Genomic DNA, 56,989 nt, shown 5'->3' on the forward strand with positions numbered 1-56,989 from the left:
GCGTGAACCACGATGCCGGGTTGGCCGGGTGTCGGCTTCTCAATCCAAAAGCCGCGGAAGTACGGAAACTCCTCGCCGCCCGCTCGGGCCGTGTTGATCGCAAGGCCGCGTGCAGAGGCGCCATAGTTTTCTCCGCGTCCAACGGCGCGCAAATAGCTCGCGCCCTGAAAGACGACGTACTCATCAAGATAGTCGGCGCGATTGATCGGCCCGTGGATACGGAACCCGGAAAAGCCGAAGGGCGCATTGTCGGGCGCCGCCTTACCCACAAGCGGGCCAAGCGTGAACAGATGATTGTCGGCGGTCAGCTGGCGCGCCTCGCCGTTTTCGACGACCCAAATTTCGACAGGAACGTCATAGAGCCAGCCAAGCGGGAAAAGCTGGATCTCCGTGTCAAGTTTCTGTCCCCGCCAGATAGCCTGGTCGGGCTTAAACCGGATATCGCGGTATTGGTCGTAGGAAAGCTTGTTAAACGGCTCAGGCAGCTCGACCGATGTCAGCGAATAGTCGCTGGCAGCGAGCTTGCGGGCCAGCTCTTTGATCTCATCGGCCGAAAAAGGCTTCTTGGCCGGCGGCTCAGCTGGCGTGCCCGCAGCAGGCTCATCGGCGCGCGCCTCGCCGACGAACGTCGCGCCAAATTGGGCAAGTTCGCGCACCACACCCATTGCCGCCGCCCATCCGAGCGCCGAAGCCAGGACCGCGCGCCGGTCCGTCCCCAGTTCATGCATGTCGTCTGCTGCCACCTTCACCGACATTGGCGGTTGCCGGAAACCTGATCCTTTTGGTGCAGGTCCTCTAATAGCATCACCCCATGCTGCAGTGCATAACAAACGAATGTGGCGTTTTTTCTCATGGCTCTAAGGTGTTGCACGCAAGTCGCCTCCGCTAGAGGTCTGCCAAAAAGACGCGGGGGCGTGATGGAGAAGTCTTCAGGGTGCGCTATAGGTGGGCCCCGCGAGGGTTTGCATAACTAGTGTCAGGAGTATCCCGTGGGCGGTCCGTCGGAAGAGGCGCTCATCCAGGCCATCATGGATGTGCGCAGCCAAATCGACTTCCTGTGGCAATTCTTCGTATCGGTGCACATCGCCATTTTTGCGCTGCTCTTCCTGTACGACCACGCCGTCGAGTCCCTCAGCACCGTGGCCAAGGCTCTCGCGGGAGCCGGAATCGCAGCGTTCGAATGGATCAACGGGAATGCCTTGGTCTCAGCTTATACTCTGCTCGACGCTATGCACGAGCAATATCGCCTAACGTATGGGCAGGCCACTCGGTTCCACTATGCCTTCTACGAGAAATTCGTTCTGGCGACGTTCCAGTCGCGGCCCTCTATGGTTTTGGTGACCCATTCTACGGCGCTCGTGATAGTGCTGCTGGCGTTCGCCTCGCGACGTTTTATTCAGAGCAAACCGCGCAATCCAGAGGCACACTGAAAAGGCCTAAAACACCAGATTGTGGATAACCAATCTTCCGTTTCGTGAGAAATCATCTCAACATACTTATATTGTTCAACAATTTTATCCACAATCGGTCGTAGTTTTTGCGTCACGCGACAGTTGCAATGCTGCGGATGGCATCTGGCTTTAGTTTCGCACCCGCCGACCTTTCGCTAGATTGATGCCTCGTTGGACGATTCGGGAGGCCATCCGGATCCCGACGAAACGGCCGGCAATCCCCCCGGAAAGCCGACCCTAAGACAGCGAAAGGGAACTCAAGAGGGGAGTACCGTCCCGGACCCAAGCGGCGCGTAACCAGCCGCTCCGGAAACGGATTTCAGTCTTAGTGACGCGGAGTTTGAGTGAATGTGGAAGTTGCATTTGAGTGCGCTGGCGGTCGCAGGACTGCTGGCGGGGGGTCTCTCGTCCGGCGCTACAGCCGCTGACTTTGGCGGAGACTGCTGCGCAGACCTTGAAGAGCGCATCGCCGAACTCGAAGCCACCGCGGCGCGGAAAGGCAACCGTAAGGTTTCCCTGACCATCTCAGGCTGGGTCAACCAGCAGGTGACTTGGTGGGATGACGGCGCCGAAAGCAACGTCTACGTGCACGACATCGGCTCGACGCTGGGCAGCAACGTCCGCTTCTCGGGACAAGCCAACTTCTCGCCCGGCTGGTCCGCAGGCTATGTCCTCCAGATCGAGGCCATGAGCGCCGACGGCCTGACCCTTAACCAAAACACCGACAACGGCACCGCGGGCTTTGGACCGGTGCAGGTCTATCAATCCTATTGGTTCATCAAGAGCGAGACGCTCGGCAAGCTGTCGGTCGGCAAGCTCTCACAGGCGTCTGATAACGCGGCCATGCTCGTCGACGGCTCCGGTTCTCTCGTTCCGGCCAACTGGGTCGCCTTCGATGCCAACGGCTTTTTCGTCCGCAACGCGACGACTGGCTTGCTCTCCAACATCACCTGGGGCCAGGCTGGCGGCTGCACCTGGGGCGACTGCAACGGCGTCCCGCTCAATGCGGTGCGCTACGACACGCCCACTTTCGCCGGGTTCTCTGCCTCCGCCTCTTGGGGCGAGGATGACTTCTGGGATGTCGCGGCGCGCTACGCCGGTGAACTTGCTGGCTTCCGCATAGCGGCTGTCGGCGCCTACTCAGAGAGCGATGACTTAGGTGTTCAGGGCTCCAACGGCATCGACACCACCAAATACATCCAGGCCGGGCTCTACATTCAGCACATCGGCACCGGCCTATTCGGCCTCGCCAACTGGGGTAACTTCGACTCCGATGAACCGGGCTTCGACGCCTCCACGACTTGGTACTTCAAGGGCGGTCTGCGGCAGCGCTTTTCAGCGCTCGGACATACGGTGTTCTATGGCGAATATCTGACGAATAACGACGGCGCCAACACCGGATCGGATATGCACGTTTGGGGTCTTGGCGCGGTTCAGGAGATCGACGCCGCCGCTATGTCGATCTGGGTGAAGTACCGTCACGCTAGCGCCGACAACCTTATAGACGGGGGCACCACCATCGCCGCCGACGACTTCCAGTGGGTCGGCGTCGGCGCGCTGATCAACTTCTAACTAAGAGACGTTCCCTACAAAAACTTCCCGTCCCCAAGCAGGCCGCCTCTCCCCCGAGGCGGCCATTTTTTTCCCTTTTGCTCACTCACGCTGCGCACATGCGGCAAGCCGTAGCCTCCTCGCGCCCTTCCCCCGGTCGCCGCGACACCCTAATCTGTCCGCCATGTTCGTAACCTTCTTCCATGAGCTCAGAGCCGCCAAGCTGCCGGTGACGCTGAAGGAATACCTCACGCTGCTCGAAGCCGTCGAAGCTGGCGTCGCAGCTCAGCGTGTGGAGGACTTCTATTATCTGGCACGCGCAACCCTAGTGAAGGATGAGCGCAACCTCGATCGTTTCGATCAGGTCTTCGGTCACGTCTTCAAGGGACTGGACTTGATGGCCGATGCCGGAACAGCCGAGATTCCCGAAGAGTGGCTGCGTCTCGTTTCCGCTCTTCATCTGTCCGACGAGGACAAGAAGAAAATCCAAGAGTTGGGCGGCTGGGAAAAGATCATGGAAGAGCTGCAAAAGCGGCTCGCCGAACAAAAGGAACGGCACGCAGGCGGCAACAAGTGGATTGGAACCGGCGGCACGTCACCCTACGGCGCTTATGGATACAATCCAGCTGGCGTGCGCATCGGACAAAAGGAGAGCCGGCACAGGCGCGCCATCAAGGTTTGGGACAAGCGCGAGTTCAAGGACCTTTCGGGCAACGCCGAAATCGGTATTCGCAACATCAAGGTCGCGCTGCGCCGGCTCCGCCAGTTCGCACGGACCGGTGCGCCTAGCGAACTCGACCTCAATTCAACGATCCGCGGCACGGCGGAAAAGGGCTATCTCGACCTGCACCTCAGGCCAGAGCGCCACAACGCGGTAAAGCTGCTGATGTTCTTCGACATCGGCGGCTCGATGGACGACCACATCAAGGACGTGGAGGAACTGTTCTCTGCGGCGCGCACCGAGTTCAAACATCTTGAATACTTCTACTTCCACAACTGCCTTTACGAGGGTGTGTGGAAAGACAACGCCCGCCGGTGGAGCAACAAGACGCCGACATGGCAGGTGCTCAACACTTATCCGGCCGACTACAAAGTGATCTTCGTCGGCGATGCGTCCATGAGCCCATACGAGATTACCGTGCCTGGCGGTTCGGTCGAACACATGAACGAAGAGCCCGGCGCTCTATGGCTCCAACGAGTGACGGACATCTACAAGCACGCCGTCTGGCTCAACCCGGTGCCGGAGACCTATTGGAGCTGGACTCAATCCATCGGCCTCATACGCAGGTTATTCTCCGATCGTATGTATCCGCTCACTCTGGAGGGCCTGGAAGCGGCCACGCGAGAGCTGATGCGCTGATTCGTGCCCCAAAAAGCGGCGCTTGGCGTGGAAATGGGCGGGAAAGGCGTTGACCTGCGCGCGCACGCGGGTCAATTCTCCCTTTCCAAGGGCAGAGCAATTGCGGGCTAATGCCGGGATGAGTGCGGGGGCGCACCAGTCTTGAAGCGATGCAAGGCTCAAGGGGATGCCAGGCTAAGAAAAGGCTCGGGGGAAATGGAAGCCATGATCAAGAGAATTGTCGCGGCCGGTGGCCTTGCTATGGTCCTAGCCTCTCTTGGCGGGTGCGGCGCAAGCATTCCTGGAATGTCGACGAGCGCTCTCTCGCCCGGCAAGCCGGCTCAAGACGATCCGACGTCACGCGCTCTGCAAGTGGGCAGCACCTCGGCCCGCGCCATCAAGTGCGGATATAACTTCGACCCGGTCAAACTGCGCACTCAGTTCCTTGCCGCCGAGGCCGTCACCAGTCCTACCAACGTTGACCAGATCGCCAAGATCTACGACACCGCCTTCAACGGCGTCACCAAAGCGGTGGCGACGCAAGGCGAGGGCTATTGCAGCGAAGAGAAAGTCGCTCAGATCAAGGCGGCGCTAACACGCCATCTCGCAGGCGATTACGCCCCGCCCCAAGCCGTGATTAAGGACGAAGGGCTGTTCGGATCTCTCGGAGATACGGGCAGCGGCGATAGCGAGTACGCAAAGAAGATGCAGGCAAACCCGACAATTCAGCACTAGCGACTTGCGTCGCGCACCTTCTCTCCCCCAGCACTGGAATGGAACCCTCGTTGTCATGGAGCAGCTGATCTGGTTCGAAGTTGCGTTTAAAGGCGCGCTCGGACTGGTTCTCGCAATTCTGCCCCTCACCACGTTGCGTGTCTTGGGGCTTCATCGCGACAGTCAGCGCTTTTGGCCACGCCTTGTAGGATGTCTGCTCGCGGGCATTGCAATCGGCACGGCCGTCACAATGTTGACGCCTCAGGCTCGCGGCGGCATCGGACCCGCCGGTCTCATCCCGATCAACCTGATGCTCGCAGCCGGATTGCTCTCCGCCCTCGTGTGGGGCACCTCAGCGCCGGCACGCCGAGGGCGCTTCGCAGTATTGGTTCTTGGGCTCGCTAGCCTGGCGCTGGCGTTCCTCGAAATCGCTCACATCTGAGACGACGCGTAACCGCTCGCTAACTACGCCGCATGAGGTTTTCGCGCTCAGTAACATCTCGATAGGGCGACAGAGCTAATGTTGCGTTTATCGCAGCTTCAAAGCTTCCGCTTCACCCATGTCCCTCGCAACTGCCACGGCAAGCACCGCTTCGGCGCGCCTCTCCACGGCCTCCCTGAAGGACAACAGCGCACACGAGCGGACCGCACCGCCCGGTAGCGCCGACATATTTGCTCCCGCCGCACCAATTGAATTTACCCTCATCACGTCGCGAAACGCATTCGATGCGCTGGAAGATGAATGGAACGCGCTGTTTGCGCGCGCAGCCACGTCCGCCCAGGTCTTCCAAACCTTCAATTGGAACTGGCATTGGGCCAATCACTACCTGTCGGGCGCTCCGGGCGGCATAAATCTTTGCGTTCTAGCAGGCCACCGCGACGGCAAACTCGTAATGGTGTGGCCGCTGGTACGCGAGCGGGTACGCGGCATCGCGCAGATCTTCTGGATGGGCGAACCGGTAAGCCAATATGGCGACGTGCTGATCGACGACATTCCCGATACCCTGCCCGCTCTAAAGGACGCCTGGAACTATCTGCGCAAACACGCCCACGCCGACGTGATGCGCCTTCGCCGGGTGCGCGAGGACGCGCGCGTTGCTCCGCTTCTGCGCGTCATCGGCGCGTCGGCATCAAATCCGCAAACGGCGCCCTATCTGGATCTCGCTTCGGCTGAGAACTTCGCGGCTTATGAGCAACGCTACACTTCGAAGGCGCGTCGCAACCGCCGCCGATTCATGCGTCGCCTGGAAGAACAAGGCAACGTTCGCTTCGCGCGTATTCACGGCGGTGGCGAAGCGCGCACGATGGCTGAGCGCGCAATCGATATGAAGACCGCTTGGCTTGCAAGCCGTGGACTGTTCTCGCAAGCACTCGCCGACAAGCGACTGCGCGGTTTCTTTGCTGATGTGGCCGAATCCGCCTCCCATCCGACCGGTTGCGTGGTCTCCAGGCTGACGTCGAACGATGACATCGCTGCGCTCGACGTTTCGTTCGCCTGTAAGGGCCGCCTTGCAGTTCACATGATCGTCTTCAATCTCGCATACGAAAAAGCGGGCGTAGGCGGGTTGCTGATGGAGCATTGCATCAGCGACGCTTTCGATGAGGACATCGCGACCTTCGATCTATTAGCGCCGGGCGATGCCTACAAGCTCGAATGGGCCGACAGCACCATTGGGACCAATGACTGGTCGCAAGCTTTATCGCTCAAAGGCAGCGCCTACGTTGAGATTTATCTCAACAGGCTTCGCGGACAGATCAAGTCCACCCTCGCCTCGGTGCCCAAATCGCTGCGCAAGCGGTTGAACAGCCTTCTCCCCTAGTTGGCCACACAGGCCCCAACCCAACAAACGCGCATCCAGCAGTTCAGGCCGCAGCGCGTTCAGGTTCTGCAAGGCTTGCCGCTTCCACCCAACGACCTACCCGCTCGATGTCGGGAGGATTGCCGGAGCGCAACACACTCTGGCCGTCGCGCGTTTGCGCAAATTGCAGGATGGCGGCGCAAACCGCGGACTTGTCTGCACCTTCAATCTTCTCAAGCGTATCGAACCCGGCACCTGCCAGAAGCTGCGCATGGGTCCCGCGCAGCCAAGGCACCGTGCATACCAGACGCGACTGCGCCTGCCACAACGCGAGACGTTGCGCCGTGATGTAACGCACGCCGATCTTTGCGGCAGCTTGCTCTGGATTGCAGGAAAACAGATCGCGGACCTTGTAAATCCCCGCGCGCGACAGATAGGCCGCGGTGCGCGGACCTATTGAAGGCGCCTTTTCGATCTCATCGTCCAAGGCGAGATAGAAGCGCTTTTCGCGCTCCGCCACGGGCCGGTCATCTGTGTCGGCCTCTTCTGCTTTCTGATCGGGCTCGGCATCGACCTCTTGATCGGCGTTTGCAGCAGCCTGAAATGCCCGCAACGGCTCCCGGTTGGCGTAGGGATAAACGGTTGCCGTATGAACCCGCGGTTGGTGCAGTGCGCTCACGCGCTCTTGTCCGGTTCCTGTTCCTGACACCGCGTCGTGCGCCATTCGGGGTTCGCGGTTTCGCTCATAGTCGCGTTCTAGACCGCGCTCGCGCTCGCCAGCTTTCCAACGCCGCGGCCATGGGCTGGATCCGTCGCGGTTTCGTTTTCGCCATGAGCGCAGGCTGCGCCACGACCGACGACGCCTCCAACGAGAATGTGCACGGGACAACCGGCGCTGACGTGCACTTTCCGTGTCGTCGCTGCTCGAATTTGTCTCGCGTGAGCGCGCGGATGCGGCCTCGCGTTCCTGGGCTCGGGCGCGTTCTTCGCTGGCGCGGGTGAACGCGCCAAACGACGCGACGAGTTGCTCCAAAAGCCGGTCCTGCTTTTCAAGCCGCAGCGTCAACGTGCGCATCGCTTCCGCATCGCGCGTGGTGCGTTCACGTTCCGATCTTTCCCGTGCAGCCCGATCGGCATCTTCGCGCGCCATCCACTCGCGCAACGCGCGCTCGCGCTCTGCCTGGTTTCGCTCCGCCAAGTCTCTCTGTGTACGGTCGCGCTCCGACCCATCGCTGCGAGTTTTCGTGCGGCCATCGGAGTCGATTGCTGGACGCTCGCCCTCCCGCGTCCACTCTCCTGGCTGTCGCGTGCCAACGTGCCCTGTGCGATCACCAGCGAGACGGCCTGAAGGGTCGGGGCTGTACTTAGAGCTTTCCCCGTACTCCGATCCGTTGAAGGCATATCCGGTGAAATCATGTCCAGTGAAGGCAGGCGCCGCCAATGTATCGCCCCATTGCAATCGGGCGGACGTGTCCAACGTGCCACGCGATACCGACTGCGCTTCAGCAAACTCGAACGTGCGACCTGGCCATGCCTCCTGAACAGAACGCGCTAGGTCGGCAACTGTGAAAGCGGGGGCATAGCCCACCGCGTCGTGGGAGGCCGTCTGAAACGACGTGCTGTCGTTGTCACTGTGGGGGTAAACGTTCTGTGGTGACAAAAGCCTCGCGCGATGGAGGAACGTTCGCAACGCGAGATCGTCTCCGTCCTGCATCATCACAGCAATTACATCTTGCGCTCCGGCATAAGACCGCCCGCTCCGCGCCGCGTAGGCAGCAGCGCGCGCAAGCAACAGCTTGAGCTGATCGGACGTGCGTGGCGAACCGCCCGCCGCGCCGCCCGTGTTCGCAAGCTCGGTCTCCAGCACCTCACGCAACGACCAGATCGAGCAGCCCAGCGCCTCCAGGCTTTCGTGCCACGCGCGCGCTTGCGTCATCACCCAAACGAGATGCGCAATCTCGACTTGCCCGCCGCCGCGCGCTCGCGCGTCTTCATAGGCTGCGTTGCATAGCGCCAGCAACGCTTCATCGACTTGGACGATCGTATTGACGCCAGACGCGACATTGACGGTGGAGGCGATCTCCTGACCGCAGCAGCGGCACGTGCTCATGAGCGCTTCATCCCTGCAACTTGAATTGGCAGTCCCGCGCGAACCCACGGGACCGGCGCACACGTTACAAGAGGTTGCAGAGACACAAAAATCCGCACGCGTCCCGTCCACAGGAAAGAACCGCCTGTGCGGCCAAAAGGGCGCGTTCAACGTTTATTTCACGCCGAGCTTTTTCTGTAGGCTGGAAGATGAGGTGGTGTACTGGAACAGCACCTTCTTTCCTGGGTAGACAATACGCTGCGCTGCCTGCGCCATCAGTGCCGCCTCATGGAAGCCCGATAGAATCAGCTTCAGCTTGCCCGGATACCAATTGATGTCGCCGACGGCGAAGATGCCGGGCTCGCTGGTCTCGAATTTCTCGGTGTCAACGGTGATGAGGTTCTCATTCAGGTTGAGCCCCCAATCGGCGACCGGGCCCAGCTTCATCGTCAATCCGAAGAACGGCAGCATGGCGTTGCAGGCCACGGCCTCCTCACCGCTCGCGGTCTTCACCACGACACTGTCGAGGTTGGTACCGTCGCCATTGAGCTTGGTAACTTGGCCGATCATCAAACGGACTTTGCCCTCGGCAACCAGCGCACGCATCTTCTCCACCGAATGTGGCGCAGCGCGGAAATCGTCGCGTCGATGGATCAACGTCAAACTGTTGGCGATCGGCTGAAGGTTCAGCGTCCAGTCGAGCGCGCTATCGCCGCCACCGACGATCACCACGTCGCGGCCGCGCAGGCTGTCCATCTTGCGCACGGCGTAAAACACACCTGTGCCTTCGTAGCTCTCGATGCCATCCAGCGGAGGACGCTTGGGTGTGAATGAACCACCGCCGGCAGCGATCACGACCACCTTGGTGATGAACTGCGTGCCTGCGTCGGTTATGAGACTGAAGCGGCCGTCCTCCATCTTGCTCAGCGCGTCAACGCGCTCGGAGTAGTGAAATTCTGGGCCGAACGGTTTGATTTGTTCCATGAGCCGTTCGGTAAGCTCCTGGCCGGTTACGATCGGCAGCGCAGGCACGTCGTAGATCGGTTTCTCAGGGTAGAGTTCCGCGCATTGACCTCCCGGGCGATCCAGGATGTCGATCACATGGGCCTTGATGTCGAGCAGACCAAGTTCGAACACCGCAAACAGACCGCAGGGTCCCGCGCCGATGATCACGCAATCGGTTTCAATCGTTTCGACGGCCGCCGGCGCGGCTGGTTCTTGCGGGCTCATCGCCTGTCGTCTCCGTCAGCTTGCAGTAAACTTGGGTGGTTCAGAATTGCTTTTCCGGTACGCGCAAAATCAGACCATCGAGGTCGTCGCTGACTCGAATTTGGCAGCTCAAACGGCTCTCCTCGCGCACGTCGAACGCGAAATCGAGCATGTCCTCTTCCATCTCCGAGGGCTTGCCCGTCTTCTCGCGCCAGCTCTCATCAACGTAGACGTGGCAGGTCGCGCACGCACATGCGCCGCCGCACTCGGCTTCGATGCCTGGCACGTTGTTCATCTTGGCCGCTTCCATCACGGTGAGCCCAGCTTCCGCTTCCACTGTCTGCGCCTGCCCGTCGGGCTGGATGAAGGTGATCTTGGCCATGAGGCGCTCGCCGCTCCATTGTTGGTTAATTCGAGATCCATCTCGACGCCGCGCACGGGGTCGCAAATCCCACTTGGTTCGTGTTCCCTCGCCCACCTGCAAATATGCCGAAACAGATGCCGGGGTGCGGACCACGCGCGGGGGCAGGATTAGTCGTCACAGACCGCGATTTCAAGCCGGGCGTTGGGGTTGCGAGCCATCCGCCGCACGGACGGTTGCAGGGACGGTTAAAGGGCAAGATCGGGACTCCGAGGTGCAGAAACCGCGCCTCAGCCGTAGGTCGCGGCAATGAAGTCTTCCGCCTCTTTAGCCGCAGCCGTAAGAAGACCCACCGTCTCCTCGACCTTCGCCGGATTGGAGACCCCAAGCGAGTGCTCAGCCTGCTCGGCGATCCGTGCTATCCGCCAGGCGCCGACGGCGCGTCCAGAGCCTTTCAGGGTATGAGCGGCGACCTTCCAGTCCTTCTCCGTGCGCGCAGCACCCAGCGCAGCAATGGTGGCGGGAAGCTGCGCCAGAAACAATTCCAGCACTTCTTTTTCCAACCCCGAATCGCCCAGCGTGTATCGCCGTAGGTGCTTCAAATCGACCGGTGTCGAAGGGGCGGCTTCGGCCTTTCCATAACGCTTCTGCTCTTCGTGGAATGCCGTCGCGGTCATTAAATTGCGCCCCCAGAGTCCAACACTTGGCCACCCGATCGCGCACTCAAGTCCTGATCGGAAAGCGGCCCGGCTGACCGAGATCATCTCATGTCAGAGCTAAATGGCTGTAAATCCAACATGTTGCATTCTTCTGTTTGCAGCAACACTTCGGCAATGCTTGCCGCTACACTTGCGCCAGCAATGGCTCCCTTTTTTTTGCCGGAATGCCGGGCGAAATCTTCAACACGCAACCCGGGGAAAATCTGGTTGCATCACCTAGTCTTATCGCGTTCTCCACGGCGGTGGACTGCCGGGGGAGATATGGAGATTTCTGCTTGGAGCGGGGAGGATAATTGGCCTAATCTTTGGCTCGGGAACGGGACAAGGGTTAGACCTCGAGACCTGATGGGGGCTCGGGGGTGTGAATGCGTTTCGGGGGACGTCGTGTAATGGCATTGCCGCAGGATCCTATGGCCAAACTCATGGCCGTGACCGGCCGGAGTGAGGCCGGCCGGAGTGACGACGCCTTGTCCACCACAGCGGACGAAGCCGACGCGGACGTCAACACCGACACGCCTCCAAGCCTCGGCCCTGCCACGCCGCCGCCGCTCACGGGCAAATCCACCGCCGGCGCAGCAAACGATCTCAGCGAGCCGCCGCCCCGTCGCGTCGCCCGCCGTAGACCCGCCGGACCCGTGCGCAGCAAGATCGCCGCTAACGACGACGTGCCGAGCATCGGTGGTCTGATCTATGCCCTGGAGCAGAAGCCTTCGACCAAGGTGTTCCGCACCGCCGGTATCGCCAGCGCCGCGTGGGCCGTCCTTGGGGGAATCTTCGGAGCCTACACGCTCGCCCCGCAGTGGATGGAGGGCGCAAGCTCCACTTCCATCCTTCTCAGCCCCACGACCTTTACGATCGCGGCGGCCATTCTGGTGCCGATCGCCATCGTCTGGCTGCTGGCGCTTCTCAATTGGCACGTTGCCTCGCTGGCACTGCGCTCTTCTACCATGACCGAAGTTGCGATCCGGCTCGCAGAGCCTGACCGCAACGCCGAGCAGTCGATCGCCAGCCTCGGCCAAGCCGTCCGCCGCCAAGTCTCGTTCATGAACGATGCTGTCAGCCGCGCTCTCGGCCGCGCTGGTGAACTGGAAGCGCTTGTACACAATCAGGTCGCCGATCTTGAACGCTCCTACGAGCAAAACGAGCGTCGCATCCGCGGGCTTATTCAAGAATTGACGGGCGAGCGCCACGCGCTGCTAAATACGTCCACCAGTGTCACCGAGACGCTGCGCTCGCTTGGCACGGAAATCCCGACGCTGATCGAAAAGCTCTCCACTCAACAAGTGACGCTGGCTGGGATAATCAAAGGCGCCGGTGACAACCTGTCTGCGCTCGAAACGTCGCTAGCCTCCTCCACGGGAAGATTTGAAAACGCGCTCGGCACGCGCACGCAGCAACTCCAGACCGTGCTTGAGGATTACACGACGGCCTTCTCCAGCGCCCTTGGCTCGCGTACCGAGCAAATGCGCGTTGCGTTCGACAGCTACATGCAAACGCTCGACACCACGCTCGGCAACCGCACCGAAAATCTGCAAACGGTTTTTGAGGAATATGCCAAAGCGCTGGATACGACGCTGGCAAACCGCGCGCAGGCACTGGACGTGCAGCTCGTCGAGCGTACCAAGTCGCTCGACGACGCCTTCCAGAAGCGGCTGGCGCTATTCGATGAGCAGATCCAGAAGTCGACCTCCGACATCGATCACGCGGTGTCCGAGAAGGCGGCACGACTGACAAGCGCGCTGGAGAGCCATGCCAACTCGTTCCGCGAGACGATCTCCCGCCAGGCGATGGATCTTGACGAGTCCGTCATGAACGGCATCAACTCGGTGCGTCGCACCAGCGAAAACATCACACGTCAGTCGCTGAAAGCCATCGAAGGACTGGCCAGCCAGTCCGATATGCTGAAGTCCGTCTCGGAGAATCTGCTCGGCCAAATCCACGGCGTCACGAATAGGTTCGAGAACCAGGGCCAGACCATCCTCAAAGCGGCCAACGCTCTGGAAGCTGCAAACTTCAAGATCGACGCCACGCTTCAGACGCGCCACAAGGAAATCTCTCGTTCGCTGGACCGCTTGTCGGGGAAGGCCGACGAAATCGGCAAAGTCTTCAACACCTATTCCGACAGCCTCGAAGGCTCGCTCGAATCGATGGAGAGCCGCGCGCGCGCAATCTCTCAGGAGCTGAAACAGGACACCGAAAGCCGCTCGCGCGAGCTGCTCGCGGAGCTGGAACGGGTCAAGACGCTCACCAGCAGCGAAAGCGACCGCACCTTGAACGATCTGAAGAACCGCTTCAGCGACGCTTCGGGTGAAATGACGCGAGAGTTCGCCACGCTGTCTTCTCGGCTCGCAAACGCATCGGAAGAAGCGCGCACTAAGGCCGCCGAGGCGGCTGCACAGCTCGCAGCCGAACAGACACGTATTCGCGAGGAAGCCGCGCGCCTGCCTAATACCACCCGCGAAACCGCGGAAGCGATGCGCCGCGCCCTGCAGGATCAGCTCAAAGCACTCGACCAGCTCAACCAGCTTTCTACCCGCACGAGCGCCATGCGCGACGTGATGCCACCTCAGCCCGCCGCCACCGCGCCGACGCCGCCCATTCCGGCAAGCCGCCAGCTGGCAAGCCCGAGCACACCGCCGCCCTCGTCTCCACCGCCGCCGGCACCTGCCCCAACACCGGAGCCAAACTCACGTGGGCGGGCTTCCCAATCGCGAACCGATCGCGAAGGCTGGTCACTGGGCGATCTGTTGGCACGAGCTTCGCACGAGGAAGATGTGCCTGCCGCAAGCCCTCAACCGTTCCAGCTCGATGTCGGCTTGATCTCGCACGCCATCGACGCGGCAACGGCCTCCGCAATCTGGAACCGCTTCCGCTCCGGTCAGCGCAACATCATGGTGCGCTCGATCTACACGCCTGAGACGCGGATCGTATTTGATGAGATCTCACGTCGCATCAAAGCGGATAATGATCTCGCGCAGACGGTTCAGCGCTATCTTTCGGACTTTGAGAGCATCATCAAAGACGCCGACGCGCGCGATCCTTCCGGGCGCATGGCTCATACGCACCTTGTCTCCGACTCCGGCCGCGTCTACCTGTTCCTGGCCCACGCCGCGGGCCGTGCAATCTGATCGCTGGGCCAAAGGCGCGCCGGCCTCAAGCGACTATCGCCGTTACAGAGAAAAGCGCGACCATGCGCCAGCCGATCTCTTCCATCAAAATTACCGCGACCCATGAGAGCTGGCCGCTCAAGGAGGCGTTCACGATCTCACGCGGAGCGAAGACCACTGCGGAGGTCATCCACGTCGGCGCCTCCGATGGCGAATACACTGGCCAGGGCGAGGCCGTGCCGTATCCGCGTTATGGCGAAAGCATCGACGGTGCGCTTGCGGCTTTGCGCACATTGAGCGGACTTTCCACGCGCGAAGAACTCATGACGCTGTTGCCTGCAGGGGCAGCTCGCAATGCTCTTGACTGCGCGCTCTTTGACCTCGAAGCCAAACGAGCGCAGACATCGGCCGCAGCACTTGCAGGCGCCACGAACATGGGCCCCGTTCTCACGGCCTACACGCTGAGCCTGGACACACCGGCTGCCATGGCGGCAAAGGCCCAGAGCGTTCCCCACTTGCCGCTTCTGAAGCTGAAACTTGGAGGCGAAAAAGACGTCGAACGCATGGCCGCCGTGCGACATGCCCGTCCCGATGCACGCATCATCGTCGATGCCAACGAGGCTTGGCCCGTCGAATTGGCCGAACCGCTGTTTGGTGCGGCAAAGGACGCAGGTGTCGAACTCATCGAGCAGCCTTTTGCCGCCGATGCGGACGAAGCACTGCGCAACGTGCAGCGCCTTGTCCCTCTCTGCGCCGACGAAAGCGTGCACACGCGCGCCAATCTACCCCGTCTGTGCGGGCTCTACGACGCCATCAACATCAAGCTCGACAAGGCGGGCGGACTGACCGAAGCCATCGCTTTGAAGCGCGATGCACAAGCCGCTGGCTTCCGCATCATGGTTGGCTCGATGGTGGCAACCTCGCTGGCTGTTGCGCCTGCTATGGTGCTCGCGCAAGGCGCGCAATGGGTCGATCTCGATGGCCCCTTACTTCTCGCGCGTGACCGTGAGCCAGCGATCGCCATCGAGAACGGCATCATGTCCGTGCCCGATCCCGCGCTTTGGGGATGATTGAGATTAGCTCGGCGTGCCAACTTCCTTTTGAACAGCATCGAGGCGCGACGCACACTGTGAACACAGCTGGGCACCTTGCGCATTTTTCGGTGCGGTATCATCCTTCACGGTCGGGCCGCCACATGCCGGGCACATGACATGTGTGCCAAGTTCGACGCCATGCCCCAAGGCAACGCGCTCGTCGAACACAAAGCACTCGCCGCGCCAAAGGCTCTCGCCAGGCGCCACGGTCTCCAAATACTTCAAGATACCACCTTCCAGATGGTACACCTCCTCGAAGCCCTGCGTGAGCATGTAGGCGGACGCCTTCTCACAGCGAATGCCACCGGTGCAAAACATCGCAACACGCTTGTGGCGCGCCGGGTCGAGGTTGTCGCGCACGTAGTCCGGAAACTGGCGGAACGTCCGCGTTCCAGGATCCTGCGCTCCTTCGAAGGTGCCGATCTTGACCTCGTAGGCGTTGCGCGTATCGAGGAGGACAACGTCCTCCTGGCTGATGAGCGCATTCCAGTCCTGCGGCTTGACGTATGTGCCCACCTGCATATTGGGATCGGCCTCAGGACGGCCCAACGTCACGATCTCACGCTTGAGCCGTACCTTTAGACGCGCAAAGGGCTGCTCGAGCGCATAGGATTCCTTGCTCACCAAATCGCAAAAGCGCGGATCAGCACGCAGCCAAGCCAGGAACACGGCAACGCCGGCCTCGGGGCCTGCAACCGTGCCGTTAATACCTTCATTGGCAAGCAGGACAGTGCCCACGATCGAATTGGCGCGGCAAACATCGAGAACCTGCGGCCTGAAAGATGCCGGGTCTTCGATTGAGACGAATTTGTAGAATGCGGTGACTGTGTATCTCATGGTTCGCCAATAATCCCGGCCCGAGGGCCCATCGGTCAAGCCGGTGCGCGCTGGCGTGGCGTCGCATCACGGGTAACAGCAGGCGCATCGGCGTCCGGCTCTGTAGGACTAAACAGCACCTCGCCCTGCCATTCGCGCTTGAGCACCAGTGCTCCGGCGAGCGCAACAAGCGCGATGACCGCCATGGCGGCATAGGCCGGCCCGCTGCCCCAATTGGTCAGGAATGCGCCGGACGCCAGCGTTGCAAGCCCCATGGCGACCCCTGAAGCGATGGTCGCATAGAGCGCCTGCGCGCTGCCCTGCATCGACGGCGGCACCGCCTGAGCGATGAAGTAAATGGCGCCGATGTGGGTCCCCGCGTAGGTCAGCGCGTGCAGCGCCTGAAGCGGCACGAGCACACTCAAGGGCGGATCAAACGCCATCACAACCCAGCGAACAATCGAAACGCCTGCGCCTGCGATCAGGAAGTTCGCTGCGCCATAGCGCGCCAGCAGCGGAGCTGAGACGGCAAACAGACCGACCTCGGCAAGCACCGCCACCGCCCATAGCGCGCCTCCCATACCGGCGGACAGTCCCTGCCCCTGCCAGATGAGCGTGCCATAGGTCAGCATGGTGGCGTGGGCAGCTTGAGAGCCCCCAGCGGCGATGAGAAACGCTGCAAACACCTTTGAGCCGAGAAGCTGGCGCGGTTCGCTTACATGCCACAACGGCGCCTGCGCTCGGATGCTTGCGGGCGGTGGATTGCGAACCGGCAGGACTGGAAGCAGGTGTGCAGCAACTACCGTCAGCGCGCACCCGAACGCGACTAGCCAAACACCAGCGCCCGCACCGAGCCGATCCATCAGCAGGCCGCCCAAGAAACTCGCCGCGATGAATGTCAGCGATCCCCAAAGCCGCGTGCGCCCATAATCGAGCCCACTTTCGCGCACGCCGCGCACGGCAATCGTCTCCGCGAGCGGCATCATACTGGAGTTGGCGATAACCAACGGCGCGACCAACAGCAGGACCGTCCAGAAATGCGACGCCTGCGATAGAGCCAGGACACTGAGCAGCGCGAGCCAGGCAAGCATGATCATGTAACGGCGATGGCAATCCCTGCGATCCGCCGACAGTGCCAACGTCGGCGTCACCAGCACGCGCAGAAAGAACGGCACAGCCAGGATCGCGGAGATTTCCCCGGCGCTCAAACCACGCGAGGCCAGCCAGACCGGCGTGAAAGGCACATGCATGCCCAGGATGACGAACAGCGCGCCGTAGAACACGGAGATCCGGATCGAGAGACCGCGGATTGCCGTGCGCGCTTCTTCGCCCTGGCTCGACGCCTTTCCTTGTCCCTGTCCCATCAGATCCTGTTGCTCCGCCGCAGTCTGCTCAATGGAGCAAACCGGCACGCCCCTCAATAGCCCGGCATGGTGCCACAAGGACTCAGTTTGGGCGTTCCGCGACGCATTTGGCCCCTATCCCATGGCCGCAAGAGCAGCGAATCGCGTATGCATTTCCAATGCTGTGGATAAAATTGGCCCAATGACCCATCCTTCCGCGAACCGAGCCCCCGATACCGACGATGAGTATCGCGCCATCGAGGCAGCGCTGCTTGAAACGGCGCGCGGGCGATGGTTTCTGGCTGAGCACGGCCGTCGTGCACGCCGCCTCGACAGCGCAATGCTGGAAGATGCCATCGGGCGCCTGCAGACTTCGTTGCGCCAGCCGCCTGCCCTGCTCGATCAATTGCAGCACGAGTTGCAGGACTTGAAGACGCAGATCTCGTCGTTTCGCGAACAGATGACGGCACGGCCGAGCGGACCATTGCCGACGCCAACAGCAGAGGAAGGCGCCGCTTCCCGAATGATCTTGCAGACCGCCGAAGACCTGCATGAGGTCGCTTGGTCGTTGCAGGCCAATCCATTCGATCCCAAGGGTTGCGAGCAGATCGCACGCAACGCTGCTCGTCTCTACACGCTGAGCCAGGATCAGGCCGCACACGCGGGCCGGACTCTTGCGGTGGTCGAAGCCCTGGAAAGCGCCATTGGGCGCATCAACGCGGTCCTCGACACGGTCAAATACGAGCGAGCCGTCGATGGCGGCGAAGCTGCCGAGTAGCCCTGTCGCGCACGCCCCTTAGCGCAAATTCAAGTGATGCTTTCGGACCTGCCGACCTCCCATTTCGGCCATATGCTCTTGCCCACACGTCCTTGGGCACGGCTCAGCTTCCGCAGCGGGTAACGAAAATGGCCGGACACCAAGGTCCGGCCATTTATTAAGTTATCGGCGATTGGCTCTAGTGCATCCAATTGCTGTTCAGCAGCCAATCCAGCTTCGTGCGCAAGCCAACCGACACGATATCGGCGCTTGACTCCACTTCGCCAACCAGAAGTGTAGAGCCGCCCGGTCCAAGACCAACGCCCTGCACGGTCGTCGCATCCTGGCCCCACAGATGCGCATACGCCACGTCGATGGTCATCCATTGATTGTATTCGTAGGAGGCACCCGCCGACAGCCAGAAGCGATCGCTATCAGGCACTCGAACGGTGCGTCCTTCGGCGGATTGAATGGGAGACTTCTCCCAAGCCAAGCCGCCACGCAGCGTCAACTGTTCGTTATATTTGTGCTCAAGACCAGCCGAGAACATCCAGCCGTCTTCCCAATTGAGAGGGAGTGCAGGTTGCAGCGGCACACCCGAAGCAGGACAGTACGTCCCAGCACCGTCACAGAATACTTCGAGCTGAGACAAGCGGCTCCAGTTCGTCCACTCGACTGAGCCGAGCAGCGTCCACGACGGCGTCAGATCCTGTCGCAAGCTGAGAGTGACGACCTCTGGCAGATCGAGACCTGCCGATACGTTGTCCACGCCGGGCAATCCGGAAACGTGAAAGGTGCCATCGAGATTGTGATCGAGGCCAGAGCGGAAGCCGAGGCCGATGGACGTGCCGTCGGCGGGCGTGAGCAGGATGCCGGCCGTAAAGCCGAACGCGACGTCATCACCTTTGACCGCGGACGTCGGCCCATAGGGCGAGCCAACGGCTTGCCGCAGCTGGGCGTCGATATATTGGATCTGGACACCTGCACCGATTATGACGCCAGGCGCTAATCGATAGGCAGCAGTGGGCGTGAAATTGTAGGTCACAATCCGCGACTCGCGCGCGAGCTGCGCTCCGTCCCAGCTAAAGTTGCTGTCGGTCGTCAGGCCAAATGCAACATTGGCACCCAGGCCGAGAACAAGTTGATCATTCACCTGAAGGCTATAGTAGCTCGCGGGCAAAAGAGCCGTATCGCCGATGTCGCCGCTCGAACGGCTCGATCCGGCCCCGTACAGCGCGCCACCGGTGGCCGTGATTTCAGTATCCGGCATAATGAGCGAATAGTTTGAACTGCCGTTGAAACCATCGAACTGACCAGCAGCCGCCGGGTTCCAGAACATCGAGCTAAGCGCACCGCCAGCAGCCGTGCCGGCAAACGCCGTACCCAAAAAATAGGTCGATTGCTCGTGAGGCGCGAAGCCCCCGGCCTCGGCGGAAGCTATTCCGGCGCTAAGCGCAAGCGCCACCGCCGTACCGCCAAGCGCGCATCGCTGGATCAATCCGATCGCCATTGAGTGCCCCCTGCCCTCAAACCCAGCGTCCGCATACGCTTTGGGCTATTCGTGCTCATTCTCTGAGCTGCAATCTTACCCTTCATGAGGGTTATCACTCAATGTACGTCCTGCGGTTTCCCCCCGGTTCCAAGCAGATTTGTGACAGTTGTGGTCTGCTAGCAACGTACGGTTTGGAGCTTCAGCCAACAAAAAACCGGTCCGTCGGATGACGGACCGGTTTTTGCCAAGCTCAGCTCCAGTATCCCTCGAAACGAGCTTAGCACTCCCCCCGGAGAACAACGTGATCAGGTGATCACTTCGGGGCGAAACATTGCTTATCGAAGTCTGCCTGACAAGTAGACAATGCTTCGATTATGCCAATGGTGGGCCTTAGATGCTCACTCGCAACACCGCTTCCGCATTAGCTCAATAAAATCATTGGGCTTCCGATTTATTCCTCTTTCGGCACTCGAGCGAAAAGATGATCCACAGGACCGTGGCCGCGCCCAATGTTCATGTGCGCGCCCGAATTCAGCGCATCCCACAGATATTGCTTGGCTTGTTCGGCTGCCTTTACGAGCCCGACGCCTGCCGCCAAGCGCGCCGTGAGAGCCGCAGCAAGCGTGCAACCGGTGCCATGCGTGTTCTTCGTCTCGATGCGGGGATGCGAAAATACCGTCACGTTATTCGCAGTTGCGAGATAATCGACGGCCTCCGCGCCGCTTCCGTGTCCGCCTTTCAGAAACACCGACCGACACCCCAATTTGAGAAGTGCAGCCGCCTGACGCCGTGCCTCGGCTTCTGATTCGGCAACAGGACACTCCAGCAGACGGGCCGCCTCATCGAGGTTTGGCGTGATGACGGCTGCGAGCGGGATGAGCACTTTGCGCACGGCGTCGATGGCGGCAGGCTCAAGAAGCACGTCACCGCTGGTCGCCACCATGACGGGATCGACAACGAGCGGCTTTAATCCGGATCGCTCAACAAGTTCCGCCACCGTGAGGACGGTCTCCTCGTCGCCGAGCATACCGGTCTTGGCGGCGGCCACGTCAAGGTCGCTGACAACCGCTTCATACTGGGCGCGAATGAATGCAGCGGGAACCTTCATGACGCCCGTGACGCCCATCGTATTCTGGGCGGTTAGGGCTGTAATAATGCTCGCACCGTACACGCCGAGCGCGGAAAAGGTTTTCAGGTCGGCCTGTATGCCTGCGCCACCCGAAGGATCTGATCCTGCAATCGTCATGGCGATGGGGCGACTGGTGGTCGTCATGCGCTCGCTCGCGTTTGAATCGGACTTGCTCGCCGCTATTGGCCGCTCTGGCCGTGGCGCAGGATTTCTGCCGGCAGATTGTCGGGGGTCGCCCAACGCTCGATACCTGCAAGACCTGGGAATGTATCCAGCATCCATTGTCCCAGCCAGTTCTGACCGCCCAGCAGGAACAGCAGACCGGTTGCGATCAGCAGAACTCCCATTACCTTTTCCAGCGTTCCAAAGTGCCGTTTGAAACGCTTCATGAAGCCGAGGAACGGACCGATGGCGACGGCGGCCAGAATGAAGGGAACGCCAAGCCCCAGCGAATAGACCAGCAGCAATCGCACGCCTTCGCTCATGCTGCCTTCATTAGCGGCGAGCGTCAGCACCGTTGCCAGGATCGGCCCGATGCACGGCGTCCACCCAAAGGCGAACGCAAGGCCCATGACATAAGCGCCGAGTAGCGACGCGCCATCCCTGTGTGTCTCGATGCGCGCTTCCTTGTAAAGCAGCGGGATGCGCAGAATGCCAAGGAAGTGAAAGCCAAATAGTATGATCACCGCGCCTGCCGCCATACCGAGCGGCCCGCGATAAGCCTGGATGAGTTGCCCAAAGGCGGATGCGCCAGCTCCCAGCGCCACGAACACGGTGGTGAAGCCGGCAACGAAAAAGACCGCCGCCATCACAACCTTGCGCCAGACCCGTTCATCGACGCCGTCGCTGCTGGCTAACTCATCGAACGTCGTGCCGCCGATGTAGCTTAGATAGGGCGGCACGAGCGGCAGCACGCACGGCGACAGAAAGCTCACCAGCCCGGCGAGGGCTACGCCCAAATAGATATGTGCGTCGGCAAACATGAGCGCTCCGAGAAATCTGGGGTCGGGCGTTACCGCGTCAATGCGGCGACACCGGGAAGCTCGCGACCTTCCAGCCATTCAAGGAAGGCACCACCAGCGGTCGAGACGTAAGTGAAATCCTGTGTGACGCCGGCGGCGTTCAATGCAGCAACGGTATCGCCGCCACCCGCCACCGAGACCATCTTTCCAGCCTTAGTCAATTCCGCAACCTTCTTGGCTACCTCAAAGGTGCCTGTTGCGAATTTGCGGATTTCGAACGCGCCCATCGGACCATTCCACAACACGGTATGGCAGCCTTCCAGTACCTTGTTGACGTTGGCGATGCTCTCAGGCCCGACGTCGAGGATCATCTTGTCGAAGGGCACTTTGTGGATCGACACGATCTGGGTTTCGACATCTTCGGCAAAGGCATCTGCCACGACCGCGTCAAGCGGAAGGATCAATTCGCAGTTCTTCTGCTTGGCCTCTGCCATGATCTCGCGCGCCGTTGCATGAAATTCCGGCTCGGTGATCGATTGCCCCGTCATGCGGCCCATCGATTGCAGAAACGTGTTCGCCATTCCGCCGCCGATGATCAGCTTATCCACCTTCGCCACGAGGTTCGTCAGCACCTCGATCTTGGTGGAGACCTTCATACCGCCCACGACGGCAGCCACCGGACGCTGCGGCTTTTCAAGCGCGGTGCGCAGCGCGTTGATCTCTTCCATCAGCAATGGCCCTGCGTAGGACGGCAGGTGATGGGTCAAGCCCTCCGTAGAGGCGTGGGCGCGGTGGGCGCAGGAAAAGGCATCGCCGACGAAAATGTCACCAAGCTTGGCAAGCTGCGTTGCGAACGCGGCGTCGTTCTTCTCCTCTCCTTTGTGAAAGCGCAGGTTCTCGAGAACCGCGATCCCACCGTCCTTGAGACCGGCGATTGTGCGAGCAGCAGTTTCTCCTACGCAATCATCTGCAAAGGTGACCGGCGATCCCAACAGATTGCCCAGCGCATCGGCCACCGGCTTGAGAGAAAATTGCGCTTCGGGTCCACTCTTGGGCCGCCCGAAATGCGAGATTACAATAACCTTGGCGCCGCGCTCGCTGAGGTTCTTGAGACCCGGCACCAGGCGTTCCAATCGCGTTGCGTCCGTTACCTTGGCATCCTTCACCGGCACGTTGAGATCGGCGCGGACAAGAACCCGCTTGCCCTTCAGGTCTATACCTTCGGTGGTCTTGAGCTTATCCAGATTCATCGCGGTGTCTTCTTTCGATTATGACCTCGTCCGCCGTGCCATGATGCGGCGCCGCACTCAATCACGCTTTAGATGCAGACGATCGTTTTCGTGTCCTGCTCTCGCCCACACTCATGCTTTTGCCGACGCGATGGTCGCGCGCGCCACGTTCGCCACGTTGTCTGCCGTCAATCCAAAGTGCGCAAACAGCTTCGCTGCGGGTGCGGAAGCGCCGAAATCCGACAGGCCGACAAACGCATCCTTCTTTCGCAGCCATTGATGCCAGCCGTGCGACACGGCTGCCTCGACGGCCACACGCGGAGCGTCGCCCAGCACGGACAATTCGTAAGCCTCGTCTTGGGCAGCGAATAATTCAAACGACGGCATTGACACGACTGCCGCCTTGATCCCCTGGGCAGCGAGCTTGTCGGCGGCCTCAACGGCAAGGCCCACCTCCGACCCCGTCGCAATCAGCGTCACATCGCGCGGGCCATCTGTCTCGCGCAGAACATAGGCGCCCTTGGCGGAACGGTTCTCGGCTTCTGCCATCGTCCGCAAGTTCGGCACCGCTTGGCGCGACAGCGCTAGAACGGAGGGACGATCGGTTGCCGCCAGAGCCAGCTCCCAGCACTCCGCCGTCTCTTGCGCGTCGGCCGGGCGAAACACGTTTAGGTTCGGCATGGCGCGCAGAGCTGCCAGATGCTCGATCGGCTGATGGGTTGGCCCATCTTCGCCAAGGCCGATGGAATCGTGCGTCATCACGTAGATCACCCGCTGCTTCATCAGCGCGGCAAGACGGATCGAGGGACGACAATAATCTGTGAAGACAAGGAACGTCGCGCCGTAGGGAATGAACGATCCCGATAGCGCAATGCCATTCATGGCGGCGGCCATACCGTGTTCACGCACGCCATAGTGCATATAGTTGCCGGCAAAGTTGCCGGGCGATACTGCCGTATGGCTCTTGGTGCGCGTCCCGTTGGACGGCGTGAGATCCGCCGAACCGCCAAGCAACTCGGGGAGCGCCGGCACCAGCTTTTCGAGCGTCATCTGCGACCACACGCGGGTCGCACGTTTGGCCGTGTCGGCAGCGAACTCGGTCTTGGCTTGAGCTATCACAGCCTGCGCTGCCTTCGCGACGTCGCGTCCTTTGATCAGCGTCTTGGTCGCCGCATCGGCCTTGTCATAGCGGGACTTCCACTCCGCATTGACCGTAGCGCCGCGTGCGCCGGCAGCACGCCATGCGCTCAGGATGTTCTCCGGAACCTCGAACGGCGGAAAGGGCCAGCCAAGTTTCTCGCGCGCACCTGTGATTTCCTGTGCACCGAGCGGCTCGCCATGGGCTGAAGACTTGCCCGCCTTATTGGGCGCGCCGTAGCCGATGGTGGTCTTGCACGCAATCAGCCAGGGCTTTGAGGAATCGTTACTGGCCTTTTCAAGCGCAGCAGCAACGGCGGCGGCGTCCTGGCCATCGACGCGGATCGTATTCCAGCCCGACGCGGCGAAACGCGCCAGCTGATCGTCGGACTCCGACAACGTCGTCGCGCCATCGATGGTAATCGAATTGTCGTCCCACAGCACAATGAGCTTGCCGAGCTTTAAATGGCCCGCGAGCGAAATTGCTTCCTGACTGATGCCTTCCATGAGGCAACCGTCACCGGCAATCGTATAAGTGTGATAGTCGACCAGATCGTCGCCGCAGCGCGCAGCCAACAGCCGCTCCGACAATGCCATACCGACCGCATTGGCGATGCCCTGACCGAGCGGCCCCGTGGTCGTCTCGATACCCGGCGCATGGCCGTATTCGGGATGGCCCGCCGTCTTGGATCCAAGCTGGCGGAAATTCTTCAGCTCCTCAATCGTCATTCCCGGATAGCCGGTGAGATAGAGCAGCGAATACAGCAGCATCGAACCGTGCCCCGCCGACAGCACAAAGCGGTCACGGTTGGCCCAGGTAGGATCGGAAGCATCGAACTTGAGGAACTGCGTGAACAGAACCGAGGCAACGTCGGCCATGCCCAGCGGCATACCGGGATGTCCTGAGTTGGCCTGCTGCACGCCGTCCATCGACAACGCACGAATGGCATTCGCCATGTCCTTCAGGCTGACCTGCCCCGCAGGCTCGCTCGTGCCGTATTTGCTCATAAGACCCCAAAGATAAACGAAGCTTGGCGCGTCTGGTTGGCCAGCGCGCCGTTAAAAGTCGAGGGGACATTTACCGGTCCGGGAGGGGCGCGTCTATGGTCCCGCCGGTGATAGCAACAGATTGGCGCACCTCGGCGGCCTTACACGCTTGACGGGAAAGCCTCTTTGCCGGCTTCGCAACTGCAAAGCAGGTCTGTCTGCACCCAATCCTACGCTTTCGGGCACGCGTGCTCCGCGCTTGGCGGCGGCTCTTTTGGGAGGGCCTCAGGTCGGCGCGGGTCGCTTCGTTTTCGCCTCAGCCTCAGCCTTGGCCAGTTTTGCCTCCTCGGCGGCGTCCTCGCGCAGCAATTGCTCCAAGGTTGCAGCATCGCTGCGGGCCTTCTGTTGGAGCTTCTCGATATCCGAAGCGAGGGAATAGTCGTCGAACAGGCGGCGCTCGTCGTGGGTGCGAAAGGTCTTGACGATACGGTCCGCCGACCGGTCAGAATATCCAAGCCCCTTCAGCAACTGGAGCGTAATGTCCAGCGCGGACAAGAATGTCTCGCGGCGCAAGTTGCGAATGCCCAGGTCCAGGAGCCTATGGGCGTGAGCACGGTCTCGCGCACGGGCATAGATCGGCACATGCGGGTAATTGCGCTGTACGAACTCAGCGATGCGCAACGAAGCCTCAACATCGTCGATGGCCAACACGAATGCGCGCGCCTTGCCGATCTGTGCTGCTGCCAGAACCTCAGGGCGGCTGGCGTCGCCATAAAACGCCTGCGAGCCGAACCGGCGCACAAGCTCTACCTGCTCCAAAGACTTTTCGAGCGCGGTGAACGGGATGGACTTGGCGCGTAGAATGCGCGCGATGATTTGCCCGAAGCGGCCAAACCCGGCGATCACCACATGCGCTTCCTGATCGGGCATGGTGTCGTAGGCGCGGGTCTGGGCGGAAATCGGCTTGCCGAACAGCATTCGTTCCAAGGCCAGAAGCAGTGGCGTCAAAACCATCGACAACGTAATGGTGACAGCGAGAAGTTCGGCTGCTCCGGGCCGCAATACGCCGCCGGCCTGGCCCGCCGACAGCAACACGAAGGCGAATTCGCCGCCTTGCGCCAAAGCCAACGCCAGACGTCGTGAAGGTCCCGCCTCCAACCCTTGCCAACGCCCCAGCCCAAACAAGATGACCGCCTTTATTGCCATCAGGAGCAGCGTCAGCCCGACGATGGCTGCAGGGCGTGAAAGCAATAGACCCAGGTTGAGCGACATGCCGATAGCGGTAAAGAACATGCCCAGCAACAGCCCTTCAAAGGGCGCGATATCGGCCTCCAGCTGATGACGGTAGATACTCTCGGCCAGCAGCGCGCCTGCGATGAACGATCCGAGCGAGGCCGATAATCCTGCTTGTTGCATGACGAGTGCAACGCCGACGACGACGAGCAACGCCGCAGCCGTCATCGCCTCTGGTACCTTCGAGAGCGCAACAACGCGCAGCAATGCGTTGATCACGTAGCGACCAATAACGATCACAAGTACGATGGTGGCGAGCGCCTTGCCGAACGCCAACAGATTGATCTCAGCTTCGCCCACTCCGCCTTCTACGACGCTCAAAGCGAAAAACGGCGTCAACGCGATAAGCGGAATGGCGGCGATATCCTGAAAAAGAAGGACTGCAAAACCGAGGCGTCCGTGACGGGTCGCAAGTTCTCCGTTTTCCTCCATCACCTGAAGGGCGAAAGCTGTCGAAGATAGCGCCAACGCCGAGCCTGCAAACAGCGCTGGCTTCCAACTGCTCCCCAGCGCAATTCCGATCAGAGCGAGCACGAACGCCGTCAAGAATACCTGCACAGCGCCAAGCCCGAAGATCGCCTGCCGCATGGCCCACAGACGCTTGGGGCGAAGCTCAAGACCAATGAGAAACAGCAGCATGACGACGCCAAAATCGGCGACTTCGCGCAGTTCCTTGGCATCGTGCGCGTTGAAGACCTGGCCTAGTCCGAAAGGTCCGAGCAAAACGCCTGCCCCCAGGTAGCCCAGCACCGCCGCCATACCCAGCGCACGCGCCAGTGTTGCTGCGACCACCAACGCCGTGAGCATGATCGCAATCTGTGTCAAATCCATCGTAATCCCTCAGAGCGGCCCGCGCCGCTTGCTAAGAAATAACGGCAGTCTGCAGCAATCCAAAGCCCCTTCGCTCGCGTGTCATTGGCGCGCCGACACCGGATCTAGAAACATAGCGGTCTTTTGATATTTACTTCGATGCGACCCACCGCCCTTAGTCCCACCGAGACGGTAACGAAGACTGAAGAGCAATCCGTTCGTCCCGTTGCCTGCGTTCCGAAAATCCGGTTCAATTTGCTTTTGCTCTCAACGAAGCATTCGGGCCAGTTCGGCATCGAATGCTGAAGATTAGGACGACCCGATGGACGTGGCACGTCCTTGGAAAACAGTTTGGATCACTGGAGCCAGCTCCGGCATCGGCCGCGAGCTGGCGTTGCGGCTTGCCCAGCGCGGCGTCACGGTGGCAGCAACAGCGCGCTCGGTCGAGAAGCTGCAAGAGCTGCAAGCGCAAAACCCTCTCATCAAGCCCTATCCCGGCGACGTCACCGATGCCGCTGGGATCGCGGCCACCTTTGCTACCATTGAAAAAGATCTCGGGCCCGTGGATCTTGCGGTACTCAACGCCGGCATTTGGAAGGGCATGCTGATCTCCGATTTTTCCGCTGAGCGCGGCAAGCAGACCATGGCGGTCAACTATTTCGGCGTGCTGCATGCGCTCGAACCTGCGATGGCATCCTTCGTCGCACGAGGGCGTGGGCATCTTGCAATCGTTTCGTCGGTCGCCGGTTTCAGAGGCATGATGAAAGGCGCCGCGTATGCGCCGACGAAGTCCGCTCTCATTTCGTTGTGCGAGTCGCTTTATCCGCACCTGATGCGCAAAGGCGTGCAACTCACGCTCATCAATCCGGGCTACATCGAAACGCCGATGACTGCATCCGGAAACTGGCCCAAGCCCTTCATCATCCCAGTCGAGCAGGCCGCCAAAACGATCTTATCGGGGCTAGCCAAGGGCAAGTACGAGATCGTGTTCCCCTGGCGCATGGCACTCGTTATGAAGTCGCTGCGCATCCTGCCGAACTGGGCGTTCTTTCGCCTCATCAACATCGGCATCAATCGCGGCGGCACGGGTGAACCGCCGACGACATCGCAACTCTGACGCACCGCGCGGTTCGCACACGCATCTCGACAGCGATCTCAAGAATTCGGAAATAATCCTTCACGTTGCGCTAACCTTAACGCGTTCTTAACCAAGGTTGCTGCATCCTCAACTCATGCCGGCGCTTGAGGGAACAGAAGCCAACACTCTCCCACCCTCACAGCCCGGTAGAATGCAAGAGCGAAGTATCGTCACCCATTTTTTGTTCTAGCGTACCGAGGTGGTCCGATGACTTACGAAGCACTCTCCCGTGCACTTGCCTACGTCTCCTGCCTAACGAGCATGACACTGTTCGCCACGTCGATGGCCATAGCGGCGGTCAACGTGGGAAGCCTCAGCCCGCCCGGGGCCTGCGGATCCAACGTCTGTACTGCGCTTGTGGTGCAAACCGAAGATCTCAGTCCCGTCTCGGCAAATGGTTCCCACATTGAAGCGGTCGCAACAGCACTCTGGCAGAAGAAGATCTAACGAGAGGATCTGACGACGTAAGCGGCTTTCACATCGATGCGCGCACATCGCTCAGAAAGCCGATCCACGAAAGCGCTTCTCGTGTTTTGAAGGAAAATAGTCCGGCCGCACTCACCGGGCTCTAGACTAAAAAACACGGCAAGCATCCGGTAAGGAGCGCGGGGTAGCTAACCCGCGCTCTTTCCATTTTAGGCAACCGATGGCAGTTTCTTGACGACGCGATCGACCGCCTGAAGCTCGCGCACGAGCTGCGCAAAATCCTTCAGCGGCACCATGTTGGGCCCGTCCGATGGCGCGTTGTCGGGATCTTGATGTGTCTCGATGAAAAGTCCCGCGACGCCGACGGCCACGGCCGCGCGCGCCAGAACCGGCACAAAGCGTCGGTCGCCTCCCGACGACGTTCCTTGCCCGCCGGGTTGCTGAACCGCATGCGTTGCATCGAAGATGACCGGCGCTCCGGTCTCCGCCATCTGCGGCAAGCCCCGCATGTCGACCACGAGCGTGTTGTAACCAAAGCTCGAGCCGCGCTCGGTGACCAGCACATTCGGATTGCCGCTTCCGGTCACCTTGGCGACGACGTTCTTCATATCCCACGGCGCGAGGAACTGACCCTTCTTGATCTTGACCACGCGCCCTGTATTGGCCGCTGCGATCAGCAGATCCGTCTGGCGACAGAGGAACGCGGGGATCTGCAGGATGTCGACAACCTCGGCGACGGGCGCGCACTGGCCCACCTCATGCACGTCGGTGACGACGGGGAGGCCGAGGCTCTCGCGAATTTCGGCAAATACAGGAAGCGCGCCCTTGAGGCCGATACCCCGTTTGCCAGTCAGGGACGTGCGGTTTGCCTTGTCGAAGGATGCCTTGAAGACCAGGCCGCATCCGAGCCCCGCAGCGATCTCTTTGAGAGCGCTCGCCATCTCCATGGCATGTGCCCGGCTTTCCATCTGGCAAGGGCCTGCGAGCAAGGCAATTGGCAGATCGTTGCCAAAGACGACTTCGCCCGCCCTAACGTGAGCGTTCGGCTTAATCTCGGCTTTCGACGGTGAAGACACTGGTTTGTTCATGCAGGTCTTATAGACCGGGGACGGGAACGACGCGAGAGCGAGAGATGGAGCATTGGGTTGACCGCTCGCCGCATCCAGCATGCCAGAAAATAAAAACGGCGGCTAAAGAGCCGCCGTTTAAAGAACCAATCGGTTCGAAATCGTTAGATAACGTCGATCTCGGCCGGGAGGTAGCTCGTGACCTCAAGACCAACTTCCTGCTCGCGAACTTCCGGCTTCATCCAGGTCTTCATGATGTATCTCCTCCAAGAAATCTCTGACAGGGCACCGCCTGTTGACTAGTTACTTAGCGGTGTCTGCTGAAAATGACCAATCGAATTTCGATCGCGAAAGGCAAACTTTTTGTGATCGGTTCGCGGCATTGTTATACCGTTACATCAATGACTTATTCGTATTGGCGCGAGAGACAAGGCGTGTTCTGATAGACGCCATTAAACCCCTCTCCGCGCTATCGAATTCAGTTTTATATGTGCCCCAACCGGCGCGGTTGTTAGGCCCTCTACCGGTAAATTTTCAGCCCGCCGAAAGGGCGAAGGTCTTCACATTCCCGCCATGGTATAGTTCGTTCGTCTGAGGCTGGACCATTTGAGTCCTGCTACACGATAACAACCACTGGGGAAGCACATGGAACAATTCGCTTGGCTACAGCCTGTCCTGATAGCCGCCGCCGTCGTTTTCGTCCTCGATTTGATCGGGAATCTGTTGTCGTTCTCGAATCGCTTCATGAACGCTCTTGTCACTGCGCTCGTGTTCGCAGTGCTGTTTGGAGGCCTGATCCACTTTGGCATCGTACAGCTTGACGTGAAGACGGTACCGATGCCTGCCGCAACGGAGGCACCCGCTACAGCGCCAGCACCGGCTCAATAGACATCGGTCCCAAGGAATTTGAAGATCAGTAATTGGATCCGCGCGATCTTAATCGGTCGTGCGGACCATTTCATTTATGAGCCTCAGCGCAGCCTTTGCGCGTCAAGACCTTCTCGATCATCTGGACTTGCGTGCGCTGTGGCTCAGGCAAACCCTGAGCACCATCAGATGCCGGTTTGCAGGAGTTTGATTGCGAGCTGCCGGCCGTGCAAAAGCCGAACTCAGCAAAATAGCCGTCGCGGCGTTCTACAAGTTCCCCGCACGTCAGGCTGTCGTAGCCCATGGCATAAGCCGAGGTGCTGACGCAAATCAGCCAGCCCAAAGTCATGAAGGCGTTTCGCAACAGGATCATCTCAAGACTCCACTACCTCTGGAAACCGCATCCGTGTGGACGTTGCCTTAAGACTGAATTCGCAGCAATCGCCTCGAACGTTACGGCCGCGGTATTGCTACTCGCGCGGTCGTCCGAGGCAAACTGATTGGAAGCTCTTGAAATTAAGCGACGACCTTTTTCGCCACGACCTTACCGCCTTGACGTTGAGCGCCTGCTCGACGTTGCGGCGACAGAAGCGAGCGGATCTCAGCCATCTCCGAGGGAGTCAGGCGGAAGCGTCGTTTGCGCCAAAATTGCCAGCACGGTGTCAACTCGATCCAGTGCGCACCGTAGTAGTCGTAATACATACGGATGCGATCGCCCGCGCCGATCCGGGTCCAGATAAGAGCCTGCTGTTCGGCGTGATCTAGCTTCGACGACACGGTTCTCACCCACTGGTTCGAGATCGTCAGACAAAACTGCTGTTAGTCCCGGAGTAGCGCCAAAGGGTTAACAACGAGTAACGACGTGTCGTGGAATGAGACGTCGGCGCTGTACAGGTGCATCTGAGCGCCAGACCCGCCCCCTCGCCGCGTTTGAACCTCTCCCCTCAGCGACGCGACTGACGTTGCATGTTCCAGCCGGAACAGCGCGCGCACGGCCACCATGCGAGGTGTGGCCGGATCGGATTACAACCTATGAAAGGACTTCAGATGGCCCTTATTCGTACCGTCGCCCGGCGCGCCGCCGGGCTGGGCGTGCTTGCTGCCGCCACAGCTCTCCTTGCCATCCCAACGACGTCAGCGCGCGCCGCGGATGCCTCTCCGCTTGGTGTTTGGGTTGACAACACGGGGCGTGGCGCCGTCGAGATCAAACCGTGTGGCGGTAATTCGCTATGTGGACATGTCGTATGGGTTCGCAGCGCCAAGGATCAAAGCGGCTGCGGTCGCCAGATTATTGGTGCGGCGCGGCCCATTGGACGCGGCAAGTACCAGGGCTGGATCTATTCACCCGAGAAGGGCAAACGATTCGACGTAGAATTTGCACCTTCCAGTGGGGGTAAGCTCCGCGTTACGGGCTTTGCCGGCATCCGCCTATTTTCGCAAACCATGTACTGGACGCGCGCGGCTGATGACCTTGTCCGGTGCGGCAGCACACAGGAGGCAAAGACAACGACGCCGGCACCTGTCGAGGTGAAGGCCAAGGCAGCGCCTCAAAAACTCGCAGCCTCCGCCAAGTCCGAGACCGCACAAGCTAAAAAGCAGACGGCCAATACTGCCCCGTCCAAAGTCTCGGACAAGTCAGAAGACGCCACCGCCTCGGCACCTGCGCCAAGTGCTGCTCCGCCCAAGAAGACGGCAGCGGTAGAGAACTCCTCGGATATCGATAGTGCCGCTGACGAACAGGATGCCCCTGCCGCCAACTCTGCGGCCGACGATCAAAGTACTGAAGAGGATGTGGCCGATGGCGGATCTGACGTAGGAGGATCGGATCTGTCCAATCTCAACCTTGGCGGACTCAAGCTCGACAAGGTCATCTCGCGTGCAGACGGCAAGTGCAAACTCGACCTACCGTGGGTCAAGATCCGCTTCGACTGCAAGGATCTTTGATTGCTCACGTCAATTAAGCGATGCGAACCAGCTTGCGAGCCGGCCCTGAACGAGGGTCGGCTCGCGTGTTCTCCGTGAGGTCAGAAGGGCAGGAAAATGGACGAGTCCAGCTGTCGTCCTTTGGTCTCCGGGTGTTTTGGCTTGTATTCCTTTGGCTTGGCTTCGGCCCGCGGGGGAGCTGCGACCGGAGCCTTGCCCGGCTGTTCAGAGCCTGCCTGTTCCGATGCCTCTTGATCGAGGCTCACGGCTTGCGCGGCTGGCTTTGGCGATGCAGCCGGAGCGGCAGTCTTTGGTGATGCAGCTGCTGGGGCGGCGGCCTTCTTTGGCACAACTGGCGCTGCCGTAACGGCGAGAGACCGCTTGGCTTCTGTCGAGGGAATGGCAACGCCCGCTAAAGCATCCTTCAAATTGCGCGCCGCTTGATGGGCTTGCTCCAGCGTCTTGTTGGCGGCAGCCAACTCACCGGAAAGCCTTTGCACTTCGGCGCGCGCTGCGTCGCGCTCGGCTACGGCGTGCTCGGCTTCGGACAGCGATTTGCGCGCGGCGGCCAATTCGCCGGACATTTTTTCCAAGCCCGCGCGCGCCGTATCACGCTCCTGGGCTGCATTCTTGCTTTCCTCGATAGCCTTACGAGCAGTTTCGAGATCAGCTGAAAGCTTGCTCACTTGTTCGCGAGCCGCATCGCGTTCTTGGGCGTCTGCCCGGGCTTGAGCGAGCCCAGCGCGGGCCGCTTCGAGCTCACTTGTCAGCCTGACCACGTCCTGATGCGCGGTTTCGCGATCGCCCGCGGTGGACTTGGCTTCGATAAGGGACCGGCGGGCCTCTTCGAGCTGGTCTGAAAGCTTCTTGATTTGGGCCTTCGCCTCATCCTGCTCTTGTGCGGCATCCGCAGCGCCGCCAGGCTTTGAAGGGGCAGCTGCCTTATGAGCAGCTTCCAATTCGCCAGCAAGCTGATGCGACTCGACCCTTGCAGCGTCGCGCTCACGTTCAGCATCTGCAAGCTCGCGCTTTAACTTTGCAACGGTCTCATCGGATGACGCCGCTTCGCCTGCGCTGCTATTAGAGCCTGTATCGCGACCACCTGATCGCGTGAGCTTGTCTTCGGCCACAAGTGCCCGGCGCTCGGCGGCCTCAGCCTTGAGCCGCGTCTCTTCCAATCTTTGATGGGTGCTTTGGGAGTGCTCGGCGAGTGTTGTCAGGTCGGATTTTAGCGCCGACAACTGCATGCCTTGCCAGACCGCGAGCGTGCCCAACAGCAAGCTCGCGACCGCCAAAAAGTAAATCAATCCCGCGCGTAGTAGCATCCCCCGCCAATCCGCTCGAAAACACCCCAAAAATCAACGGCCTAAAACTAACTGCGCCGCAAAATGCTGGCAAGCATGGCGACCGCGCGACGTCAGCAATGTGGGGATAAAGGCAAAAAAGCCCGCCAGGCAAAGGCGGGCTCGGATCATTTCCGGGGGCTTCTCCGGATTTTACAGACGCTAACGGCAGAACGCGGATCAAGCCACATTCTGCCGTGCCGTTCAGGCTTTAAACGTCGTTAGATGACGTCGATCTCAGCCGGGAGATAGGACGTGACCTCAAGGCCAACTTCCTGCTCGCGAACGGTGGGCTTCATCCAGGTCTTCATAGTCATTTCCTCCATTCATACGAAAAGGACACCCGTCCTTGCGCCTGTCAAAAAGAATAATCATTATCGGCGATAACCACAAATCGCATTCATGTGATGCTTTCATAAATTGGCCTTATTCTGATTCCCGGTGATGCCGATGGCGCTCTGTCGCGCCGCGTGGCTATATCGCTTTGCCGATGACACCTGTAAGGTCGCCAGCAGCGTAATCCAAAATCCTTGTTTGGCTTCAAGCCTCAGGAGATCGAATTCCATGCCCATGCCAGCGTCAGAAATCGAACGCATGATCAAAGCCGTCCTGCCGGATGCGACGGTGGAAATCACGGACCTGGCAGGAGATGGTGATCACTACGCCGCCCACGTCGTCTCCTCGTCATTTAAGGGAAAGAGCCGGGTGCAGCAGCACCAGATGGTCTACCAAGCGCTCGGCGGGCGTATGGGCGACGTTCTGCACGCCCTGCAACTCACAACCGCGGCGCGAACCGATTGACATTGTCGTGCAATGTCCCAAATGCTGGGGCAATGCGAAATGCGCTGCAAAGCCGCCCTGCCGAAATCGATTCAAGGAGCCCACCAATGCCGCAAGACGTGACGACTTCGATCTCAAAGACCATCGCCGATAACGACGTGGTGCTTTTCATGAAGGGTACCAAGCAGTTTCCTCAGTGCGGTTTTTCCGCGACGGCCGCTAAGATCCTTGAACTCCTCGGCGTCCCGTACAAGGACGTAAACGTGTTGGAAGACCAGACCGTGCGCGAGGGCATCAAGACCTATTCCAACTGGCCGACCATCCCTCAGCTCTACGTCAAGGGCGAGTTCATCGGCGGATGCGATATCATGCGCGAGATGTACCAGGCTGGCGAACTACACGACCTGATCTGCCAGAAGGGCATCCCTCATCAGCATCATCACGGCTGAGCCGGATAGGACCTGCCGACGGCGGCTTTTCGCGTCGCAACGGCGACCAAAATCATCGAGTGCGGATGCGTAAGCGTCCGCATTTTTTATTGCCTCCCGCCCTGATTTCGCCTCCGCAGCCTTGTTTGAGCAATTGGGGGCGTGTCAGTCTCAAGCTTGGCCTAAAGCGCTTTCGCGGGATCTCACCTTCATGCTTCAGAGCGGGCGGCGTTTTCTTCTCAGCCTCACGATCCTCACCGCGAGTGTATGCCTTGCTCTGGGCATCACCCTGCCCATTATCAAGCTGACGAAGTTCGGGCTCTGGACGACGCAACATTCGTTGCTTTCGACGGTGAACGTCCTAATCAACGAAGGACAGAAATTCCTCGGTATCGTCGTTCTGATTTTTTCAATTGTTCTGCCTGTGACCAAGCTGCTCTACCTGCTGCTGGTCTCAACGCTTCCGCCCGCCGAGATAGCCCGCCAGAATCGAAGGCTGCGCGCGCTCGAATGGCTCGGCAAGTGGTCGATGCACGACGTTCTGGTGCTGGCGCTCACCATCTTCTTCATCAAGAGCCAGGGCGTTTACGACGCCACCAGTCTCAACGGCGTCTATTTCTTTACCGCGGCTGTCGTCTTGATGATCCTGGCGTATGCCTGGATCCGCACCGACGGTCTGGACCGTGCCACTGCCGAAGGTGTGCCGCCACCAGAACCTCAGCCCGATGTCGCCGCTAAACCGACCTCCAGTTGGCGCAACTTCACGCTGAGCTTTCTGATCATTCTGGCGACCGTGTTTTTCGCCCTCGGCATCATCATGCCGACCATTCGCTTCACAACGATCTACGTATGGACCAACGAACACTCGATCCTCACCATCATGTACGCGCTGTTCGAAACACAGGAGTATTTTCTGTGCGCGGTACTGTTCGCTGTGTCGATCTTCTTTCCGTTCATGAAGCTGTTCTATCTGCTCACGCTGCTTACCTCGCACGACATCGAGCCTGAGTTTCGCAGAAAGTCGATCGCCACGATGGAATGGCTCGGGCGCTACTCGATGACCGACGTTATGGTACTGGCGCTCATGATCTTCTACGTGAACTCGTCGGGCTACACGGAGGCGCGCGTTCTGCCCGGCGTCTACTTCTTCGCGGCGAGCGCCTTGATGACGATGCTGGCCTACGGCTGGGCCAACGCAACGCCAAAGGCGTCGTCCGTTCGCACCAGGACGAAATCGAAGGTAATTGCGCCTTCGGTTTCTCTTGCAACCTCGCGCGGACGGCGGGTTGCAGTCGGTCCGAAGTAATGGACGGCCTGCTCGACAGCGCGACGGAACTTGTGCAGTGGGCGTGGGCTCGCCACCATAACATTTTGAGCTGGTACGTTCGGCCGCTGCTTCTCATTCCGATGGGATATTTCGCCTGGAAACGCAGCCTCACCGGCATCGTCGTTTCGTTTCTGGCGTTGTTGTCCAGCATGGCGTGGTTTCCCGCTCCGCAGTCCCCCGATCCGCGAGTGGAGGCTCTGTTGGCCGCCGAAAAGGCCTATCTGCTGGGTCCCTGGCCGTGGTGGAAATTCCTCATCACGTTCGCAGGCGCTGCATCGCTGATTACGATGTGCGTTGCATTCTGGATGCGCTCCTGGAAGCTTGGCCTTGTGGTCGTAACAGCCATCATGGTCGCTAAGATTGCCTGGACCTACGTGTTCACCGGAGCAGACGCCGCAGGAAAACTCGTCCTGCCCGCTCTTGTCGGCACGTTCGCCGTCAATGCGGCCATAGTGCTTGCCGTGCGCTACGCAAAGACCCTAGACAAGCAGCCTTAGGAAGCACGGCCCTTAGAGCCAGTCGACCCAGAATAGAAAAAGGCCGCCTGATGAGACGGCCTTTTCCAAATCGAATTTTGAAACGGCGCGATTGGCCCAATTAGCGCGAGTAGAACTCGACCACCAGATTGGGTTCCATCGTGACCGGATAGGGCACGTCGGAGAGCGCAGGGACGCGCACGAGCTTTGCCGTCATCTTGTTGTGGTCGGCATCGACGTAGTCCGGCACGTCGCGCTCGGTGCTCTTGATGGCTTCAAGAACGAGCGCCATCTGGCGAGCCTTTTCGCGAACCTCGACAACGTCGCCGATGCGCAGACGGTAGGAGGGAACGGTTACGCGCTGGCCGTTAACCGATACGTGGCCGTGGCTGACGAACTGGCGCGCGGCGAACACGGTCGGCACGAACTTGGAGCGGTAGACGAGCGCGTCGAGACGGCGCTCCAGAAGACCGATGATGTGCTCCGAAGTCGAGCCCTTGGCGCGCGATGCTTCGTCGTAGATTTTGCGGAACTGACGCTCGGAGATCGAGGCGTAGTAGCCTTTCAGCTTTTGCTTGGCTTTGAGCTGCTGGCCGAAGTCCGACAGCTTGCCTGCGCGGCGTTCGCCATGCTGGCCGGGACGGCTCTCGCGGCGATTGAGCGGGCTCTTCGGGCGGCCCCAGATGTTCTCGCCCAGGCGGCGGTCGATCTTATGTTTGGCGCGGACGCGCTTGGTCATGGTCTAGCACTCCATTTGAGTTGCATCGCCCCGGATTGGATCTGGGAACGAAAGTTTTGGAGCGCCCCCTCCTCTGTCCTGGCAAAACCGAAAAATCGGCTGCCAGACCGACAGGCCTAGGACCTTGGGTCACGCCAGAGAACGGCGTGCCTGACTTCCTCGCCACGGGTGCGCAAAAGCAACGCGGGCCAAAACGGCCCGCGAAGCTCAGGTCTGATACCGGGGTCTGGGTCCTGCGTCAAGCTTCTGAGGCGGACCCGCCCGGTTTATTTCTTTGCCGGGGCGGCAGCCTTCGCCGTCGAACCCGTGGTGGTAGCCGGATCGGCTCCTGCGGCCTTCTGAGCTGGCTGCGGGCCGGATTGGACGTAAGCCACAATCAACTCCTTGACCTTCTTGCGCTGCTCGTCAGTGCAGGTCTGAACCGGGCCCTTCTTTTCCTCTTCAACGACGACTTCCTTGTCGCCCTGCTTCTCTACCAACTTGATCTTGCCGGTCAGCAGCATGACGGTCGTGAGGTGAAGCTGGCTGATGTACACCAGCTGCTGAGGCGTCCATTTGCCCTTGACTTCTTCACGCCGCATCATCGAACGGTGATTGGCGATTTGCTCGTCGGCAAGGTCACAGATCTGAGCGTGCGCCGACAAACGGCCCACCTTGATGACGTCGCGAGCGACGTCGATAGGAATCATGACCTGTTCGCGCTTTTTCTTGTCGATCTGAATAACGGTGCCATCTGGCCTGGAAAACTGCTGAGGCGTCAGCGACCAAGCGAAATCCATGAACGATTTGACGGCCATTTCACTCAATTCCTGCGCCGAGGCAGCGGCCACCGGCACCAGAAAAGAGAGCGCAAACGCTCCCGCCAAAACTTTCCCCGCCCTCGTTTTCATCACTATCTCCAAAAGTGCCACGTAACTCTTGTTATGCGCCCCAAAAAGGCGAAATTGGCCCCGGCGAGCATTTTTGCCCGCCGATCAGGCTCAGTGTTGCCGTTTCAATTGGCATCTTCGATTGGCATCGCTCAGCCCAAAACTTGTCGAGATCAAGGCGTCTCTCCAGGCGGTTTTCGGGCGCGTCCTTTGCCCTGTGCGAGAGTGGCAACAATACCACGAAGGGTTCTGACCTCCTGATCGGTGGCATTGGCGCGCAAAAAGAACGTGCGCAGGTTATTCACAACCGTGGGCCTCTTATGTTGAGGATTGAAGAACCCCAAGCGTTCCAGTTCCTCCTCCAAGTGCTGGAAAAGTCCTGTCAATTCAGCCTTCGTGGCAGGCCGGTCGTCCCCCATGTACAGGCCCTCGGTCAGCGGCTTTTCATAAGTAGTAACCCGCCCCAGGCTCGCCTGTGGCGACCCACGCATCCATTCGTAGCCCGTTAGTAACACAGCCTGTGCCAGATTGAGCGAGGCGAAGCGGGAATTAACCGGAATCATAATTAGGGCGTCGGCGTTCGCGACCTCGCCCGTTTCGAGCCCATTACGCTCTCGGCCGAACAGTATGCCGCAGCGTTCTCCACGGCTGATATGCGTGCGTATTTCAGCGAGGGCCTGCTCGGGAGTAAGGACGGGCTTCCTAAGGTCGCGCTGGCGGGCGGTAGTAGCGGCGACCCAATTGAGATCGGCAATGCCATCTTCGAGCGTTTCATAAGCCTTAGCGTCATCAATGATGTAATTGGCGCCCGACGCGGCGATGCGCGCCTTCTCATTGGGCCAGCCGTCGCGCGGGTTCACGAGACGTAAATCATCCAGCCCGAAATTGGCGCACGCCCTCGCCACCATACCGATGTTGTCGGCCAACTGGGGCTCCATGAGGATGATGGAGGGCGTCTCGCCCTCATCTGCGACCGGCTCGCCCTGGATGTGCATACGGCGCAGCCCGTGACGCAGCTTGCGGATGACGCGACGGGCCCAAAACCAGTAGTTTTCGCCCGACCATTGCCGGGTAAGGCTTTCAAGGCAGGGAGTGCTAACTGTTTCAACACCCTCGCCCTTAAGCCGCACACGGCCGTCCCCGACGATCACTTCCTTTTTGGAAAGAATGTATTGGTCCAGGGTTTCAAGACCCAGCATCTCGGTACGTCGTTTGCAGCCCGGACACGACACGTTATCAGACGCACAGCGCACCTCCGCGCAGTACTGAAGCACCGGCTCCAACGTCTCGCGCGTCAAGCCAGGGATGGCCAGTTCCTTCAATCCCTGATCGATGGTCGACACATGGCAGACATGGATAATGGCGCCAACGGACCTGCCCGCCACGCGGGGTTCGTGCTCTTCAAACGATATCTGCATCCGAATTCTTCACTATTGGGTAGACCGCGCCGCGCGCTGGCTTGGGCTATAGCCAATTGCGCCGCCAAACGCCAACCGGGGCGCGTAAGGGCTTGGTGGGGCCATTTCGACAATGGTCGGGACTTGGCGGCGCGCCATACGACCTTTATGGTGCAGCGCATCAATCACGCAAAAACATCAAAGCCCTAAAATAAAGGCCTGCCACGCATGGACAAAATCAAGGTGACGGGAACCGTCGTCGAACTCGATGGCGATGAGATGACGCGCATCATCTGGCAACTCATCAAAGACAAGCTGATCCACCCCTACCTCGACGTCAACTTGGAATACTACGATCTCGGCATCGAGACGCGCGACAAGACCAACGATCAGATCACCATCGACGCAGCTCACGCCATCAAAAAGCATGGCGTCGGCGTGAAGTGCGCAACCATCACGCCGGATGAAGCGCGCGTGAAAGAGTTTAGCCTCAAGGAAATGTGGAAGAGCCCCAACGGCACCATCCGCAACATCCTCGGCGGCGTCATCTTCCGCGAGCCGATCATTGCCAAGAATGTGCCGCGGCTCGTGCCGGGGTGGACGCAGCCCATCATCGTCGGCCGTCATGCCTACGGCGACCAATACCGCGCGACCGACTTCAAGTTTCCCGGCAAGGGCAAGCTCACGATCAAGTTCGTTGGCGAAGACGGCCAGACAATCGAGAAGGAAGTCTTCAACGCGCCGAGTTCCGGCATAGCGATGGCGATGTACAATCTCGACGAGTCGATCCGCGAATTTGCACGCGCGTCTCTCAACTACGGCTTGAACCGCAACTATCCCGTCTATTTGTCCACCAAGAACACGATCCTCAAAGCCTACGATGGCCGCTTCAAGGATATCTTCCAGGAGGTCTACGACGCGGAATTCAAGACCGAGTTCGAAAAGCGCAAGCTCGTCTACGAACACCGCCTCATCGATGACATGGTGGCTTCGGCGCTCAAGTGGTCGGGCGGCTACGTCTGGGCGTGCAAGAACTACGACGGCGACGTTCAGTCCGATACCGTCGCGCAGGGCTTTGGCTCACTCGGCCTGATGACCAGCGTTCTGATGACGCCCGACGGCAAGACTGTCGAAGCGGAAGCTGCGCACGGCACGGTTACGCGCCACTATCGCGAACATCAAAAAGGCAAGGAGACGTCTACGAACTCCATTGCCTCGATCTTCGCCTGGACGCGCGGCCTTGCACATCGCGCCAAGCTCGACAACAACGAAGCGCTCGCCAAGTTCGCCAACACGCTGGAGAAAGTGTGCGTCGATACCGTCGAGGCCGGCGCCATGACCAAGGACCTCGCGCTCCTCGTCGGGCCCGAGCAAAAGTGGCTCTCCACCGGGGGCTTCCTCGACAAGGTTGATGAGAACCTGAAAAAGGCGATGTCTGCCTAATTCAAGTTCGCAAGATACGCATACATAAGGGCGGCTCGTTTGAGCCGCCCTTTTTTCTTTTTGAAGCTTCTTTTTGAAGCACCGGGGAAATTCGCGCCGAATGGAATCCAGACCGCGCGAACACGTCACGGACATTCTTTGGCGCGCAGGTAGCGCGTATGCATCCAACCGCGCAGGGTTCCATCTCCTGTGCTGACGGACACGCGGCACCAGCTTCCTCGGCACTTGCCGTCAAGAGCGATGATAGGACCATCTTGCGCCGTCGTGCTCATCACGATACGTGCGCGCCCGTTCGGGTCGGCGCGAAGGTTCAAGACGTCTCCTGGCGGCACGTTGACCACGTCAAAGCAAGTGCCCTCGCTTGTAGCCCGTGCCACACCCGAAAACGAGATTGTCAGCGTGGCTGCAAAAATGAATATGGACCACGACGATCGCAATCGGAACCTCCACGCAATACTACCGAATTGGGACACGATAGCAGCAATTTGTGCCCTGACGCCACCGCCTGACAGTTACCTCCGTGTGCCTATGAGCTTTGTCGCGGCCCCATTGAATCGGGACAACAGCAGACGACATTTACGCTCACTTAGGCCAACTACGAAGGCCACCAGAAAGGAGGTGCATAATGCGAAAGATCGCAGCAGTTTTCGATGCCCCGGAGCGACACTGGGTCGGCGATGGGTTTCCCGTGCGCTCGCTGTTGTCTCTTCACACGCACGGCGGCGCCATCAGCCCCTTCCTGCTTCTCGACCATGCCGGACCACATCAATTTGAACCGGCTAAGCACCGTCGCGGCGTCGGCGAGCATCCCCACAGAGGCTTCGAGACGGTCACCATCGTCTATTCGGGCGAAGTGGAGCACCGCGATTCCTCCGGTGGAGGCGGCGTTATCGGTCCTGGCGATGTGCAGTGGATGACGGCTTCCTCTGGCCTGGTGCACGAGGAGTTTCATTCCGACAGCTTCACTGCAAAGGGTGGAAGGTTCGAGGTGGTGCAATTGTGGGTCAACCTGCCTGCAAAGGACAAGTCCGTTTCACCGGGCTATCAGTCCTTGAGCAGCGCACAAATACCGACGATTGCCTTGCCTGATGCGGCAGGCAGCGTGCGTGTCATTGCGGGAGACTATTCCGGCAACAAGGGACCGGCTCGCACGTTCACGCCGATAAGCATTCTCGATATCCGCCTCAATGCAGGAAAGAGCGCCGACTTCATGCCGGCGGAGGGACACACCGCTCTGCTGGCCGTACTGAGCGGCACGGTGATGGTCAACGACGAGGCGATCGCACGAGAAGGCCAGATCGTAGCGTTGGCGCGCGAGGGCGGTGGCGTTCGCCTAGAGGCCAACAACGCTGCAAAGCTATTGTTGTTGACCGGCGAACCCATCGACGAACCGATCGCCGCCTATGGTCCGTTCGTGATGAACACCAAGGCTGAAATCGAGCAGTCAATCGCACTGTTCCGAGAGGGCAAGTTCGGTGCTCTTGCGAGCTGAACCTGTGCCGCAAGGAACAAACAAAAAAACAGAGGGTCCGGCATTCCGGACCCTCTGAGCGTTTCAAAACCACGTAGACGGGTTGAAGTTATTGGCCGCCGGATTTGATCTTGGCGTCGACGTCGGCCTGCATCCGGGCGGTCATGACGTTGAAGTCATTCTTCAGCTTGGAGCAGCTCTCGGCTTCTCCATCGCATACCACATCCATCTTGATGATGACCTGTTGGCCTTCCTTCACAATGCGACGGCATACCGCCGCCGGGTGGGCAGGCTGGCCTTCGACTGTAAAGGTGTACATCAGGGTCGGGTCTTTTTCGTTGTCGCTGTATGCGACGTACTGCTTGCTCTTGTAGACTTCCTTGAGATTGGACGCGCTCGAGTAGCGGGCGATCAGATCCTTCGCCGTGGCCGTGGGATCACCGCAGAATCCTTGAGCGGCTGATACAGTTGGGCCAGCAGCCGGCTGCGGTGTCGGCGCCGGAGTAACAATGTTTTCTTCCGCAATTGCGGACGTCATCGCGCCGAGCGCGAAGAGCATGGCAGAAAGGCACAAGCGAACGGACGTCATGATCTCAGAAACCCTCTACGACGAATGGCTCATACGGGCTTCTATAGCCGCTTCCGTCAGGAAGGAAGTCTGAAATATTGGAAAGGTTTAGCTCTCGCACCGCAACGAGCGCGAAAGCCAGTTTGCCTTCAGCCTGACAGGCGGGCTTCAATAGCCTTCAGTGCATCGCCGGCCTTGGCGCCGTCTGGACCGCCAGCCTGCGCCATATCGGGGCGGCCGCCGCCACCCTTGCCACCAAGCGCTTCCGAGCCGACCTTGACGAGATCGACGGCGCTCCAAGACCTGGTCAGATCTTCGGTGACACCCACAGCAAGCCCTGCCTTGCCGTCCTCGGTTACGCCGACGACTGCGACAATACCTGAACCGATCTGCTTCTTGCCCTCGTCGATGAGGCTGCGAAGGTCTTTCGGATTGAGACCTTGCACGGAGCGGGCGAGAAATTTCACCGCGCCGATCGTCTTGATGGCGTCGCCAGCAGCCGAGCCATTTGCAGCGCCCGCTGCAGCTCCGCCCAATGCGATCTGACGTTTGGCGTCGGCTAGCTGGCGCTCCAGCACCTTCTTTTCTTCCATCAAAGCGCGCACGCGTTCGACAAGGTCCTCTGGCCGGGTGCGCAATACACCGGCTGCCTCGCGCACACGCGCATCCTGCTCGGCAAGATAGCTGCGCGCGCCTTCGGCCGTCAGCGCTTCAATACGGCGAACGCCGGCTGCTGATGCACCTTCTCCAACGACCTTGATGACACCGATGTCGCCGGTACGCTTAACGTGCGTACCGCCGCACAACTCGACCGACCATGCCTTGTTGGCGCCGGGCCGAACGGGGCCCATGGAAACGACGCGAACCTCGTCTCCGTACTTCTCGCCGAACAGAGCCATGGCGCCGGACGCGCGTGCGTCATCGAGCGCCATCAGCCGGGTTTCCACCGGTGCGTTCTCCAGAAGCACCGTGTTGGCCATGTCCTCGACCTGCTTCACCTCCTCCGCGCTCATCGGCTTGGTATGGGAGAAGTCAAAACGCAGCCGGTCGGGTGTAACGAGCGAGCCCTTCTGAGCGACGTGCGTACCAAGAACCTGGCGCAGTGCTTCGTGCAGAAGATGCGTGGCGGAGTGATTGGCCCGCACGCGATCGCGTCGCGTAGCATCAACCGAAAGGTGCACGTGCTCGCCAACACGCACCGTTCCGCTCTCGACGTTGCCAAAGTGAACGAAGAGATCTCCAAGCTTCTTCTGCGTATCCTCGACGGCAAAGGCCGCGCCTTGTGCGCCCTTCTTGCCTTCGACCGTGATGCGGCCGGTGTCTCCGACCTGACCGCCCGATTCCCCGTAGAACGGCGTCTGGTTCAAGATAATCGCGCAGGCCTCGCCCGCGTTGGCGCTCGTGACTTCCTTGCCGTCCTTGACGATGGCGAGGATCTGACCTTCGGCAGCCGTCGTCTCGTAGCCGAGAAATTCCGAAGCGCCCGTGCGCTCCTTAAGCTCGAACCACACAGACTCGGTTGCGGCTTCGCCCGAGCCCTTCCAAGCGGCCTTGGCAGCATCCTTCTGCTTTTTCATAGCCGCGTCGAAACCCTTGGTATCGACACTGATGCCACGCGGCTTTAGTGCGTCCTCGGTCAGGTCGAGCGGGAAGCCATAGGTATCGTAGAGCTTGAAGGCGACGTCTCCGGGAAAGACCGAGCCCTTCTTGAGGCTAGAGGACTCATCACCCAGTAGCTTTAGTCCGTTCTCCAGTGTCTTCTTGAAGCGCGTCTCCTCGGATTTCAACGTCTCGCCAATCAATGCCTGTCCGCGCGACAACTCCGGGAAAGCATCGCCCATCTCGCGCACGAGCGCGGGCACGAGGCGATACATCAACGGCTCCTTGCAGCCAAGCTGATGGGCATAGCGCATCGCGCGACGCATGATGCGGCGAAGCACATAACCTCGCCCTTCGTTGGAGGGCAGCACGCCATCGGCGATGAGAAAACTCGTTGCGCGCAAATGATCCGCGATGACGCGACGGGCAGCCGTCACGTCGACATTCTTGCTCGCTTCCGTGGCGCCAACTTTCTTGGCTTCCTCGCGGATGGCGGCAATGAGATTTTCAAACAGATCGATTTCGTAGTTGTTGTGCTTGCCTTGAAGCACCGCCGCGATACGCTCCAGCCCCATCCCCGTGTCAATGGAAGGCCTGGGCAGCGCCATACGGTCGCCTGGCGCGCGCTGTTCGTACTGCATGAAGACCAGGTTCCAGATCTCAATGAAGCGATCACCGTCCGCATCCTCAGAACCAGGAGGTCCGCCCGGAATCTTGTCGCCATGATCGAAGAATATTTCCGAGCACGGCCCGCACGGGCCAGTGTCGCCCATGGCCCAGAAATTGTCGGACGTCGCAATGCGAATAATCTTGCTGTCAGGCAGTCCAGCGATCTTCTTCCAGAAGCCGAAAGCCTCATCGTCGTCGTGGTAGACGGTTACGAGAAGACGCGTCTTGTCGAGCCCGAACTCCTTGGTCACGAGGTTCCATGCCAGCTCGATCGCGCGCTCCTTGAAGTAGTCGCCAAACGAGAAGTTGCCGAGCATCTCAAAGAACGTGTGGTGGCGTGCGGTATATCCGACGTTATCAAGATCGTTGTGCTTACCGCCTGCTCGCACGCACTTTTGCGAGGTGGTTGCGCGTGGAATGGCGCGCGTCTCCTGGCCGGTAAAGACGTTCTTGAACTGCACCATACCGGCGTTGGTGAACATCAGCGTCGGATCGTTGCGCGGAACGAGCGGCGAGGACGCGACAACCTCGTGATCGTTAATCTTGAAATAGTCGAGGAAGGACGACCTTATTTCGCTGACGCTCGCCATTTGTAGCTGCTTTCGCTCTTAACCGATTGAGTAGGGAATCTTTGGTGCGCCGTTGTAGCGGCGCCCGTTTTGCCTGTCTAGAAAGGCTCATGCCGCATGGCGAGCCTAGCCTCACAACGCACGCTAAGCCCCACCCTCATGGCGCCTCCAAAGGGACAAAAGCCCAAAAAAGCACGAAGGGCGGCCCTGGAGCCGCCCCTTGCATTGATTGACCATTGCACCACCCGCCGCAGCCGGGGCACCCACTTCAGCGCTTCGCCTTCCGCTTCGGCGTATCCTCGTCATCGGGCAAAACGCCGTCCGCATCCGGCTCCTCGCCGTCATTCTCGCCCTCTTCAGGCTGAACCAGCATCTTGTCGACGATTAATCCGGCATTCTCTCGGATCGCACGCTCCAAAGTATCGGCGACCTGGGGATTGGCCTTGAGAAACGCCTTGGTGTTCTCCCGGCCCTGACCGATGCGCTCGCCGTTATAGGAGAACCAAGCCCCCGACTTCTCCACGATACCAGCCTTAACACCCAGGTCGACGAGTTCGCCAACCTTGGAGATGCCCTCGCCATACATGATATCGAACTCAACCTGCTTAAAGGGCGGCGCGACCTTGTTCTTGACGACCTTCACGCGGGTCTGACTGCCCACAACCTCGTCACGGTCCTTGATCTGTCCGATCCGGCGGATGTCGAGACGGACCGAGGAATAGAACTTCAGCGCGTTACCACCCGTTGTCGTCTCTGGGTTTCCAAACATGATGCCGATCTTCATGCGGATCTGGTTGATGAAAACCACCATGCACTTCGATTTCGAAATCGAACCGGTCAGCTTCCGCAGCGCCTGACTCATCAAACGTGCCTGCATACCCGGCAAGCTGTCGCCCATCTCGCCTTCAAGTTCAGCCTTCGGTGTCAGCGCGGCGACACTGTCCACGACCAACACGTCGATCGCGCCTGAACGCACAAGCGTATCCGCGATCTCAAGCGCCTGCTCTCCAGTGTCCGGCTGCGAAATCAAAAGCTCCTCGACCTTTACGCCAAGCTTCTTGGCATAGCCGGGATCGAGCGCGTGCTCGGCATCGACGAAGGCGCAAGTACCGCCCTTCTTTTGAGCTTCGGCCACAACCTGCAGCGCCAGCGTCGTTTTGCCGGAAGACTCCGGCCCATAGATTTCAATGATCCGGCCCTTGGGCAAACCACCGATGCCCAGCGCGATATCGAGCCCGAGCGAGCCCGTCGCGATCGCTTCGATGTCAACCTTGTCGTTGGCACCGAGCCGCATGATCGACCCCTTACCGAAGGCTTTGTCGATCTGCGCGAGAGCCTGCTCCAGCGCCTGCTTCTTATCCATCTTGCCCCCTTCAAACACTACCAGATCGTTCCGGTCCATGGTTCTCACCCAATCCCTAGGCCAAGCGCCTCGTTTCAGCAATTTACCTTTCATGTACCTTATTTGTTCTCGCAGCGCAAGCTCTATTTGTTCTCGTTTTGATTGCGGACGTTCTTGTTGTCTGTTGCTGACGTTGGGTAGCATCGGCCCGCTTTCAGACACGGCTCATGCTGTAGATTCGCTTCGGGCGGCAGCCGCCTATGCGTATCGGCGCGGAGTTGCCTAGGCACATTTTCTGGTGCCATGCTCTCGATAACGACTCGGGAAACACGGGGACGGACACGACGGCATAACGCAATACCGCATCGTCACTCGGCCATACACGCCGCGGTGGCCGGGTTGTGCTGGCTCGTTCTGAAGCATCTCAACGAGCTGGAAGCCTTCATCACCAACTACAAACCGTTCATGATGAACTACAGAGCCTTCACGGTGCCTGCCTTGCTGTTTGGGCTGGCTCTGTTGTTTCGGATCAGCGACAGGCTCGCGAATGCCTTTGTCGAAAAGATACCGCTGCTATCACCGGCGCTGCGGCGAACGCTCTGTGGCGGCGACCACATCGAAGGCGACTGGCCTCTCGTCGTCGTCGATATGGAACGCCGGGCGCTGCTCTACCTCGGCTTCCTGACCATCACGTTCAAGAACGGACAGCTCTATGTCCATGGAGACGACTGGACGCCCGACAGCGAACACGCCCAAGCCTTTCATTCCGTCCAGTCGCTCTATCATGAGCATACTTTGCAGTACTGGTACGAACAGGGCGCTTCCCTGTTCAAGCCCGATATGCGCGGATATACGGAAATCTACTTCTTCCCGCGCAATGCTGTCGCAACGCGCCACGCCGGCAAGTTCCTCGATCCTAAACATACCAGCGACATCCGCTTTTATGCCGTGCGCCAGCGTTATGGCTGGTTCCAGCGGCGTCTTTCGTCGTCCGCCGAAAAGATCGAAGCAGCGCGCAAGCTGTGGAACCAAATCAAGCCCAAGCTTTCAGTCCTGAAGTCGCGCGATATCTCGACCGATTTTGGCTGAGCACGCGCGTAGCGCGGCGGGCGTCGTGTCGGCAGCCTCGTTGGCTTGCCCATTTTACTTTGCGAGTTCTTCCTTCACCTTCATCGCGAGCTGGGGCAGCGAAAAAGGCTTAGGCAGGAACGCAAAGTCATCGGAGCCAAGCTGCTCGCGGAAGGCTTCGTTTGGATAACCCGACACGAAAATCACCTTCATCGAGGGGTTGGTCTTGCGCAACTCCTTGAACAGCGTCGGCCCGTCCATTTCCGGCATAACGACGTCGGAAACGACGATGTCCACCTTGCCCTCGTTTGCCTTCATGACGTCAAGCGCTTCAAGACCATCGGAGGCCTCCAACACCTTGTAGCCTTGCAGGCGCAGCGCGCGCACCGCGAATTGGCGAACGTCAACTTCGTCCTCGACCAGAAGCACGCATCCGGTTCCCGTGAGGTCGGTCGCTTTGCCGTCGAGACGCGATGCCTGTTTGGCGGGGGCGGGAACGTCCATCTCGTTGTCGCGCGGCTCGTAGCGCGGCAGGTAGATGCGGAAGGTGGTGCCCTTGCCGATCTCGCTTTCGGGCATGATGAAGCCGCCCGACTGCTTGACGATGCCATAGACCGAGGCCAGTCCCAGGCCGGTGCCTTTGCCGACGCCCTTGGTCGTGAAGAACGGCTCGAAGATCTTTGCCATCACTTCCGGGCTCATGCCGGTTCCGCTGTCTTCCACCTCGATCAGCACATATTCGCCAGGCGTGAAGCCCACGTGCTCCATCTTCTGCGCCTCACGTTCGGAGACGTTGCGCGTGCGGATGGCAAGCTTACCGCCGTTCGGCATCGCATCGCGAGCGTTGACGCATAGATTGATGATGACGTTGTCGATCTGGGTCTTATCGGCCTTGACGTACCAGAGGTCGCGCTCGGAGCGTAGTTTGAGTTCGATCTTCTCGCCGACGGAAGTCTTCAGGATCGGGGTGAGATCGGTCATGACCTCGCCTAGATTGAGAACGCTGACCTGCTGCGTCTGCTTGCGCGAGAAGCCCAACAGGTTGGCGACGAGCCCCGCGGCACGCAACGCGGCCGAGCGGATGTTCATCAGGTCTTTGTAGGCGGGATCGCCCGGCTTGTTGCGCTTCAACAGAAGTTCGGAATTGCCGATGATAGCGGTCAACACGTTATTGAAGTCGTGAGCGATGCCGCCCGCCAGCTTGCCGACGGCCTCCATTTTTTGAGACTGCACGACGCGCTGTTCGAGGGCCTTCTGCTCCGTGGTGTCGATGAGATAGAGAGCTGCCGCCTCCTCGCCGCTACCGGTTGCCAGCGGGCTCATATACGCGCGGCGATGCACCATCTCTTTGACCGCACCCGACACCTGACCGGGCTTTTCACCGCCCTTGAAGTCGATAGGAGCAACGTTGCCGCGTCCTGACAGGACCGCCGCCAGACCTTCCACGATCTGGGTGCGTTCGTCTTGGTCGGCATGTTGCCCCATGACGTCAGCCGCAAGGGCGCCATTGGCGGAGCGACCTTCAGGCAACATACGCCAGAAAGCCGTGTTAGCCGATGCAATGCGACCGGCGCGATCGAGCGTCGCAATACCAAAGGGTGCAGACTGGAAGAAGTGCGAAAGGCGGATTTCGGAAGATCCAAAACGCTCGCCCAAACCGCTCAGCGCGCGATTGAGCGCGGTCAGCGTGAAGCCGGCACCAGCAGGCTCGGCATAAAGCGTCAGAGGAACGATGCGACCGTCTTCGCGCGCCAGGTCTAGATCAATGGCGCGGCGACCGGCTTCCGTTTCCCGTGCGAGGTCAGTCAGCAGCCGAGCGCCGTCCTCGCCAGCAAGATCCGAAAGCGTCGCACACCGTGAACGTACTTCGCCGCGTGTAAACCCGAGCCAACCCTCAAACGTCGCGTTGACGTGGGTAACGGTTCCATCGCTCGCAACCGATAGGAAACCCAGCGGCATGCTGTCGAAGCCGGCGAGCGCCGATTCCAGTCCACCGACCTTCTGCGCCTCGCGATTACGTTCATCGGTGATGTCTGCGATCTGCCAGAGCACCAGCCCCGTGCGCTTGGAGCCGTCAAACGCATCGCGCTCAGGCGAAGCGAACGGGCGCACCGAAAGTCGCAGCCACGTCGGGCGGCGCGGCGCAAGAGGCGTCGCCTTAAGCCGGATCTCTTCACGCCGGACCTCGCCGCGCTCAGCTGCACGATTCAGCCGGAAGAATGCCTGCGACGCTTCAGGGTCACCGCCGAAGACAGCTTCGAGCGCCGCCAGCGGGCCGCTCTCAGACTTGCCGAACATCGCTTCATGGGCGGGATTCCAATAGAGCACGTTGCCTGAGGTGCCAGCGACTATTGCAGGTTCGTCGCTTGCATCCATGGCGGCCTTCAGCACGTCACCGGCCGGCAGGCGCGCGCCGATCCGCATGTGGCCAGCGGCCAGCGCGAAAAGCATGAACAGGCCGAGCATGGCCAGAACGGCGAGGATTGTCAGCAGCAGCGGCTCACCCGAGCCGGACGCAAATAATCCGAACACCACGGCGGCCGCCGCAGCGCACACGAAGATCGTGGAGAGATAGCCGCCAAACCCGTCCGCCACTGTCAGCGGATCTAAGGCTGCCGCCTCTGTTTTCAGCGCCTCGCGGTTGCCCATGGCACTGGAAACTAGCTGATTCTCAACTGGGGCGACTTCGGCGACTGCTGGCATCTGTGAGTTACTCGTACGCAACATACGGGACGTGCCGCTATTGGGCGGCGGCTTTCATACCTGCAACACTTCAATCATTAGAGTTAAAATGCCATGAACCCGATGCTCCGAAATGTACGACTTCGGTGCGTTGAGGCTGAGCTCGGGCCTCCAAGTGTTTGTTTGCTTTAAGAGATGTTGCCCGCAAGTTAGCGGCGCGTTCGAACCTGAAACGGGCCTTAACCGGATCGGGATCGTTGGCGCGATTCGCATCAAAACTCCGGGATAATGAATTTACGCACGCGCTCTGAGGTCTATGGGCGCTATCGAGATCGAGCCAGAGGGGCAAAAATCACATGGCCGAGTTGATCTACTGGATCTTCATCATGTGCGTAGTTGCGGCCATTGGCCTTGCGATCGTCGTTGGCATTCGAGCTTACATGACTGGTGCGAACCCCGCAGAGTTGCTCTTCAAACCGCGTGCTGAACCGCGTATCGGCGTCATGGAATACGCCAGTATCGACGGCCGCCGCCGGTTGATCCTCGTTCGCCGCGATGACGTGGAACACCTCATCATGACCGGTGGCCCGGTCGATGTCGTCATTGAGACGGGTATCGGGGAAAAGGCCGCAAGGGCGATGCCGGAGCACGTTCAGACTGCTACGGTTTTCACGCGCCAACCCCGAAGCTTGGGTCAAACGAGCTCAAGCGAAGGTTGAACACTAACTAATCGTACAGAATCCGCGCTTTCTCATTGCCGCAGACCGCTCTCGGCCGGTAATTTCAGACAGGCCAAGTCGAGGCGAAGCACGGGGACATGAAAAAGACCTCAAAACTTTCTGCCAGCCCGCTTTCGGGACGTGAGGATGCGCTTGATCGCATCAAGACCGCCATGGTGGAAAAGAAGCTCACCCAGGCCGAGCTGGCCGACGCAGCGGACTGTCACGAAAAAACGATACAGAACCTGCTCGGCGGACGTTCCGTGCGCGATCAGACCTTGTTCGATGTCTGTATGGTTCTAGGTCTCGAATATCCGCCCGTGCGTGACGCTTGGCATGGCGGCAACGGAAATGACGGCACACACGCATCAAAGGAGCTAAGCGGCGATGGCGGCGTGGTCGCGCCGACCTACATGGGGGCCTATACACGTGCCGCAGTCGATCATTACATCGGCAGCTATCTGACGCTGCGCCGTGCTTTTTCCACACCCGACACGATCGTGGCGTACCGGACCGACATCTCGTGGGATCCGGATTGGCCAAGCCTGCTGTTTCAGGAATGCGAGCGGCCGGATGCGCCCTACTCTCACCGCGGCCGGCTCTACATCCCGGCCTCATCGATGTTCATCCACTTGGTATCGCTGACCAAGGGCGCCATGCGGATGATCATGGTCTCGCAGTTGGATCGTGCCGGAGAGATGCGCGGGCTCATCACAACCTTGAACAAGCAGGGCGCGATGTTCCTCCCCGTGGCAACACCCATCGTCTACGCCCGGCGCGAAGCTTTCTCGGCGGATTGCGTGGGCGAGATCACGCCTGCCAAGCCAATCTACGAGAACTATCAGCGGCTCTTGAAAGAGAGCGTTACGCAAGGCTACGCGCGCCTCGTCTCTCCCTGACAGAGCATCGATCTACGAGCGCCACGACCTTCTAGCCGACCGGCCGCTCATACCGTGCGCTTAACCGGCGTCTTGGTGCGGCTTTCATGTTCTGCAGCCCGCCTTCCCAGTATCGGCACGGGCGGCGCGGTGGGAGAGCTACGCCCAAAGAAATGCCTTGCGAGATCTACACTTTCGTATTTGCCGATCGCGGAGCGATGTTCCGAAAGCCATGCATCTGCCGCCGAGCGCCCCGCACCGTGGAGATACGTGATCGTGCTCCACTCCGGTTTGAGTGTCGTCTCCGGGCTCATCGTTGCAGTCACTGGACTTGCATCGATCAAATGAAACCGATGTCGTGCGATTGGCGCAAGGCGTCCCTTGGGAAGGATTGTGCCTGCGGTTTCACGCACCGCGTTGATGATTTCTACATCGCGCAACAACGGCGCGTTGAACGTCAAGCGCGTCGCATGGTTGGAGATATCCCGCACACTTGTTGGATGCTCTTCGATGACAAGGGGCGACAGCGTGACGAGCAATGTGTCCGCAACCGGACTTTCAACGGCAAGCGTCACCAAATCTGGATTAGCAGAGAACCCGCCGTCCCAATAGGCCGCTCCATCGATCTCGACAGCGTGATGAACGGTCGGCAGGCACGCCGACGCCAGCACTGCTTCGATGGTCAGCTCTTTGCGGCGAAAGAGGCGTGCGCGCCCGGTTGGAACATGGGTCGCCGCGATCAGAAGCTCACAACCGCCGTTGCCGCGCAGAGCGTCGAAATCGATATGATCGGCGAGGATGCGCCGTAGTGGATCGAAACCAAGCGGATTGAACTCGTAAGGAGACCACAAGGTTGCAACTTGCGCCAAAGAGTTGGAGCGCGACAGTCCGTAAAGGAACGGATTCAGTCGTGTCAGGTCCGGCACGCCGGCCTTGTGAACCGCTTGCCAGATCTTGAAAAGGTTTTCACGCGCAGTTTGGCGGGTTCCTGTCGCCAAACCGCTTGCAAGCGCGACGGCATTCACCGCGCCTGCGCTCGTGGCGCTGATCCAACCGAACTCGAGGCACTTGTCCTCCAGCAGCCGATCAAGCACGCCCCAAGTGAAAGCGCCATGCGCGCCTCCACCCTGCAGAGCGAGATTGAGTTCCAGTTTTTTGCGCAAGTGGCCCCACTGCATTGTCCGCATCCATGACGTGTGCGTCATGCCAGACAACATGCATAGCGCGTCGGGCGCAGTTATGTCAGCTCAAACGGTTTGCGCAGCGCAGAGCGCGGCAAAAAGACCGGGAAGCCGTCGACATGTGACACAATGGCGTCAATCGCGAACGCATTTGCAAGGTTCTCACTGCTCAAGACTTGAGCGGGCGGCCCGTCTGCAATGCAGCATCCGGCCTTGAAAATTGCAACGCGCGTTGCGTATCGTGCGGCGAGAGAGAGATCATGCAATGCTGTCACGACAGCTTTGCCTTCCTGCGAAAGCCGTTGCAGCTCTTCAAAAAGCAGCAATGCATGAGCAGGATCCAGCCCCGCTGTTGGCTCGTCGGCGATGAGGTAAGTTGCCTCTTGTGCAAGCGCACGCGCAAACAACACGCGCGCGCGTTCGCCACCTGAAAGCCGCGCGACAGAACGCTGCGCGAGATGCGAAACATCCATACGCACCATGGCCTCAGCGATGGCTCTTTTGTCCGCATCGCCAAGACCGCTCGCAAGGCTTTGATGTGGCAAGCGGCCGAGCGCAACCACCCGCTCGCCGCTCAAACCCCAGTGCACTGTTCTGTCCTGTGGAAGGTATGCCAACTTCCGTCCAAGCGAATGGCGGTCGTAATGCGAAAGTTCATGCTCATCGAGAAGAATGCGGCCACGTTCGGGCGTCAGCAGTCTCGCCATGGACTTCAGTGCTGTGGATTTCCCAGCGCCGTTTGCACCTATGATCGCGACGAACTCGCCGGGATCAACGGCAAAGTTCAAATCGGTCAGCACAACGCGCTCGCCAAGGCGCACATCGATGTGTTCGCAAACCAAGCTCATGGGGCCAGCTCCGAACGCTTCTGCAGTACGAGCCACAGGAAGAATGGCGCACCTATGAGCGCAGTCAGCACGCCGAGCCGCAAGTCGCCGTAGGGCGCAAACAGGCGCAGCGCCACGTCCGCAAACAATACAAGGGCCGACCCGCCCCAAAGGCTAGGCCACAACAGACCGCCAGGACTTTCGCCCACCAGCGGGCGCAATAGATGGGGCACGACGAGACCGACGAAGCCGATGGAACCCGCCACCGCCGTCGCAGCGCCGACCGCAAGCGCAGAGCCCGCGATGATCTTGAAGCGCAGTCCGTTCGGATCGACGCCAAGATTCTGCGCGGCCTCCTCGCCAAGACTGAGAGCTTCCAGATCCCGCCCCGTCGTCAACAGCATCGCGAGCCCAACGGCGATAAGCGGCGCAGCCAGCCAAACATGCATCAGCGATCGGTCCGTCAGCGAACCCATCAGCCAGACCATGATCTCAACGGAGGCAAACGGATTGGCCGAAAGGTTGAGGGCAAGCGTCGTCAAGGCGGCCGTGGTAGCAGAGACGGCAACACCAGCAAGTATCAGCGACGTCGTCGATCCGCTCATGCCTGCTAGAGCGACGATGGCGACGGCGGCAACCGAGGCGCCCGCGAGGCCTCCGAGAGGTAAGGCAAGCGCGAAGGCGCCAGCGAGCCCTGAGTGGATCGCTGTCACAGCACCGAGCGCCGCACCGCCGGAAATACCGAGCAAGCCGGGCTCTGCGAGCGGGTTGCGCAGATACCCCTGCAACGCCGCGCCTGCCAAACCAAGCGCAGCGCCGACCAGTGCGCCAAGGATGGCGCGCGGAAGACGTATCTCGAAAAAGACCAGCCGGGCCGCATCGGCCGTACCGGGAAGCCCGAAGCCTTCTGGTCCAACCGACAGCGATGCGAGGAAGCCGGCGACAGCAAGCCCAAGCGCCAGCAAACTTGCGCGCGAAATCATGGAGTGGTCCGCGTGCTCAGAACGGGCCACGAGTGGCTAATCGCAACGCTGGAGCGCTTCATGGCGGCCAGCAAATCGACAGCATCAGCGATGCGTGGCGTTGCGCACATCCACAACGGCATCGGCAGATGCACGTGGGGACGCTTATTCAGCAGTTGTGCAAAGGCAGGATGGCGCAGATTGTCAGCCAGCACTGTTTTGAAATCGTTTGGCGCATTCGCTAGAACGATGAGATCCGGTGGCGCGGCGACGAGTTCTTCCAAAGGTAACCGGCCAGCCGGACCAAGCTTGATATCACGCGCGATGTTGCGAAATCCTGCGGCCTCCAACGCCGCATCGAGCAAAGTCCCCGAACCAGACGCAAGCGAATTCACCTGATAGGCAATCGCCGTCGGCCGCGCCGGCACAAGAGAGCGCGCCTCCAACAGCCTGTTGTCAAACTCCTCTATGAGCTTTTCACCGCGCGCCGGTTCGCCCGTAGCGGCCGCAATGGTCCGCAGCGTTTCCTTCATGCCTGCGAAGTCGGCCGCCAGCGGCACGACCAGAACATTGACGCCCAAGCGCTTGAGAAGATCGACGGTGGGTCCGGTGGTGTACTCGCCTGCGATGACGAGATCCGGCTTGAGCGCCAGCACCTCCTCGGCAGTTCCCTTCACCTGTTTCAGACCTCTGAGCTTGGAGGCATTGGCCGACAACGTCCGGTCGGTAGCCAAGAAACTTACCGCCGCGATGCGTTCGCGATCGACCAGATCCACGAGCAGTTGATCGGTGCACAGGTTTAGCGAAACGATGCGCTGCGGCGCCTCGGCCAAGGCTTTAGCG

Annotated in this window: 53 protein-coding genes (2 of these 53 only partly in view); 22 read left to right on the top strand and 31 right to left on the bottom strand. The window is 59.9% G+C overall.

The window, feature by feature from the left end; all coding sequences use genetic code 11:
• On the bottom strand, positions 1–755 hold the 5' end (the start) of the coding sequence (locus tag R3D51_08795; GenBank protein ID MEZ5899575.1) for a glucan biosynthesis protein G. Its footprint begins 868 nt before the window's first position; 755 of the gene's 1,623 nt are visible here — the first part of the coding sequence; its start codon is at positions 753–755; its stop codon lies beyond the left edge, outside the window.
• Between the two features lie 234 nt (positions 756–989).
• Between R3D51_08795 and R3D51_08800 the strand changes: the two genes are divergently transcribed.
• The 6 genes from R3D51_08800 (at position 990) to R3D51_08825 (ending at position 6,875) form a co-directional block, all read left to right on the top strand.
• Positions 990–1,430 (top strand): hypothetical protein, encoded by a 441-nt coding sequence (locus tag R3D51_08800; GenBank protein MEZ5899576.1) that lies wholly within the window; start codon positions 990–992, stop codon positions 1,428–1,430.
• Between the two features lie 369 nt (positions 1,431–1,799).
• A complete protein-coding gene (locus tag R3D51_08805) occupies positions 1,800–3,023 on the top strand; it encodes a porin (GenBank protein ID MEZ5899577.1) in 1,224 nt (407 codons plus the stop codon).
• Between the two features lie 163 nt (positions 3,024–3,186).
• The gene (locus R3D51_08810; protein MEZ5899578.1) at positions 3,187–4,362 is read left to right on the top strand and encodes a VWA domain-containing protein; all 1,176 of its coding nucleotides are present in this window, start codon (positions 3,187–3,189) and stop codon (positions 4,360–4,362) included.
• A gap of 204 nt (positions 4,363–4,566) precedes the next feature.
• The gene (locus R3D51_08815; GenBank protein ID MEZ5899579.1) at positions 4,567–5,076 is read left to right on the top strand and encodes a hypothetical protein; all 510 of its coding nucleotides are present in this window, start codon (positions 4,567–4,569) and stop codon (positions 5,074–5,076) included.
• Positions 5,077–5,131: 55 nt separating this feature from the next.
• On the top strand, positions 5,132–5,497 hold the full coding sequence (locus tag R3D51_08820) for an ABC transporter permease (protein MEZ5899580.1): 366 nt from the start codon (positions 5,132–5,134) through the stop codon (positions 5,495–5,497).
• A gap of 118 nt (positions 5,498–5,615) precedes the next feature.
• On the top strand, positions 5,616–6,875 hold the full coding sequence (locus R3D51_08825) for a GNAT family N-acetyltransferase (GenBank protein MEZ5899581.1): 1,260 nt from the start codon (positions 5,616–5,618) through the stop codon (positions 6,873–6,875).
• 43 nt (positions 6,876–6,918) lie between these two features.
• On the opposite strand, the gene R3D51_08830 is transcribed toward R3D51_08825, so the two are convergent.
• The 4 genes from R3D51_08830 to R3D51_08845 all read right to left on the bottom strand — a co-directional run bounded on the left by R3D51_08830 (position 6,919) and on the right by R3D51_08845 (position 11,190).
• Positions 6,919–8,964: a DUF4332 domain-containing protein gene (locus tag R3D51_08830; GenBank protein ID MEZ5899582.1), complete on the bottom strand. Its 2,046-nt coding sequence runs from the start codon at positions 8,962–8,964 to the stop codon at positions 6,919–6,921.
• Between the two features lie 153 nt (positions 8,965–9,117).
• Positions 9,118–10,173 carry an NAD(P)/FAD-dependent oxidoreductase gene (locus R3D51_08835; GenBank protein ID MEZ5899583.1) on the bottom strand — a complete coding sequence of 352 codons (1,056 nt, stop codon included), beginning with the start codon at positions 10,171–10,173 and terminating at the stop codon, positions 9,118–9,120.
• 40 nt (positions 10,174–10,213) lie between these two features.
• Positions 10,214–10,534, bottom strand: a complete 321-nt coding sequence (locus tag R3D51_08840) for a 2Fe-2S iron-sulfur cluster-binding protein (protein MEZ5899584.1) — start codon at positions 10,532–10,534, stop codon at positions 10,214–10,216.
• Positions 10,535–10,803: 269 nt separating this feature from the next.
• Positions 10,804–11,190 (bottom strand): Hpt domain-containing protein, encoded by a 387-nt coding sequence (locus R3D51_08845; protein ID MEZ5899585.1) that lies wholly within the window; start codon positions 11,188–11,190, stop codon positions 10,804–10,806.
• 431 nt (positions 11,191–11,621) lie between these two features.
• On the opposite strand from R3D51_08845, the gene R3D51_08850 reads away from it, so the two are divergent.
• Together R3D51_08850 and dgcA are read left to right on the top strand one after the other, a co-directional pair.
• Positions 11,622–14,360 (top strand): hypothetical protein, encoded by a 2,739-nt coding sequence (locus R3D51_08850; GenBank protein MEZ5899586.1) that lies wholly within the window; start codon positions 11,622–11,624, stop codon positions 14,358–14,360.
• A 62-nt stretch (positions 14,361–14,422) separates the two neighbouring features.
• Entirely contained in the window at positions 14,423–15,409 is a 987-nt protein-coding gene (gene dgcA, locus R3D51_08855; GenBank protein MEZ5899587.1) for an N-acetyl-D-Glu racemase DgcA, read from the top strand.
• Between the two features lie 6 nt (positions 15,410–15,415).
• Here dgcA and R3D51_08860 read toward each other — a convergent pair whose 3' ends face one another.
• Positions 15,416–16,270 carry a rhodanese-related sulfurtransferase gene (locus tag R3D51_08860; protein MEZ5899588.1) on the bottom strand — a complete coding sequence of 285 codons (855 nt, stop codon included), beginning with the start codon at positions 16,268–16,270 and terminating at the stop codon, positions 15,416–15,418.
• Between the two features lie 35 nt (positions 16,271–16,305).
• The gene (locus tag R3D51_08865) at positions 16,306–17,613 is read right to left on the bottom strand and encodes an MFS transporter (protein ID MEZ5899589.1); all 1,308 of its coding nucleotides are present in this window, start codon (positions 17,611–17,613) and stop codon (positions 16,306–16,308) included.
• Positions 17,614–17,794: 181 nt separating this feature from the next.
• Between R3D51_08865 and R3D51_08870 the strand changes: the two genes are divergently transcribed.
• Positions 17,795–18,370, top strand: a complete 576-nt coding sequence (locus R3D51_08870) for a hypothetical protein (protein MEZ5899590.1) — start codon at positions 17,795–17,797, stop codon at positions 18,368–18,370.
• A 178-nt stretch (positions 18,371–18,548) separates the two neighbouring features.
• On the opposite strand, the gene R3D51_08875 is transcribed toward R3D51_08870, so the two are convergent.
• From R3D51_08875 to R3D51_08900, 6 genes are all read right to left on the bottom strand, one after another.
• Positions 18,549–19,859 (bottom strand): outer membrane protein transport protein, encoded by a 1,311-nt coding sequence (locus tag R3D51_08875; GenBank protein ID MEZ5899591.1) that lies wholly within the window; start codon positions 19,857–19,859, stop codon positions 18,549–18,551.
• 433 nt (positions 19,860–20,292) lie between these two features.
• The gene (thiD, locus tag R3D51_08880; protein ID MEZ5899592.1) at positions 20,293–21,114 is read right to left on the bottom strand and encodes a bifunctional hydroxymethylpyrimidine kinase/phosphomethylpyrimidine kinase; all 822 of its coding nucleotides are present in this window, start codon (positions 21,112–21,114) and stop codon (positions 20,293–20,295) included.
• 35 nt (positions 21,115–21,149) lie between these two features.
• On the bottom strand, positions 21,150–21,953 hold the full coding sequence (locus R3D51_08885; protein MEZ5899593.1) for a cytochrome c biogenesis protein CcdA: 804 nt from the start codon (positions 21,951–21,953) through the stop codon (positions 21,150–21,152).
• A 29-nt stretch (positions 21,954–21,982) separates the two neighbouring features.
• The gene (locus R3D51_08890) at positions 21,983–23,182 is read right to left on the bottom strand and encodes a phosphoglycerate kinase (protein MEZ5899594.1); all 1,200 of its coding nucleotides are present in this window, start codon (positions 23,180–23,182) and stop codon (positions 21,983–21,985) included.
• Between the two features lie 111 nt (positions 23,183–23,293).
• Complete coding sequence (gene tkt / locus R3D51_08895) at positions 23,294–25,306, bottom strand: transketolase (GenBank protein MEZ5899595.1); 2,013 nt, start codon at positions 25,304–25,306, stop codon at positions 23,294–23,296.
• Between the two features lie 264 nt (positions 25,307–25,570).
• A complete protein-coding gene (locus R3D51_08900) occupies positions 25,571–27,409 on the bottom strand; it encodes a cation:proton antiporter (GenBank protein MEZ5899596.1) in 1,839 nt (612 codons plus the stop codon).
• Positions 27,410–27,710: 301 nt separating this feature from the next.
• Between R3D51_08900 and R3D51_08905 the strand changes: the two genes are divergently transcribed.
• Both R3D51_08905 and R3D51_08910 read left to right on the top strand, forming a co-directional pair.
• Positions 27,711–28,505: an SDR family NAD(P)-dependent oxidoreductase gene (locus R3D51_08905; GenBank protein MEZ5899597.1), complete on the top strand. Its 795-nt coding sequence runs from the start codon at positions 27,711–27,713 to the stop codon at positions 28,503–28,505.
• Positions 28,506–28,733: 228 nt separating this feature from the next.
• Entirely contained in the window at positions 28,734–28,973 is a 240-nt protein-coding gene (locus tag R3D51_08910; GenBank protein ID MEZ5899598.1) for a hypothetical protein, read from the top strand.
• 188 nt (positions 28,974–29,161) lie between these two features.
• Here R3D51_08910 and kdsA read toward each other — a convergent pair whose 3' ends face one another.
• A complete protein-coding gene (gene kdsA / locus R3D51_08915) occupies positions 29,162–30,040 on the bottom strand; it encodes a 3-deoxy-8-phosphooctulonate synthase (GenBank protein ID MEZ5899599.1) in 879 nt (292 codons plus the stop codon).
• Between the two features lie 143 nt (positions 30,041–30,183).
• The gene (gene pqqA / locus R3D51_08920) at positions 30,184–30,273 is read right to left on the bottom strand and encodes a pyrroloquinoline quinone precursor peptide PqqA (protein MEZ5899600.1); all 90 of its coding nucleotides are present in this window, start codon (positions 30,271–30,273) and stop codon (positions 30,184–30,186) included.
• Between the two features lie 391 nt (positions 30,274–30,664).
• Between pqqA (R3D51_08920) and R3D51_08925 the strand changes: the two genes are divergently transcribed.
• Positions 30,665–30,907 carry a hypothetical protein gene (locus R3D51_08925; protein MEZ5899601.1) on the top strand — a complete coding sequence of 81 codons (243 nt, stop codon included), beginning with the start codon at positions 30,665–30,667 and terminating at the stop codon, positions 30,905–30,907.
• A gap of 70 nt (positions 30,908–30,977) precedes the next feature.
• Here R3D51_08925 and R3D51_08930 read toward each other — a convergent pair whose 3' ends face one another.
• Both R3D51_08930 and R3D51_08935 read right to left on the bottom strand, forming a co-directional pair.
• Positions 30,978–31,259: a hypothetical protein gene (locus R3D51_08930; GenBank protein MEZ5899602.1), complete on the bottom strand. Its 282-nt coding sequence runs from the start codon at positions 31,257–31,259 to the stop codon at positions 30,978–30,980.
• Between the two features lie 143 nt (positions 31,260–31,402).
• Positions 31,403–31,663 carry a hypothetical protein gene (locus R3D51_08935; protein MEZ5899603.1) on the bottom strand — a complete coding sequence of 87 codons (261 nt, stop codon included), beginning with the start codon at positions 31,661–31,663 and terminating at the stop codon, positions 31,403–31,405.
• 255 nt (positions 31,664–31,918) lie between these two features.
• Between R3D51_08935 and R3D51_08940 the strand changes: the two genes are divergently transcribed.
• Positions 31,919–32,830: a DUF2147 domain-containing protein gene (locus R3D51_08940; protein ID MEZ5899604.1), complete on the top strand. Its 912-nt coding sequence runs from the start codon at positions 31,919–31,921 to the stop codon at positions 32,828–32,830.
• An 80-nt stretch (positions 32,831–32,910) separates the two neighbouring features.
• Here the strand turns inward: R3D51_08940 and R3D51_08945 are convergent, their stop codons facing one another.
• A complete protein-coding gene (locus R3D51_08945; protein MEZ5899605.1) occupies positions 32,911–34,134 on the bottom strand; it encodes a hypothetical protein in 1,224 nt (407 codons plus the stop codon).
• Between the two features lie 239 nt (positions 34,135–34,373).
• The gene (gene pqqA, locus R3D51_08950) at positions 34,374–34,463 is read right to left on the bottom strand and encodes a pyrroloquinoline quinone precursor peptide PqqA (protein ID MEZ5899606.1); all 90 of its coding nucleotides are present in this window, start codon (positions 34,461–34,463) and stop codon (positions 34,374–34,376) included.
• A 253-nt stretch (positions 34,464–34,716) separates the two neighbouring features.
• On the opposite strand from pqqA (R3D51_08950), the gene R3D51_08955 reads away from it, so the two are divergent.
• From R3D51_08955 to R3D51_08970, 4 genes are all read left to right on the top strand, one after another.
• Positions 34,717–34,953 carry a BolA family transcriptional regulator gene (locus R3D51_08955; protein MEZ5899607.1) on the top strand — a complete coding sequence of 79 codons (237 nt, stop codon included), beginning with the start codon at positions 34,717–34,719 and terminating at the stop codon, positions 34,951–34,953.
• Positions 34,954–35,039: 86 nt separating this feature from the next.
• Positions 35,040–35,381, top strand: coding sequence for a Grx4 family monothiol glutaredoxin (gene grxD / locus R3D51_08960; protein ID MEZ5899608.1), 342 nt, complete (start codon positions 35,040–35,042; stop codon positions 35,379–35,381).
• Positions 35,382–35,571: 190 nt separating this feature from the next.
• Positions 35,572–36,666, top strand: coding sequence for a paraquat-inducible protein A (locus R3D51_08965; protein ID MEZ5899609.1), 1,095 nt, complete (start codon positions 35,572–35,574; stop codon positions 36,664–36,666).
• On the top strand, positions 36,666–37,184 hold the full coding sequence (locus R3D51_08970) for a hypothetical protein (protein ID MEZ5899610.1): 519 nt from the start codon (positions 36,666–36,668) through the stop codon (positions 37,182–37,184). Before R3D51_08965 ends, R3D51_08970 begins: the two co-directional genes overlap by 1 nt.
• 100 nt (positions 37,185–37,284) lie before the next feature.
• On the opposite strand, the gene rpsD is transcribed toward R3D51_08970, so the two are convergent.
• From rpsD to R3D51_08985, 3 genes are all read right to left on the bottom strand, one after another.
• Positions 37,285–37,902, bottom strand: coding sequence for a 30S ribosomal protein S4 (rpsD, locus tag R3D51_08975; GenBank protein MEZ5899611.1), 618 nt, complete (start codon positions 37,900–37,902; stop codon positions 37,285–37,287).
• A 266-nt stretch (positions 37,903–38,168) separates the two neighbouring features.
• Entirely contained in the window at positions 38,169–38,792 is a 624-nt protein-coding gene (locus R3D51_08980; protein ID MEZ5899612.1) for a hypothetical protein, read from the bottom strand.
• A 152-nt stretch (positions 38,793–38,944) separates the two neighbouring features.
• Positions 38,945–40,189, bottom strand: a complete 1,245-nt coding sequence (locus tag R3D51_08985; protein ID MEZ5899613.1) for an RNA methyltransferase — start codon at positions 40,187–40,189, stop codon at positions 38,945–38,947.
• Between the two features lie 207 nt (positions 40,190–40,396).
• Here R3D51_08985 and R3D51_08990 point away from each other — a divergent pair, with 207 nt between their 5' ends.
• On the top strand, positions 40,397–41,611 hold the full coding sequence (locus R3D51_08990; protein MEZ5899614.1) for an NADP-dependent isocitrate dehydrogenase: 1,215 nt from the start codon (positions 40,397–40,399) through the stop codon (positions 41,609–41,611).
• Positions 41,612–41,736: 125 nt separating this feature from the next.
• Here R3D51_08990 and R3D51_08995 read toward each other — a convergent pair whose 3' ends face one another.
• On the bottom strand, positions 41,737–42,048 hold the full coding sequence (locus R3D51_08995; GenBank protein MEZ5899615.1) for an SH3 domain-containing protein: 312 nt from the start codon (positions 42,046–42,048) through the stop codon (positions 41,737–41,739).
• Positions 42,049–42,236: 188 nt separating this feature from the next.
• Between R3D51_08995 and R3D51_09000 the strand changes: the two genes are divergently transcribed.
• On the top strand, positions 42,237–43,103 hold the full coding sequence (locus R3D51_09000) for a pirin family protein (GenBank protein ID MEZ5899616.1): 867 nt from the start codon (positions 42,237–42,239) through the stop codon (positions 43,101–43,103).
• An 88-nt stretch (positions 43,104–43,191) separates the two neighbouring features.
• On the opposite strand, the gene R3D51_09005 is transcribed toward R3D51_09000, so the two are convergent.
• The 3 genes from R3D51_09005 to recA all read right to left on the bottom strand — a co-directional run bounded on the left by R3D51_09005 (position 43,192) and on the right by recA (position 47,889).
• A complete protein-coding gene (locus R3D51_09005; protein ID MEZ5899617.1) occupies positions 43,192–43,671 on the bottom strand; it encodes a hypothetical protein in 480 nt (159 codons plus the stop codon).
• Between the two features lie 128 nt (positions 43,672–43,799).
• Positions 43,800–46,508 carry an alanine--tRNA ligase gene (gene alaS, locus R3D51_09010; protein ID MEZ5899618.1) on the bottom strand — a complete coding sequence of 903 codons (2,709 nt, stop codon included), beginning with the start codon at positions 46,506–46,508 and terminating at the stop codon, positions 43,800–43,802.
• Between the two features lie 247 nt (positions 46,509–46,755).
• Positions 46,756–47,889 carry a recombinase RecA gene (recA, locus tag R3D51_09015; GenBank protein MEZ5899619.1) on the bottom strand — a complete coding sequence of 378 codons (1,134 nt, stop codon included), beginning with the start codon at positions 47,887–47,889 and terminating at the stop codon, positions 46,756–46,758.
• Positions 47,890–48,228: 339 nt separating this feature from the next.
• On the opposite strand from recA, the gene R3D51_09020 reads away from it, so the two are divergent.
• On the top strand, positions 48,229–48,918 hold the full coding sequence (locus R3D51_09020) for a hypothetical protein (protein ID MEZ5899620.1): 690 nt from the start codon (positions 48,229–48,231) through the stop codon (positions 48,916–48,918).
• 54 nt (positions 48,919–48,972) lie between these two features.
• Here the strand turns inward: R3D51_09020 and R3D51_09025 are convergent, their stop codons facing one another.
• Entirely contained in the window at positions 48,973–51,600 is a 2,628-nt protein-coding gene (locus tag R3D51_09025; protein MEZ5899621.1) for a response regulator, read from the bottom strand.
• A 335-nt stretch (positions 51,601–51,935) separates the two neighbouring features.
• Between R3D51_09025 and R3D51_09030 the strand changes: the two genes are divergently transcribed.
• Both R3D51_09030 and R3D51_09035 read left to right on the top strand, forming a co-directional pair.
• Positions 51,936–52,298, top strand: a complete 363-nt coding sequence (locus R3D51_09030) for a hypothetical protein (GenBank protein ID MEZ5899622.1) — start codon at positions 51,936–51,938, stop codon at positions 52,296–52,298.
• A 98-nt stretch (positions 52,299–52,396) separates the two neighbouring features.
• Positions 52,397–53,197 (top strand): helix-turn-helix transcriptional regulator, encoded by an 801-nt coding sequence (locus R3D51_09035; GenBank protein ID MEZ5899623.1) that lies wholly within the window; start codon positions 52,397–52,399, stop codon positions 53,195–53,197.
• A 47-nt stretch (positions 53,198–53,244) separates the two neighbouring features.
• Here the strand turns inward: R3D51_09035 and R3D51_09040 are convergent, their stop codons facing one another.
• The 4 genes in view from R3D51_09040 to R3D51_09055 are tightly spaced (at most 59 nt apart) and all read right to left on the bottom strand, a layout consistent with a single transcriptional unit that may run on beyond the window.
• Positions 53,245–54,354 carry a patatin-like phospholipase family protein gene (locus R3D51_09040; GenBank protein ID MEZ5899624.1) on the bottom strand — a complete coding sequence of 370 codons (1,110 nt, stop codon included), beginning with the start codon at positions 54,352–54,354 and terminating at the stop codon, positions 53,245–53,247.
• 59 nt (positions 54,355–54,413) lie between these two features.
• Positions 54,414–55,205: an ABC transporter ATP-binding protein gene (locus R3D51_09045; protein ID MEZ5899625.1), complete on the bottom strand. Its 792-nt coding sequence runs from the start codon at positions 55,203–55,205 to the stop codon at positions 54,414–54,416.
• On the bottom strand, positions 55,202–56,167 hold the full coding sequence (locus R3D51_09050; protein MEZ5899626.1) for an iron ABC transporter permease: 966 nt from the start codon (positions 56,165–56,167) through the stop codon (positions 55,202–55,204). The genes R3D51_09045 and R3D51_09050 overlap by 4 nt, the downstream gene beginning before the upstream one ends.
• Positions 56,164–56,989, bottom strand: the 3' portion of a protein-coding gene (locus R3D51_09055; protein MEZ5899627.1) for an ABC transporter substrate-binding protein. Its footprint extends 20 nt past the window's final position; 826 of the gene's 846 nt are visible here — the last part of the coding sequence; the start codon falls outside the window, past its right edge; its stop codon occupies positions 56,164–56,166. The genes R3D51_09050 and R3D51_09055 overlap by 4 nt, the downstream gene beginning before the upstream one ends.

This window comes from Hyphomicrobiaceae bacterium (genome assembly GCA_041397645.1).
GTDB lineage: Bacteria > Pseudomonadota > Alphaproteobacteria > Rhizobiales > Hyphomicrobiaceae > Hyphomicrobium_B.

Bases quoted from the DNA above. Each gene is read 5' to 3' on its own strand.
- R3D51_08885 (MEZ5899593.1), bottom strand. From the start codon at position 21,953: ATGTTTGCCGACGCACATATCTATTTGGGCGTAGCCCTCGCCGGGCTG.
- R3D51_08875 (MEZ5899591.1), bottom strand. From the start codon at position 19,859: ATGGCGATCGGATTGATCCAGCGATGCGCGCTTGGCGGTACGGCGGTG.
- R3D51_08985 (MEZ5899613.1), bottom strand. From the start codon at position 40,189: ATGCAGATATCGTTTGAAGAGCACGAACCCCGCGTGGCGGGCAGGTCC.
- R3D51_08870 (MEZ5899590.1), top strand. From the start codon at position 17,795: ATGACCCATCCTTCCGCGAACCGAGCCCCCGATACCGACGATGAGTAT.
- R3D51_08945 (MEZ5899605.1), bottom strand. From the start codon at position 34,134: ATGCTACTACGCGCGGGATTGATTTACTTTTTGGCGGTCGCGAGCTTG.
- rpsD (MEZ5899611.1), bottom strand. From the start codon at position 37,902: ATGACCAAGCGCGTCCGCGCCAAACATAAGATCGACCGCCGCCTGGGC.
- R3D51_08840 (MEZ5899584.1), bottom strand. From the start codon at position 10,534: ATGGCCAAGATCACCTTCATCCAGCCCGACGGGCAGGCGCAGACAGTG.
- R3D51_08820 (MEZ5899580.1), top strand. From the start codon at position 5,132: ATGGAGCAGCTGATCTGGTTCGAAGTTGCGTTTAAAGGCGCGCTCGGA.
- R3D51_08845 (MEZ5899585.1), bottom strand. From the start codon at position 11,190: ATGACCGCGACGGCATTCCACGAAGAGCAGAAGCGTTATGGAAAGGCC.
- R3D51_09035 (MEZ5899623.1), top strand. From the start codon at position 52,397: ATGAAAAAGACCTCAAAACTTTCTGCCAGCCCGCTTTCGGGACGTGAG.
- dgcA (MEZ5899587.1), top strand. From the start codon at position 14,423: ATGCGCCAGCCGATCTCTTCCATCAAAATTACCGCGACCCATGAGAGC.
- kdsA (MEZ5899599.1), bottom strand. From the start codon at position 30,040: ATGAACAAACCAGTGTCTTCACCGTCGAAAGCCGAGATTAAGCCGAAC.
- R3D51_08925 (MEZ5899601.1), top strand. From the start codon at position 30,665: ATGGAACAATTCGCTTGGCTACAGCCTGTCCTGATAGCCGCCGCCGTC.
- R3D51_08955 (MEZ5899607.1), top strand. From the start codon at position 34,717: ATGCCCATGCCAGCGTCAGAAATCGAACGCATGATCAAAGCCGTCCTG.
- R3D51_09050 (MEZ5899626.1), bottom strand. From the start codon at position 56,167: ATGATTTCGCGCGCAAGTTTGCTGGCGCTTGGGCTTGCTGTCGCCGGC.
- grxD (MEZ5899608.1), top strand. From the start codon at position 35,040: ATGCCGCAAGACGTGACGACTTCGATCTCAAAGACCATCGCCGATAAC.
- R3D51_08825 (MEZ5899581.1), top strand. From the start codon at position 5,616: ATGTCCCTCGCAACTGCCACGGCAAGCACCGCTTCGGCGCGCCTCTCC.
- R3D51_08850 (MEZ5899586.1), top strand. From the start codon at position 11,622: ATGGCATTGCCGCAGGATCCTATGGCCAAACTCATGGCCGTGACCGGC.
- thiD (MEZ5899592.1), bottom strand. From the start codon at position 21,114: ATGACGACCACCAGTCGCCCCATCGCCATGACGATTGCAGGATCAGAT.
- R3D51_08980 (MEZ5899612.1), bottom strand. From the start codon at position 38,792: ATGAAAACGAGGGCGGGGAAAGTTTTGGCGGGAGCGTTTGCGCTCTCT.
- R3D51_08860 (MEZ5899588.1), bottom strand. From the start codon at position 16,270: ATGAGATACACAGTCACCGCATTCTACAAATTCGTCTCAATCGAAGAC.
- R3D51_08805 (MEZ5899577.1), top strand. From the start codon at position 1,800: ATGTGGAAGTTGCATTTGAGTGCGCTGGCGGTCGCAGGACTGCTGGCG.
- R3D51_09005 (MEZ5899617.1), bottom strand. From the start codon at position 43,671: ATGACGTCCGTTCGCTTGTGCCTTTCTGCCATGCTCTTCGCGCTCGGC.
- R3D51_08930 (MEZ5899602.1), bottom strand. From the start codon at position 31,259: ATGATCCTGTTGCGAAACGCCTTCATGACTTTGGGCTGGCTGATTTGC.
- R3D51_08900 (MEZ5899596.1), bottom strand. From the start codon at position 27,409: ATGGATTTGACACAGATTGCGATCATGCTCACGGCGTTGGTGGTCGCA.
- R3D51_08830 (MEZ5899582.1), bottom strand. From the start codon at position 8,964: ATGAGCACGTGCCGCTGCTGCGGTCAGGAGATCGCCTCCACCGTCAAT.
- R3D51_09030 (MEZ5899622.1), top strand. From the start codon at position 51,936: ATGGCCGAGTTGATCTACTGGATCTTCATCATGTGCGTAGTTGCGGCC.
- R3D51_08890 (MEZ5899594.1), bottom strand. From the start codon at position 23,182: ATGAATCTGGATAAGCTCAAGACCACCGAAGGTATAGACCTGAAGGGC.
- R3D51_08865 (MEZ5899589.1), bottom strand. From the start codon at position 17,613: ATGGGACAGGGACAAGGAAAGGCGTCGAGCCAGGGCGAAGAAGCGCGC.
- R3D51_08905 (MEZ5899597.1), top strand. From the start codon at position 27,711: ATGGACGTGGCACGTCCTTGGAAAACAGTTTGGATCACTGGAGCCAGC.
- R3D51_09040 (MEZ5899624.1), bottom strand. From the start codon at position 54,354: ATGCAGTGGGGCCACTTGCGCAAAAAACTGGAACTCAATCTCGCTCTG.
- R3D51_08990 (MEZ5899614.1), top strand. From the start codon at position 40,397: ATGGACAAAATCAAGGTGACGGGAACCGTCGTCGAACTCGATGGCGAT.
- recA (MEZ5899619.1), bottom strand. From the start codon at position 47,889: ATGGACCGGAACGATCTGGTAGTGTTTGAAGGGGGCAAGATGGATAAG.
- pqqA (MEZ5899600.1), bottom strand. From the start codon at position 30,273: ATGAAGACCTGGATGAAGCCGGAAGTTCGCGAGCAGGAAGTTGGTCTT.
- R3D51_08965 (MEZ5899609.1), top strand. From the start codon at position 35,572: ATGCTTCAGAGCGGGCGGCGTTTTCTTCTCAGCCTCACGATCCTCACC.
- R3D51_09045 (MEZ5899625.1), bottom strand. From the start codon at position 55,205: ATGAGCTTGGTTTGCGAACACATCGATGTGCGCCTTGGCGAGCGCGTT.
- R3D51_09000 (MEZ5899616.1), top strand. From the start codon at position 42,237: ATGCGAAAGATCGCAGCAGTTTTCGATGCCCCGGAGCGACACTGGGTC.
- R3D51_08940 (MEZ5899604.1), top strand. From the start codon at position 31,919: ATGAAAGGACTTCAGATGGCCCTTATTCGTACCGTCGCCCGGCGCGCC.
- R3D51_08835 (MEZ5899583.1), bottom strand. From the start codon at position 10,173: ATGAGCCCGCAAGAACCAGCCGCGCCGGCGGCCGTCGAAACGATTGAA.
- tkt (MEZ5899595.1), bottom strand. From the start codon at position 25,306: ATGAGCAAATACGGCACGAGCGAGCCTGCGGGGCAGGTCAGCCTGAAG.
- R3D51_08815 (MEZ5899579.1), top strand. From the start codon at position 4,567: ATGATCAAGAGAATTGTCGCGGCCGGTGGCCTTGCTATGGTCCTAGCC.
- R3D51_08970 (MEZ5899610.1), top strand. From the start codon at position 36,666: ATGGACGGCCTGCTCGACAGCGCGACGGAACTTGTGCAGTGGGCGTGG.
- R3D51_08810 (MEZ5899578.1), top strand. From the start codon at position 3,187: ATGTTCGTAACCTTCTTCCATGAGCTCAGAGCCGCCAAGCTGCCGGTG.
- pqqA (MEZ5899606.1), bottom strand. From the start codon at position 34,463: ATGAAGACCTGGATGAAGCCCACCGTTCGCGAGCAGGAAGTTGGCCTT.
- alaS (MEZ5899618.1), bottom strand. From the start codon at position 46,508: ATGGCGAGCGTCAGCGAAATAAGGTCGTCCTTCCTCGACTATTTCAAG.
- R3D51_09025 (MEZ5899621.1), bottom strand. From the start codon at position 51,600: ATGCCAGCAGTCGCCGAAGTCGCCCCAGTTGAGAATCAGCTAGTTTCC.
- R3D51_08910 (MEZ5899598.1), top strand. From the start codon at position 28,734: ATGACTTACGAAGCACTCTCCCGTGCACTTGCCTACGTCTCCTGCCTA.